Annotated in this window: 52 protein-coding genes and 1 pseudogene (1 of these 53 running past the window's edge); 22 read left to right on the top strand and 31 right to left on the bottom strand. The window is 56.0% G+C overall.

The window, feature by feature from the left end; genetic code table 11:
* Positions 1-762, bottom strand: the 5' portion of a protein-coding gene (lsrA, locus tag CU041_RS19230; protein ID WP_101248105.1) for an autoinducer 2 ABC transporter ATP-binding protein LsrA. The gene continues 744 nt to the left of window position 1, outside the view; 762 of the gene's 1,506 nt are visible here — the first part of the coding sequence; it begins with the start codon at positions 760-762; the stop codon falls past the left edge of the window.
* 237 nt (positions 763-999) lie between these two features.
* On the opposite strand from lsrA, the gene CU041_RS19225 reads away from it, so the two are divergent.
* The 3 genes from CU041_RS19225 to CU041_RS19215 are packed head-to-tail and all read left to right on the top strand — an operon-like array spanning position 1,000 to position 3,865.
* Positions 1,000-1,944: a sugar-binding transcriptional regulator gene (locus CU041_RS19225; protein WP_101248104.1), complete on the top strand. Its 945-nt coding sequence runs from the start codon at positions 1,000-1,002 to the stop codon at positions 1,942-1,944.
* A 3-nt stretch (positions 1,945-1,947) separates the two neighbouring features.
* Positions 1,948-3,513 carry an autoinducer-2 kinase gene (gene lsrK / locus CU041_RS19220; protein ID WP_101248103.1) on the top strand — a complete coding sequence of 522 codons (1,566 nt, stop codon included), beginning with the start codon at positions 1,948-1,950 and terminating at the stop codon, positions 3,511-3,513.
* 46 nt (positions 3,514-3,559) lie between these two features.
* Positions 3,560-3,865 carry an antibiotic biosynthesis monooxygenase gene (locus CU041_RS19215; protein WP_101248102.1) on the top strand — a complete coding sequence of 102 codons (306 nt, stop codon included), beginning with the start codon at positions 3,560-3,562 and terminating at the stop codon, positions 3,863-3,865.
* A gap of 116 nt (positions 3,866-3,981) precedes the next feature.
* On the opposite strand, the gene CU041_RS19210 is transcribed toward CU041_RS19215, so the two are convergent.
* Together CU041_RS19210 and CU041_RS19205 are read right to left on the bottom strand one after the other, a co-directional pair.
* On the bottom strand, positions 3,982-4,677 hold the full coding sequence (locus CU041_RS19210; RefSeq protein ID WP_068517206.1) for a DsbA family oxidoreductase: 696 nt from the start codon (positions 4,675-4,677) through the stop codon (positions 3,982-3,984).
* 207 nt (positions 4,678-4,884) lie between these two features.
* Positions 4,885-5,145, bottom strand: a complete 261-nt coding sequence (locus CU041_RS19205; protein ID WP_068517205.1) for a hypothetical protein — start codon at positions 5,143-5,145, stop codon at positions 4,885-4,887.
* 307 nt (positions 5,146-5,452) lie between these two features.
* Here CU041_RS19205 and cimA point away from each other — a divergent pair, with 307 nt between their 5' ends.
* The 3 genes from cimA (at position 5,453) to rpsD (ending at position 9,024) form a co-directional block, all read left to right on the top strand.
* Positions 5,453-7,066: a citramalate synthase gene (gene cimA / locus CU041_RS19200; protein ID WP_407702982.1), complete on the top strand. Its 1,614-nt coding sequence runs from the start codon at positions 5,453-5,455 to the stop codon at positions 7,064-7,066.
* Positions 7,067-7,329: 263 nt separating this feature from the next.
* Positions 7,330-8,112 carry an RNA methyltransferase gene (locus CU041_RS19195; protein ID WP_101248100.1) on the top strand — a complete coding sequence of 261 codons (783 nt, stop codon included), beginning with the start codon at positions 7,330-7,332 and terminating at the stop codon, positions 8,110-8,112.
* Positions 8,113-8,406: 294 nt separating this feature from the next.
* Positions 8,407-9,024, top strand: a complete 618-nt coding sequence (gene rpsD, locus CU041_RS19190; protein WP_068517202.1) for a 30S ribosomal protein S4 — start codon at positions 8,407-8,409, stop codon at positions 9,022-9,024.
* Positions 9,025-9,220: 196 nt separating this feature from the next.
* On the opposite strand, the gene CU041_RS19185 is transcribed toward rpsD, so the two are convergent.
* Entirely contained in the window at positions 9,221-11,335 is a 2,115-nt protein-coding gene (locus CU041_RS19185) for a mechanosensitive ion channel family protein (protein WP_233433181.1), read from the bottom strand.
* Here CU041_RS19185 and CU041_RS20755 point away from each other — a divergent pair.
* Positions 11,316-11,609, top strand: coding sequence for a hypothetical protein (locus tag CU041_RS20755; RefSeq protein WP_170310307.1), 294 nt, complete (start codon positions 11,316-11,318; stop codon positions 11,607-11,609). The genes CU041_RS19185 and CU041_RS20755 overlap by 20 nt on opposite strands.
* Before the next feature lie 18 nt (positions 11,610-11,627).
* Here CU041_RS20755 and grxD read toward each other — a convergent pair whose 3' ends face one another.
* The 3 genes from grxD to CU041_RS19170 all read right to left on the bottom strand — a co-directional run bounded on the left by grxD (position 11,628) and on the right by CU041_RS19170 (position 13,369).
* The gene (grxD, locus tag CU041_RS19180) at positions 11,628-11,963 is read right to left on the bottom strand and encodes a Grx4 family monothiol glutaredoxin (RefSeq protein ID WP_068517200.1); all 336 of its coding nucleotides are present in this window, start codon (positions 11,961-11,963) and stop codon (positions 11,628-11,630) included.
* A 93-nt stretch (positions 11,964-12,056) separates the two neighbouring features.
* Entirely contained in the window at positions 12,057-12,965 is a 909-nt protein-coding gene (gene rarD, locus CU041_RS19175; protein WP_101248098.1) for an EamA family transporter RarD, read from the bottom strand.
* 170 nt (positions 12,966-13,135) lie between these two features.
* A complete protein-coding gene (locus CU041_RS19170; RefSeq protein WP_068517198.1) occupies positions 13,136-13,369 on the bottom strand; it encodes a BolA family protein in 234 nt (77 codons plus the stop codon).
* Between the two features lie 308 nt (positions 13,370-13,677).
* Here CU041_RS19170 and CU041_RS19165 point away from each other — a divergent pair, with 308 nt between their 5' ends.
* Both CU041_RS19165 and CU041_RS19160 read left to right on the top strand, forming a co-directional pair.
* On the top strand, positions 13,678-14,172 hold the full coding sequence (locus tag CU041_RS19165) for a glyoxalase superfamily protein (RefSeq protein ID WP_101248097.1): 495 nt from the start codon (positions 13,678-13,680) through the stop codon (positions 14,170-14,172).
* Positions 14,169-14,627, top strand: coding sequence for a GIY-YIG nuclease family protein (locus CU041_RS19160; protein ID WP_233433180.1), 459 nt, complete (start codon positions 14,169-14,171; stop codon positions 14,625-14,627). The genes CU041_RS19165 and CU041_RS19160 overlap by 4 nt, the downstream gene beginning before the upstream one ends.
* Here CU041_RS19160 and moaA read toward each other — a convergent pair.
* The 3 genes from moaA to CU041_RS19145 all read right to left on the bottom strand — a co-directional run bounded on the left by moaA (position 14,624) and on the right by CU041_RS19145 (position 17,059).
* Positions 14,624-15,622: a GTP 3',8-cyclase MoaA gene (moaA, locus tag CU041_RS19155; protein WP_068517195.1), complete on the bottom strand. Its 999-nt coding sequence runs from the start codon at positions 15,620-15,622 to the stop codon at positions 14,624-14,626. The two genes, CU041_RS19160 and moaA, sit on opposite strands and share 4 nt — an antisense overlap.
* Positions 15,623-15,855: 233 nt before the next feature.
* The gene (locus tag CU041_RS19150; protein ID WP_101248096.1) at positions 15,856-16,671 is read right to left on the bottom strand and encodes a hypothetical protein; all 816 of its coding nucleotides are present in this window, start codon (positions 16,669-16,671) and stop codon (positions 15,856-15,858) included.
* Positions 16,672-16,873: 202 nt separating this feature from the next.
* Positions 16,874-17,059, bottom strand: a complete 186-nt coding sequence (locus CU041_RS19145; RefSeq protein ID WP_068517193.1) for a DUF3553 domain-containing protein — start codon at positions 17,057-17,059, stop codon at positions 16,874-16,876.
* Positions 17,060-17,615: 556 nt separating this feature from the next.
* On the opposite strand from CU041_RS19145, the gene CU041_RS19140 reads away from it, so the two are divergent.
* The 7 genes and pseudogenes from CU041_RS19140 to CU041_RS19110 all read left to right on the top strand — a co-directional run bounded on the left by CU041_RS19140 (position 17,616) and on the right by CU041_RS19110 (position 25,972).
* On the top strand, positions 17,616-18,221 hold the full coding sequence (locus tag CU041_RS19140) for a histidine phosphotransferase family protein (protein WP_101248095.1): 606 nt from the start codon (positions 17,616-17,618) through the stop codon (positions 18,219-18,221).
* A gap of 143 nt (positions 18,222-18,364) precedes the next feature.
* Positions 18,365-21,049, top strand: a complete 2,685-nt coding sequence (locus CU041_RS19135; RefSeq protein ID WP_101248094.1) for a hybrid sensor histidine kinase/response regulator — start codon at positions 18,365-18,367, stop codon at positions 21,047-21,049.
* 15 nt (positions 21,050-21,064) lie between these two features.
* On the top strand, positions 21,065-21,571 hold the full coding sequence (locus tag CU041_RS19130) for a chemotaxis protein CheW (RefSeq protein WP_068517189.1): 507 nt from the start codon (positions 21,065-21,067) through the stop codon (positions 21,569-21,571).
* Between the two features lie 86 nt (positions 21,572-21,657).
* A complete protein-coding gene (locus CU041_RS19125) occupies positions 21,658-22,023 on the top strand; it encodes a response regulator (protein WP_068517188.1) in 366 nt (121 codons plus the stop codon).
* A 74-nt stretch (positions 22,024-22,097) separates the two neighbouring features.
* A complete protein-coding gene (locus CU041_RS21085; protein WP_101248093.1) occupies positions 22,098-23,837 on the top strand; it encodes a chemotaxis protein CheB in 1,740 nt (579 codons plus the stop codon).
* A 9-nt stretch (positions 23,838-23,846) separates the two neighbouring features.
* Positions 23,847-24,656, top strand: a pseudogene (locus CU041_RS20995) (CheR family methyltransferase); the annotation flags it as partial.
* Between the two features lie 668 nt (positions 24,657-25,324).
* Positions 25,325-25,972, top strand: coding sequence for a methyltransferase family protein (locus CU041_RS19110; RefSeq protein WP_101248179.1), 648 nt, complete (start codon positions 25,325-25,327; stop codon positions 25,970-25,972).
* Between the two features lie 100 nt (positions 25,973-26,072).
* On the opposite strand, the gene ctrA is transcribed toward CU041_RS19110, so the two are convergent.
* Positions 26,073-26,768: a response regulator transcription factor CtrA gene (gene ctrA / locus CU041_RS19105; RefSeq protein ID WP_068518026.1), complete on the bottom strand. Its 696-nt coding sequence runs from the start codon at positions 26,766-26,768 to the stop codon at positions 26,073-26,075.
* 404 nt (positions 26,769-27,172) lie between these two features.
* Between ctrA and fliI the strand changes: the two genes are divergently transcribed.
* Positions 27,173-28,756, top strand: coding sequence for a flagellar protein export ATPase FliI (gene fliI, locus CU041_RS19100; protein WP_101248091.1), 1,584 nt, complete (start codon positions 27,173-27,175; stop codon positions 28,754-28,756).
* Positions 28,757-28,835: 79 nt separating this feature from the next.
* The gene (locus CU041_RS19095; RefSeq protein WP_068518024.1) at positions 28,836-29,264 is read left to right on the top strand and encodes a flagellar FliJ family protein; all 429 of its coding nucleotides are present in this window, start codon (positions 28,836-28,838) and stop codon (positions 29,262-29,264) included.
* Between the two features lie 246 nt (positions 29,265-29,510).
* Here the strand turns inward: CU041_RS19095 and CU041_RS19090 are convergent, their stop codons facing one another.
* Positions 29,511-29,990, bottom strand: a complete 480-nt coding sequence (locus tag CU041_RS19090; RefSeq protein ID WP_101248090.1) for a YbaK/EbsC family protein — start codon at positions 29,988-29,990, stop codon at positions 29,511-29,513.
* Positions 29,987-30,724 (bottom strand): TerC family protein, encoded by a 738-nt coding sequence (locus CU041_RS19085; protein WP_101248178.1) that lies wholly within the window; start codon positions 30,722-30,724, stop codon positions 29,987-29,989. Before CU041_RS19085 ends, CU041_RS19090 begins: the two co-directional genes overlap by 4 nt.
* A gap of 204 nt (positions 30,725-30,928) precedes the next feature.
* Between CU041_RS19085 and CU041_RS19080 the strand changes: the two genes are divergently transcribed.
* From CU041_RS19080 to CU041_RS19065, 4 genes are all read left to right on the top strand, one after another.
* Positions 30,929-32,170, top strand: coding sequence for an ABC transporter substrate-binding protein (locus CU041_RS19080; protein WP_101248089.1), 1,242 nt, complete (start codon positions 30,929-30,931; stop codon positions 32,168-32,170).
* 6 nt (positions 32,171-32,176) lie between these two features.
* A complete protein-coding gene (locus tag CU041_RS19075; protein ID WP_101248088.1) occupies positions 32,177-33,862 on the top strand; it encodes an ABC transporter permease in 1,686 nt (561 codons plus the stop codon).
* Positions 33,863-33,865: 3 nt separating this feature from the next.
* Positions 33,866-34,516: an ATP-binding cassette domain-containing protein gene (locus CU041_RS19070; RefSeq protein ID WP_101248087.1), complete on the top strand. Its 651-nt coding sequence runs from the start codon at positions 33,866-33,868 to the stop codon at positions 34,514-34,516.
* Between the two features lie 145 nt (positions 34,517-34,661).
* On the top strand, positions 34,662-35,216 hold the full coding sequence (locus CU041_RS19065; RefSeq protein ID WP_101248086.1) for a prolyl hydroxylase family protein: 555 nt from the start codon (positions 34,662-34,664) through the stop codon (positions 35,214-35,216).
* Between the two features lie 30 nt (positions 35,217-35,246).
* On the opposite strand, the gene CU041_RS19060 is transcribed toward CU041_RS19065, so the two are convergent.
* From CU041_RS19060 to CU041_RS18975, 18 genes are all read right to left on the bottom strand, one after another.
* Complete coding sequence (locus tag CU041_RS19060; protein WP_068518018.1) at positions 35,247-35,648, bottom strand: hypothetical protein; 402 nt, start codon at positions 35,646-35,648, stop codon at positions 35,247-35,249.
* Between the two features lie 94 nt (positions 35,649-35,742).
* Positions 35,743-37,374, bottom strand: coding sequence for a hypothetical protein (locus CU041_RS19055; protein WP_101248085.1), 1,632 nt, complete (start codon positions 37,372-37,374; stop codon positions 35,743-35,745).
* 7 nt (positions 37,375-37,381) lie between these two features.
* Entirely contained in the window at positions 37,382-38,173 is a 792-nt protein-coding gene (locus CU041_RS19050) for a MinD/ParA family protein (RefSeq protein ID WP_068518016.1), read from the bottom strand.
* Positions 38,170-39,150 carry a flagellar biosynthesis protein FlhF gene (locus tag CU041_RS19045; protein ID WP_101248084.1) on the bottom strand — a complete coding sequence of 327 codons (981 nt, stop codon included), beginning with the start codon at positions 39,148-39,150 and terminating at the stop codon, positions 38,170-38,172. Before CU041_RS19045 ends, CU041_RS19050 begins: the two co-directional genes overlap by 4 nt.
* A gap of 57 nt (positions 39,151-39,207) precedes the next feature.
* Positions 39,208-41,370, bottom strand: coding sequence for a flagellar biosynthesis protein FlhA (gene flhA / locus CU041_RS19040; RefSeq protein WP_068518014.1), 2,163 nt, complete (start codon positions 41,368-41,370; stop codon positions 39,208-39,210).
* Between the two features lie 92 nt (positions 41,371-41,462).
* A complete protein-coding gene (locus CU041_RS19035; protein WP_101248083.1) occupies positions 41,463-43,049 on the bottom strand; it encodes a sigma-54-dependent transcriptional regulator in 1,587 nt (528 codons plus the stop codon).
* An 88-nt stretch (positions 43,050-43,137) separates the two neighbouring features.
* Positions 43,138-43,932: a motility protein A gene (locus CU041_RS19030; protein ID WP_068518012.1), complete on the bottom strand. Its 795-nt coding sequence runs from the start codon at positions 43,930-43,932 to the stop codon at positions 43,138-43,140.
* A gap of 21 nt (positions 43,933-43,953) precedes the next feature.
* The gene (gene fliN, locus CU041_RS19025) at positions 43,954-44,316 is read right to left on the bottom strand and encodes a flagellar motor switch protein FliN (protein WP_044827611.1); all 363 of its coding nucleotides are present in this window, start codon (positions 44,314-44,316) and stop codon (positions 43,954-43,956) included.
* Entirely contained in the window at positions 44,309-45,880 is a 1,572-nt protein-coding gene (locus CU041_RS19020) for a FliH/SctL family protein (RefSeq protein WP_101248082.1), read from the bottom strand. The genes fliN and CU041_RS19020 overlap by 8 nt, the downstream gene beginning before the upstream one ends.
* A 79-nt stretch (positions 45,881-45,959) precedes the next feature.
* Positions 45,960-47,561, bottom strand: a complete 1,602-nt coding sequence (gene fliF, locus CU041_RS19015) for a flagellar basal-body MS-ring/collar protein FliF (RefSeq protein ID WP_068518010.1) — start codon at positions 47,559-47,561, stop codon at positions 45,960-45,962.
* Positions 47,562-47,916: 355 nt separating this feature from the next.
* Positions 47,917-49,662, bottom strand: coding sequence for a flagellar hook protein FlgE (locus tag CU041_RS19010; RefSeq protein WP_101248081.1), 1,746 nt, complete (start codon positions 49,660-49,662; stop codon positions 47,917-47,919).
* A 50-nt stretch (positions 49,663-49,712) separates the two neighbouring features.
* Complete coding sequence (locus tag CU041_RS19005; protein ID WP_068518008.1) at positions 49,713-50,477, bottom strand: flagellar hook assembly protein FlgD; 765 nt, start codon at positions 50,475-50,477, stop codon at positions 49,713-49,715.
* A gap of 21 nt (positions 50,478-50,498) precedes the next feature.
* Positions 50,499-52,139 (bottom strand): flagellar hook-length control protein FliK, encoded by a 1,641-nt coding sequence (locus CU041_RS19000; protein ID WP_101248080.1) that lies wholly within the window; start codon positions 52,137-52,139, stop codon positions 50,499-50,501.
* Positions 52,140-52,413: 274 nt separating this feature from the next.
* Complete coding sequence (gene fliS / locus CU041_RS18995; protein WP_101248079.1) at positions 52,414-52,929, bottom strand: flagellar export chaperone FliS; 516 nt, start codon at positions 52,927-52,929, stop codon at positions 52,414-52,416.
* A 57-nt stretch (positions 52,930-52,986) separates the two neighbouring features.
* Entirely contained in the window at positions 52,987-54,756 is a 1,770-nt protein-coding gene (gene fliD, locus CU041_RS18990) for a flagellar filament capping protein FliD (protein WP_101248078.1), read from the bottom strand.
* 101 nt (positions 54,757-54,857) lie between these two features.
* Complete coding sequence (locus CU041_RS18985) at positions 54,858-55,223, bottom strand: flagellar protein FlaG (RefSeq protein ID WP_068518003.1); 366 nt, start codon at positions 55,221-55,223, stop codon at positions 54,858-54,860.
* Between the two features lie 97 nt (positions 55,224-55,320).
* Positions 55,321-56,667: a flagellin N-terminal helical domain-containing protein gene (locus CU041_RS18980; protein ID WP_101248077.1), complete on the bottom strand. Its 1,347-nt coding sequence runs from the start codon at positions 56,665-56,667 to the stop codon at positions 55,321-55,323.
* 549 nt (positions 56,668-57,216) lie between these two features.
* Positions 57,217-57,671, bottom strand: a 455-nt coding sequence (locus CU041_RS18975) for a flagellin (RefSeq protein ID WP_267893504.1), incomplete at its 5' end; no start/stop codon positions are given.

The following is a 57,671-nucleotide window of genomic DNA, read 5'->3' as shown; positions in this document are numbered from 1 at the left end:
ATCGATGTTGTTTTCCGTGCGTTTCACCGGCTGGGCGGACTGCACGGTTTTGGTCATGGCTTCGACGATCTGATTGTCGTCATAATCGGAAAGCGGGCCGGAAAGGACAATCGCACCATCGCGCAGGACGCTGATCACGCTGCAAATTTCGCGGATTTCACGCAGTTTGTGCGAAATGAAGAAGATCCCGACACCTTGCGCCTTGAGCTGACGGACGCGATCAAACAGGGCGTTGGCTTCGTGCGGGGTCAGGGCCGATGTCGGTTCATCAAGGATCAGTACGCTGGCCTTGCGAATAAGTCCGCGCATGATTTCGACAATCTGGCGGTCGGCAATTTCAAGGGTGGCGGCCTGCGCATCAAGATCAAGCGACACCGCAAGATCGCGCAGTAGGGCTTCGGCCTCGGCGCGAAGGGCGCGCGGCTTGGCTTTCAGGCCAAGGCAGATGTTTTCAAGCACGGACTGGTTCGGAAGAATATGCGCTTCCTGCGGAACCAGATACAGACCAAGCGACTGGGCAGCTGACGGTGACGCAGTGCCCAGTGTCTGTTCGTTGATTTCAACACTGCCCTGATCGGCATCCACCAGCCCGGCAATTGTTTTCATCAAGGTGGATTTGCCCGCACCGTTCCCGCCCAGAAGGGCATGAACCTGTCCGGCAAGCAATTCGATGTTGATCCCCTTAAGAACCGGTGTCCCGCCATAGGATTTCCATATGTCGGCGACGCGGACCGCGATCCGGGGTGTTGTATTCTGTTCCATCCCTGGGAGCCTGTTCATTTGTTTTTATGAAAAACATTTGATCACATGATTCCAAATTCGTCAATAACCATGATTTTCGAATGAAGATCAGTATATTTAGGGATAAATGGCGATATCCATGCCGCATTGCAGTATGGGAGGCTGCAATTTTACGCTGTGCGCGGATCTGTTGACGTGATCATTTGTTTCATAGATAATCAAATGAACAGCGATACAGAAAATTCAGGGACTGGAAATATGGCGTCGGATGCAAACGACTGGAGTTATGCGGATGCGGAGGAGGAAACTCTAACCCGTATTGCGTGGTACTACTATAACGATGGCATGACCCAGGGCGAGATCGGCGAAAAGCTTGGTCTTTCGCGGATCAAGGTTTCCCGTTTGCTTGAAAGTGGTCGCCGCACCGGCATCATTCAGGTGCGAATCAATTCCCGTTATCAGGGATGCCTTGAACATGAACAGCGCCTTCAGGATGCCTGGGGCCTGCGCGAAGTTCGGGTGGTTCCCCATCTTGAAAATGGCGATCTGAATGAACGCCTTGGTCAGGCGGCAGCACAGTTTCTGATGCAGCGCCTTGGTAATGATGACCTGCTTGCTGTTGGTTGGGGGGCGACTGTCAGTCACACCATCCAGCGCATTGGTCATATGGCCAATGAACGCAATGTGTCGCTGGTCAGCCTTACCGGCGGGGTCGCGACCTATGTTGATGGTATGCGCACGGCAAACTGGGGCAGCAGCGTGCATCTTTTGCCCGCGCCACTTGTTGTGTCCGAGGATGCGGTTGCAGCCGCCCTTATGGGCGAACCGGGCATTTCCAATGTTCTGGAAATGGCGCTGAATGCGGCCTATCAGCTGGTCGGTATTGGCGAATTGAATAACGAGTCGACCGTTGTGCGCAGCGGATATGTCACCCCGGCCGAGGTTGAACCTTTGCGCCGCAAGGGGGCTGTCGGTGACATCCTGTGTCAGTTTTTCGATGACAATGGTGATGTGCTTGATCTGTCGCTGCATCAACGCGTGATCGGTGCGCGCCTCGAATCCCTGAATAAATCAAAGAATGTCATCGCCGCTGCCGGTGGTGACGGCAAAGTGCGCGCGATTCGTGCCGCGCTTAAAGGAAAATATGTCGACATCCTGATTACGGATGAAAAAACGGCAGAAAAATTGTTGGAGGACGTCTAGGGAATGGCAGCAGGAAATTACCTGCTTGCGATCGATGCCGGTACCGGCAGCGGTCGGGCAGTTGTGTTTGATCGGGATGGTCATCAGCTTGGCGCTTGTCAGCGCGAATGGTGGCACAAGGAAGATCCGCGTTTCCCCGGATCGATGGATTTTGATGTTGATGGCAATTGGAAGCTGATTTGCGACTGTATTGCCGGTGCACTGTCCGAGGCCGGTGTTTCGGGCGATGATATTGCCGCCGTCAGTGCGACATCAATGCGCGAGGCCATTGTTGCCTTTGACGCGGATGGCAAGGAAATCTGGGCCTGTGCCAATGTGGACGGGCGCGCGGTTGATCAGGTGCGCGCGCTTAAGGAAAGCTTCCCGGGCGTTGAAGAAGACCTTTATGGCAAAACCGGCCAGACCTTTGCACTTGGTGCCTTGCCGCGTCTTCTTTGGATCCGCGAACAGATGCCTGACATCTATGAAAAGATTGATCGCATCGCGATGCTTTCGGACTGGGTGGTGGCACGGCTTTCGGGTGTAATCGCATCTGATCCGTCAAATGCCGGAACCACCGGCATTTTCGGTCTGCGTGAACGCGACTGGCTGCCCGAAGCCATGCGCGCGGTCGGGCTTCGCGATGATATCTTTCCGCAGGCCTGTGAAACCGGCACCGCTGTTGGTCATGTAACGGCAAAGGCAGCTGCGGAAACCGGACTTTCGACCAGAACAACGGTTGTTGTCGGCGGTGGTGATTGTCAGCTGGGTACAGCCGGGCTTGGTGTTACCGGGATCGGGGATTGTGCGGTTCTTGGTGGCACCTTCTGGCAGCAGATCGTCAATGTTGATGCAACCCTGACCGATCCGTCGATGAATTTGCGCATCAATCCGCATGTCATCACCGGGCTTAATCAGGCCGAAGCGATCAGTTTCTTTGTCGGTGCGGTCATGCGCTGGTTCCGCGATGCCTTTGGTCAGGAGGAATTGGCCAAGGTCGATGACCCGGGCAAGGCCTATACACTTTTGGAAAATCTGTCGAAGGATGTCCCGCTTGGGGCGCACGGGGTTATTCCGATTTTCTCGGATGTGATGCGCTATGGCAGCTGGTATCACGCAGCCCCGTCGTTCCTTAATCTTAGCATCGATCCGGAAAAATCCGGCAAGGCTGTGCTGTTCCGGGCGTTGCAGGAAAATGCCTGTATTGTCGCGGCGCGCAACCTTGATGCGATCTTCAAGCTTAGTGGCAAACGCCCTGACAAGATCGTCTTTGCGGCCGGTGCGGCAAAAAGCCCGCATTGGTCACAGATGCTGGCCGATGTGACCGGCATTCCTGTTGCAACCCCCGTGATCAAGGAGGCAACCGCACTTGGCTGTGCCGCCGCGGCGGCTGTTGGTGGCGGATTGCACGATGATCTTGCGGCCCTTGGACGGGAATGGGTGCGTTGGGACGGCATGTTTGAGCCAAATGACAAGGTCAAATCCGACTATGACGCATTGGGTGAACGCTGGGCGCGGGCCTATGCCGCGCAGCGCCAACTGGTCGATCAGGGGGTTACGACCTCTATGTGGAAAGCCCCGGGTATCTGATCCGGAATGATTTTATCGAAGTGAATTAAGTTAAAAAGGATACATCATGCTCGTACAAATGGTGCATATCGAAGTCAAACCGGGACATGTCGACGAATTCATCGAAGCGTTCCGGATCAATTACGAAGGCACACGCAAAAACGAGGAAGGCAACCTGCGTTTTGACGTGCTGCGCGACCCGGAAAACGAACATAAATTCATGATTTACGAAGTGTTCCGTTCCGAAGACGATTTCCAGGCCCATCGCCAGACGGATCATTACAAGGAATGCGTGCGCCGCATCGACCCGATCATCACCGGTCCGCGCACCAAAACTTATTTCAATGCGGAAATGGCCGATTATCTGGCCTGAATTTTCGATGGATACTTGCAGGCGGTCTGTCAGCGCCTGTCAAATGACAAAGCCCCGGCAAATGACCGGGGCTTTGTGCATTATATAATGTGTCTGATCTTTGCTGTGCAGATTGATCAGGCTTCGCTTTCGGCTTCTGCGAGGATTTCATCCCCCTGACGGGCGATTTCGGAAAGGGCCTGTTCAAAGACTTCGGGCGGGTGACCGCCGGAAATTGCGAATTTGCCATTGACGACATAGGTCGGGACCGAGCTGATGCCTGCTTCGCCAAACTCGTCTTCTTCGGCGCGGACTTCCTTGGCGAATTCGTCGCTGGCAAGGATTTCTGCCGCACGGTCCGGCGAAAGCCCGACTTCCTCGACCGCGCGTTTGAGAACACCGTGATCAGCCATGTTGTCGCCACCCTGGAAATAGGCGGCAAACAGGTTGAGTTTAAGGGCGGTCTGCTGCCCGTACTCGCCTTCCTTGCCCGCCCAATAGAGCAGGCGGTGGGCGTCAAATGTGTTATAGATGCGGCTGTCCGAGCTGAAATGGATCGGGAAGCCGACATTTTCGCCCATCATGGTGATGCGCGCACGGTTATCCGCACTCTGATCGGCGGTCAGGCCGTATTTTTCCTTGATATGCTCGGCGAGGTCCTGGCCTTCTGGCGGCATGTCGCGGTTCAGTTCGAACGGATGCCAGCGCAGTTTGACGTCGATCTCGCCATCAAGACGGCTGATGGCATCTTCAAGGTTTTTATACCCGATAATGCACCAGGGGCAGACAACGTCCGAAACGATGTCGATCTGCATGGGAATGGCGTTCGTCATTGGTAAGCCTTGCGTTTATTCGTGTGATCCTGCCCATCACATAATGCAACCGCCTTCAAACGCAAGAACTGATCGCAATCGATTGTCAGAAAACGGGCCGGCACAGCATGCCAAATGCCCCGGACCACGCGGGCGCAAACATTACCGGATTGGGCCAAAAAAATCCGGCTGACAGACGCAGGATAAACAGGGTGAAGTAGGAAAAAGTCAGTCCAGATCGTCCGTCGGGCTGCGCCGGGCGTGATCGACCATATATTCGGCAAAGGTTTCCAGGATCGGACAGGACCAGTTCGCGCGGATGCGTTCGCCATCGCGTTCCCATTCCCCGTACCAACGTTCGTCGATATCGCGGAAAATGGTGTAATGGGCGAACCTGTCAGAAGCTGTCCAGCAATTCTTACCCGTACGTTCCCAGGTAAGTCCGGCAAGCATCATTAAATCAACGCTGGTGGTGGCTTCATGTGCCATCGTCGATGTCCCTAGACCGCAACCGGGCGACTTCAATTTATGGAACAGTCCCCGGCCACTTTGCAATGTATAGTAGAGTTAAGCATTGATAGGTGGGGGTTACAATCATTCAAGGGGACAGGTCCGCTATCCTAAAGATGGGTTAGGGAGGGGATAGGGTGTGAAATTGCCCGAAAACCCCATTTTGCGTAATGCTGTTGCGCTGTGGGGTGTTTTGCGGCAATTTGCCAGACCCGTTTGCGGATCAGGGCTGCCGTAACGTAAAGCCCGGATCCCGAAGAGAGATGATCGATCAGTTGGAATGAATATGTCAGACAAGCGCGTCTATCTTTATGACAGTACCTTGCGCGATGGGCAGCAGACCCAGGGCGTGGATTTTTCGGCCGCGGACAAAACCGCGATTGCCAAGGCACTGGACGAATTGTCGATTGACTATATCGAAGGCGGCTGGCCCGGGGCAAACCCGACCGATGATGCATTTTTTGCCAATCCGCCCAAGCTTAAAAATTCCAAACTGACAGCCTTTGGCATGACCCGTCGTGCCGGTCGTTCGGCATCCAATGATCCGGGGCTTGCCAGCCTGGCGCAGAATGCACCGATTGTGTGCATGGTCGGAAAAAGCTGGGATTTTCAGGTGACCGAGGCACTCGGGATCGAGCTTGATGAAAATCTGGCGATGATTTCGGACTCCATTGCCCATCTGAAATCAAAGGTTTCCGAAGTCATGTTCGATGCCGAGCATTTCTTTGACGGCTATAAGGCCAACCGTGATTACGCGATTTCGGCGATCAAATCGGCCTATGATGCCGGGGCGCGCTGGGTGGTGCTGTGTGACACCAATGGCGGCACATTGCCCGACGAGATTTTTGACATTGTGACCGATGTCTGCACGGTCATTCCGGGCGGCAATGTCGGCATTCATTGCCATAACGATACCGAGAATGCGGTTGCGAACTCCTTGGCCGCGGTCCGCGCTGGTGCGCGACAGGTGCAAGGGACGCTTAATGGTCTGGGTGAACGGTGCGGCAATGCCAACCTGATTTCGATCATCCCGACCCTTATGCTCAAGATGGGGTATGATGTTGGTGTTTCGCGCGAACAACTGACCCATCTTCGCCGGATTTCCCATATTCTGGACGAACGCCTGAACCGTGAACCGCTGCGTCAGGCGGCCTATGTCGGTGACAGTGCCTTTGCCCACAAGGGCGGTTTGCATGTCTCGGCGGTGGAAAAGAACCCGGCCTGCTACGAACATGTCGAACCGGAACTGGTCGGCAACCAGCGCCATATCCTGGTCTCGGATCAGGCGGGCCGTTCAAACATTCTGGCTCGTTTCCGCGAGATCGGTGTTGAAGTCGATCCGAAATCCGAAGCAGTCGGCAAACTGGTTGAAACGGTCAAACAGCGTGAATTTGACGGCTATGCCTATGACGGGGCCGAGGCCAGCTTTGAATTGCTGGCGCGCAAGGCCAGGGGCGAACTTGATCGCTATTTCCGCGTGACATCATTCCGCGTGATTGACGAACGGCGCTGGGTCGATGAGCAGGACGAACAGGTCATCACCATGAGTGAGGCCACCGTCAAGGTCGTGGTCGGTGACGAACAATATATGTCGGTCGCCGAAGGGAACGGCCCGGTCAACGCCCTTGATGCGGCGCTTCGCAAGGTTCTGGTGACGGTGCCGGAATATCGCGAAGCGGTCGAGCAGATCGAACTGATCGACTATAAGGTCCGCATCATAACCCGCGGCGATGGTACGCGCGCGGTGACCCGTGTCATGATCGAAAGCCGCGATGCCGATGGCAATAACTGGGCGACAGTCGGCGTTTCGACCAACATTATCGAGGCATCCTATAACGCGCTTCGGGATTCCATTACCTACAAGCTGTTCAAATCCGGCGTGCGTAGCCAGCACGGCTGAGCGGTTTGAAATGGCATGATGCATATGACGGCCGGGGGAATTGCCCCGGCCGTTTTGATTTGGCCGGGCTGGGAAGTTCAGCCTCTGCATCGCAAGGGGCGTGATGCTGGTGAACTGGTGTCAGGCGATGGGTGCAGGGCGACGGGCTTAATAAGACCGGCTTAAGGAGACTGGCGCAAGCGGTTGGCTTTTGCTAAGTAAGCGCCAATATGGATGGGAATATCCGTCACCAACCCGCATATCACGACCGGAGATCTGACCCGATGAGCGACGCCGTAGGGAGTGCCAAACCCGAAACCGGTGGCATTGCCAACCCGCCCGTAATCATTCTGATTGAACCGCAGCTTGGCGATAATATCGGCAAGGCAGCGCGTGCGATGTTGAATTGCGGTCTGGTTGATCTGCGTCTGGTGCGCCCGCGTGATGGCTGGCCCAATGAACGGGCAACGGCCAATGCATCGGGTGCCGATATCGTCATTGATAACACCAAGGTGTTCGAGCGCGAAGAAGATGCGCTTGCCGATCTGAACCGTGTCTATGTGACAACCGCACGCACGCGCGATGCGATCAAACCGGTCTTTACCCCCAAGGGGCTGGCACCGGAAATGCGCAATGTGATTTCGCGCGGTGAAAAAGTTGGCGTGATGTTCGGCCCGGAACGGACCGGCGTTCGTAACGAACATATCGCCATGGGCGATGCGGTGGTGACCGTGCCGCTTAATCCCGGCTTCACGTCGCTTAATCTGGCGCAGGCAGTTCTTCTGATCGGCTATGAATGGTGGCAGGCCGGTGTCGATGTGCCCGATTATCAGATGATGATGAATGACACCTTCCCGGCGACCAAGGATGATATGGAGCGCCTGTTTGTGCATCTGGAGGCCGAGCTTGATGCATCGGGATTCTTCCGGGTCGAGGAAAAGCGTCCGAACATGCAGCGCAATATCCGCAACATTTTCAACCGTGCCAACCTGACCCATCAGGAAGTGCAAACCCTGCGCGGGATGATTGTTGCCATGCGCGGAGGCAAATACAAATCCAAGGATTGATCAGGCCAAAGCCGATATCTTCCAGACGGTTAGCGGGGATAAGTGGCGGTCGGACCGGGCGGTGTGATCGACCCGATCGGACAGATCGCCCAAGATCGCAGAAATGCAGGGCTTCCATGCAGGTCCGGTGCGGCGATTAATGTTTGACTCTTGATCAATCATCTCTATATTGCGCCTCACTTCCGAGAAAGTGGGTCGAAACAGGTGTTTTCGTCCCCGTTCCGCATGCCTGTTGTTCGGGCGGTTGGAAACTATCGGGACAATAAGTGATCTTTAAAAAAAGAGAGTTACAAAATGTCGAAACGTATTGCTGCAAAGCATAAGATTGACCGCCGCCTTGGCGTGAACCTTTGGGGTCGTGCAAAATCGCCGCTGAACAAGCGCGAATACGCACCGGGCATGCATGGCGCAACCCGTCGTAAGAAGCCGACCGACTATGGTACCCAGCTGTTCGCTAAACAGCAGCTCAAAGGCTACTACGGTTCGATCTCCGAAAAACAGTTCCTGCGTTACTTCAAAGAAGCATCGCGTCGTCCGGGCGATACCTCCGAGCATCTGGTTGGTATTCTCGAACAGCGTCTTGACGCAGTTATCTACCGCATGAAATTCGTTCCGACCGTGTTCGCTGCACGTCAGTTCGTTAACCACGGCCACATTCTTGTCAACGGCAAGAAAGTAACCATTCCGTCCTACCTTGTTAAAGAAGGTGACGTTGTCGAAGTGAAATCCGCTTCGCGTGAAATCCCGATGGTTCTCGAAGCTGCCAACCTTGCAGAGCGTGACATTCCGGAATATCTCGACGTTGATGCGAAAGCCTTCAAAGGGACCTTCGTTCGCGTTCCGAAATTCGCAGAAATTCCGTACCCGGTTCAGATGCAGCCGAACCTGGTCATCGAATTCTACTCGCGTTAATCCTTACGGATTTCGCGACGAAACGATACGAAGACGCCCGCTGGAAACAGCGGGCGTTTTTGTTTGTCCGGATCGATGGTAAAATTGCCGCTGACCGACCATAAAACCCCCGATGCGGATCATGCATCGGGGGTTTTGGTATTTTGGGCCGCTTTTCGGGGCCGGCCGGTCTTTTGTTTGTGGCTTTTCTTATGGCCTATGGCTTGTTGAGCTGTTCGGACGCCTGTTGGGCGGCTGCGGCAACGGCTTCGTGTTTCTGTTCGGGGGTGGCATCGGCAGGGACGTCGACCTTGACGTTACGCGATGCCATCTGGATGCCGTTTTCCTTGAACATCGCAAGCACGCTTTGATAGACGGTCTTGCGGATGGTGAATTGTTCGCCGGGTTTGGCGGTGTATTTCAGCCCGATCACCATGTTGAATTCTTCCATCCGGCGCACGCCCTGGGATTTCAGCGGTTCGATGAAGCTGTCACCGATCAGCGGATCATTCAAAAGTTCCGCCGACAGCTTTTTGACCAGTTTCTTGATCTTGTTCACATCGGTATCAAACGGCACCCGGAATTCCAGTTTGACGATCACCCAGTCGCGGCTGTGATTGACGATGGATTTGATTTCACCAAACGGGATGGTCTGAAGCGGGCCGCGATGATGGCGCAGTTGCATGGACCGGATTGAAATGTTTTCAACGCGCCCGCGCAGGTTATCGACTTCGATATATTCGCCAAGCCGGAAGGCATCATCAAGCAGGAAGAAAACCCCGGCCACCACATCGCGCACCAGTGCCTGACTGCCAAAGCCAAGGGCAAGGCCAACCACACCGGCACCGGCAATCAGCGGCCCGATATCAACGCCAAGCGATGACAAGGTTACCATCGCCACCATGATGACAATCACGGTCAGGGCAAAGTTTTTTAGCAGCGGCAACAGGGTCTCAACCCGCGAAAGCCCCGATCCGCCGCCTTCATCCCCGCCATGCCCGGCGTTTGACGCGCTCATGCGTTCGTCAAGGAATGCCTTGATCAATGACCAGATCAGATCGGCAATCAGCAGGATCATGATGATTTCGGTCGACGCATCAATGATGCGGGCAACAATGCCGGCATCCTCGGCCATGGCCAGCCGGTCAAGTCCCCAGATCCGCCACATGCTGGCCAGAACAAATACAAGCGCAAGCAACCTTACCCCGCGTTTGAGAACCTTGGTAAAGACAGGAAGTTTGGGGGATATCGGTTCGAATTCGGCATCGTTTTCAAGGGCCGCGGCCTGTGCGATGGCGTTTTGGGCGTCTGCTTCCTGTTGGGCTGTTTTGACCTTGATGCGGTGCTGGCCTTCGATGATGTTGCGAAATACCACATCAAACACACAGGCAAGCCCGATCGCGATCAGCGCCTTGAGAATGCGTTCCGCACCAATGATCGCAGCCCCGCCCATCAGGATGATCCAGGCCGAAACAATCACCGGCCAAAGCCGCGCAATCGAAGTCGGAAGGGCGATCTTTTCGATCCCGTCGCCGGACTGATGGCGGGCAAAGAACCGGCCCAGCCACCAGGTGGCAACACAAAACGAAATCACCGAAATCACCACGGCATGGTCAAACAGGATGATATCGCCTTGAACCATGGTGGGGGCGGCACTGAAAACCCCGGCAATGCCAAATGAAAACAGCGAAATCCCCGCCGCCCAGGCCAGACTTCCGGTCAGGGCGCTTGCGGTTTGCGGATCGACATTGATCATGCGCAGGCCGTCGGCCTTTGGCGCGAACAGGAATTGCAGGACAATCATGATGATGCGCAGCAGGAAGAATGCTGTCAGCAACGACAGGATTGCGGCCTTCATGATCGGCGGCCAATCAAATATCAGGAACGTGCCCACCGACCCAATGGCAAAGACACCAAGTGACAGCAGCGACAAAACACAAAGGGCCGCCATCTGTTTGAGTCGGTCGGAAAACTTTTGCGGGGATTGACGTTCAAGATAGGCACATATCGATGCCGAAAAACGGCGATATATCACTTCGGCAACAATGCCCACACCAACAAATATCGCGGTAAACAGGGCAATCCACATCAATCCGGTCTTGCCGACATCCGATGATATCAGATCAAGGGTGGCGGCAACTTCATGCGGAAAGGCTTCAAGCCCGCGCAGGGTCGCGTCGATATGGGCCTGGGTGCGGTTAATGCCTTCGTCAAGGAAGGCATAATAGCTAAACGTTTCGGCAGCTACGGTGTCGGGTGCGCCATTGGTTGTAGCATCTGAAGCCGGGGCTTGGGCATCGTCCGATCCGCTGATGGCAGCAATTGCAGCCATTTGTGCCTGTGCGGGGGCCGGTGGATTGGCAAGCCATGCCAAGCCGGACATTAGCAAAAGACATGCTATTGATTTGATTGCTGCTTTCATCCCCGGTCACTTCCCCTGTTGCGCGAAGAATAGCATCCCTCAAGGATGGGGGAGAGCGCGCCAGGCATCAAGAAATAGTTTTAAGAGGGTGCCTGTAATGAACGCAAAAGATGTGCCCGGGATGGGGCTGGATGGATCACAGGCACAAAAAAACGCGCTGGCGATCATCGCGCAGCGCGTTTGATGTCGGGCTGGTCGCGCCTTAGGCAGCGACGGCAACGCCCTTGTCTTTAAGATGCTGGGCCAGTTCGCCCGATGCAAACATCTCACGGACGATGTCACAGCCACCAAGGAACTCGCCCTTGACGTAAAGCTGCGGAATGGTCGGCCAGTTGGAGAAGTCCTTGATGCCCTGACGGATTGCCGGGTCGACCAGAACGTTCACGTCCTTGAACTGAACACCGAGTTCAGCCATGACCTGAACCACAGCAGCAGAGAAACCGCACTGCGGGAACATTGCAGTTCCCTTCATGAACAGAACGATATCGTTATCGTCAATGTCCTTCTGGATGCGATCGAAAACCGGATTGTCGGTCATAATGATTGTCCTTGGCTTGGGCGGCGATCTCTCGGCCGCGAAAAACGGGTTAAACTTTTATGGCCGAAGATATGGCTGGAACCTGTGGTTCTGTCAACTGTTGCGGCGGTTTTTGCGCACAGTGCGCAGGTTATCCCACGTGAAAATGCCAAGTCCGAACCACACCAGCCCATAGGTCACCATATGCGCGCTGGTAAAGGTTTCGCCAAATACCAGAACCGCGACAATGAATTGCAGGGTCGGGTTAAGATACTGCATCAGACCAAGGACGGAAAACTTCATATTGCGCGCGGCATAGGCAAACAGAACCAGCGGAATGGTGGTGCAGACCCCAAGTCCGATAAACAACAGATCGTTGGTCATGCCGGTATGGCCAAATGCCATTTCACCCTGTGCGGCAAGCCAGAACATGTAACCAAGGGCAATCGGTGTGATCAGCACGCATTCAACGAAAAGCCCGGCAATCGGATCGGCCGGAACAAATTTGCGGATAACGCCATAAAACCCGAACAGCGACGACAGGCTAAGCGCGATCCAGGGCAGATGCCCATAGGAAACCAGAAGGTTCAAAACCCCGAGTGCGCAAATACCCACAGACAGGATCTGAACGCGGTTAAGCTTTTCGGCAAAGAAAATGCGCGCCAGGATCAGCATGATCAGCGGCATGATGTAATAGCCAAGGCTTGCTTCAAGCGCATTGCCGGTATTGACCGCCCAGATGTAAATCACCCAGTTGCCCGCCACCAGAAGGCTGCTCAGAAACAGAAGGCCAATCGTCTTGGCCGATGAAATCAGCACCCAGAGTTGCTTGCGCCGGCCAAGGGCAAAGATCATTGCAAATGTCAAAACCGCCGACCAGATGATCCGGTGCGACAGGATTTCAAGCGGCACCGCAAAGGATACCATTTTGAAATACAGCCCGAAAATGCCCCAGATGGTAAAGGCACCAAGTCCGGCGAGCGGTCCGGCACCGATCAGGGCCGGCTTATCTTGTGATGACATTTGATGAGCCGTGGTCAGTTAATGGGGCTGGTCATGCCGGATGTCGTCGGGTGGCGGCAAATCCGGTCTTGACGGGATCGGGCGCCGATGGTTGGTCGGCGCCCGAAAAAATCATCATCGCGCATCAAATGGGTGGCTTGCGCGTCTGGTAATCAGGGCAATCGGGGGACTTATTCCGGCGCCGAGGTCTGAAGGGCAAGGGCATGAAGATCACCGCCCATTTTGCCTTTCAGCGCGGAATAGACCATCTGGTGCTGAACCACGCGGGTTTTGCCGCGGAACTGTTCGGACACCACAATTGCAGCATAGTGATCGCCATCACCGCGCAGATCTTCGATCCGGACTTCAGCATCAGGAAGAGCTTCCTTGATCATGCTTTCGATTTCATAGGCTTCCATGGCCATGGCGTTTATTCCTTATAATGGACCGGTGCCCGGACGGGCCCGGTAAAACCTGTTTTCTCTGGTATATGTTGTTGTCCCGGGGGCTGTCAATTTCTGCGCAACAGCACTACCCAAACATCTCGCAAAGTTGCGCGCAGGCTTGTCTTGCGCCCGATATTGGGGTAATTAGCCAGCCTTGGGTTGCCCACACCTGCCGTCCGCAAGGTTGATCCTTTGGTAAAGTGGTGCTTTGAAATCTTTCGGACCCGTTTCCCGATCAGGGTACGGCCCGGCAATGCGGACACCCGGCCTCCTGTGTGGAGACGAAAATGACTTCAAACAGTCTGAATATCGGTCGTGCGGATATCGAAACCGACCCGACCGAAAGCTTCAAGGCACAGGCAAAACGCCTGCGCAAGGCCCTGGCTGCGCGTGATGTTGCGATATCACATGCCGGGTCGCTTGAACTTCTCGCCCAAAGCCACGGTTTTCGCGACTGGAATACCGCCGTTGCCATGGCGCGTCGCAATATCCCGACCAATGTTTCCGATCTTGGGATCGGCAAACGCTTTGCCGGATCATACCTTGGTCATGCGGTGACCGGCATGATCCGTTCTGTGACCGCGACCCCGACACCGGGCGTGTTCCGGGTCGAGGTGCATCTTGATGAACCGGTTGATGTGGTGGAATCCAAACGCTTTACCGGCTTTCGCCAGCGCATCGCGGCCCGGATCAACGAACATTGCGAACCGGTCCTGACCAACGGTATGGCCGGACCGGGGCTTTCGATTGATCTGCTTTTGCGTGATCAAGACGGCCAGTGACCCGGTTTATCGAAACGATAAATGAAGAAACGCTCCGGCAGCTTCCAAAAGTTGCCGGGGCGTATGTTCTGGTGATCGAGCTTGTCGCGGACCTGACCCTTCAAAACAAACGCTTTGCCGGAACCATTTTGCCCAAAGGGACTTATCTTTATTGCGGTTCTGCCAACGGCCCCGGCGGTATTGCGGCCCGCGTCAAACGCCACTGCAAGACGACCAAGAAACCCCACTGGCATGTCGATGAATTGACCTCAAACGGGGCCGGGCGCGTTGTTTCTGTTCTGGTGGTGCCGGGTGGGAATGAGTGCGAGCTTCGCGCGCGTTTGCAAGGGCCTGATGGCTGTATTCCTGCGCCCGGATTTGGGAGCAGTGATTGCTCAAGCTGTCAGTCGCACCTGATTGGGTGGTCTGCCCGTGATCTAACCGACATTATGATCATACTAGCTGGCGGTGTTTAACCACCCGTCATACTCATATGACGACCAACGGCCGGTTTCTGGCCTTTGCGGTCGATGACGAAGTCATGGCCCTTGGGTTTGAGGTCCATGGCGGCATCAAGCATCTGATCAAGCGAACGCGGATCGCCGGTGCGGAGCGCTGCGCGCAGGTCAACATGGTCTTCCTGGCCCAGGCACATGTAAAGCGTGCCGGTGCAGGTCACGCGCACGCGGTTGCAGCCTTCGCAGAAATTATGGGTAAGCGGCGTGATGAAGCCCAGACGTCCGCCGGTTTCGGCCACCGTGGTATAGCGGGCCGGGCCGGGGGTGACGTGGTCGGACGGGATCAGGGTGAATTCCTGTTCCAGGCGTTCACGCACCACAGTCAGTGGCAAGTATTGGTCGGTGCGATCACCGTCGATATCCCCCAGCGGCATGGTTTCGATCAGGCAAAGATCAAAGCCTTCCTTGCCGCACCATGACACCAGACGCGACATTTCATCTTCGTTGAAGTTGCGAAGGGCAACCGTATTGATCTTGATGCTGATGCCGGCGGCCTTTGCGGCCTCCAGCCCGGCCAGAACCTGTTCAAGGCGGCCGCGGCGGGTGATTTCGGTGAATTTCCGGGAATCGAGACTGTCGAGCGAGATATTGAGGCGTTTGACGCCAAGCCGCGCCAGATCATCGGCATAGGTGGCAAGCTGACTGCCATTGGTGGTCATGGTCAGTTCATCAAGCGCGCCGGTTTTAAGATGCCGCGACAGATCGGAAATCAAGTCCATGATGCCACGGCGCACCAGCGGCTCACCCCCGGTCAGGCGCAATTTGCGCACACCGCGATTGATGAAGGCCGTGCAGAGCTGATCAAGTTCTTCAAGGCTGAGAACTTCGGCCTTTGGCAGGAAGGTCATGTTTTCCGCCATGCAATAGGTGCAGCGGAAATCGCAGCGATCGGTTACCGAAACGCGCAGATAGGAGACATGCCGGCCATATTTGTCGATCAGTGGTTTGGTCATGGCGTTGATTTGAAACAGTGTCGTGGTTGTCGCGGGGCGTTGTTTCTTGCAAGGTGACTGTGGCACAGCAGACCGGGTTTTGACCAGCCTGTTTAGATCGCGGCACATCACCTTTCCGTCAGATGAAAACAAAAAGCCGCAGGTGATACCCGAAGACATCGACCATGCGGCTTTGACTATTGCTGTTTACCGGGTAACCGTCGGGTAAATGCTTGGCGGTTGGTGTGCGCCGGTCAGCTGTTGGCGTGGGCGTCGACGTCGGCGTCGATTGACTTCATGACTTCGCGCAGGGTTGCGACATCTTCACTGCCCATTTTGGCGACCAGTTCGGCCGAATGTTGCGGAACGGTCAGGATTTCGCGCACGTCACTGAACAAGGCATCAAGCAGGCGCACACAATGGGCCTCGGTAAAGGACCAGTGTACTTCACCCGATGGCAGATTGTCATTGACCAGTTGCAGCAGCCATTTTTTGCGGCGTTCATATTCACGGAAATGCAGCGCCATGCGCGCAAATACCAGATTGATGCGCAGCTTGACCGCCGGTTCCTTGGCCAGATGGTCCCAATATTCGGCGGGGTTGCGCAGCTCGTCCTCATCTTCGGCATGGGCTTCGATGATTTCGTGAATTTCGCGGTCGATTTCCTGAAGCATGTCCATGCCGACCATCATGCGGATGACCTTGAAGAACGGTTGCAGTATTTCACGCGACAGTGCGCCGTCTTCGATGCTGCCTGCGGCATTGCCTTCCAGAAGGTGGTCAAAGCGCGATACCAGCAAACGCCCGAACGGATCGTGGCGGACGGCGGCATGTTCGCGGGCCTTGATGGCTTCGAGATCGCTTTCAAGCACGGCCCAGGCCGCGTCAAACAGGTCTTCCTTTTCGCGGATGCCGTCGATGGCCTTGATGATCTGTTCTTCGGAAATCGAACCACCGTGGTTGCGCGCGTAATGGATCAGCCCCTGGGTAAATTGTTCCAGTACCGTAAAGGCGGCGACATGGTGGCGCTGCTTGAAGGTGTCTTGGGGTGGTTTGTTGGCTGCAATCATGAAGTGTCCAGACCTTGATTATGACGGTTGTGCATGATCAGGCAGATCCATCGGCGGGGATGGAATCCATGCGGCCCTGATTCTGCATACGCCGAATTTATTAATAAATTGATGTCAGCAAATCGTGTGCCAAGGACAACCAGACATGGGCCAAACCGGTCTGTGATCCGCCTGATCGGGCGCGACCGGGGGAAACGGCCCCTTATTCGTAGCCGACCGCGGCCTCGACAATCTCAAGCACGACATGGCGGGGCCGGATGATCTGGCGACCGGCTTCTTCGAAATTGACGGCGATTCTGTCACCATCGACAGCCTGAATGCGGCCAAGACCCCAATCGGGCTGGTTGGGGTGGCGAACGATGGTGCCCGGTGTCAGCAAGAAATCCATGGGGTGCTCTGTGTTCAGTGTATCTTGTTTACATATAGGTCAAACGCCGCCGATCCACAATTTCACAGATTGCAAAACCCGATCCGGTCGGTGTTCCGGCCGTTGGTCGGCAAAAATTGCCGGGTCGGATGGCGGTCTGTCACCAGACATCCGGACGGGCCGGTGCGGGTGTTTTCAGTGGTCGGGATCAATCGCCAGAATGCGACCGGCATTTTTCAAATACCATCGTCATCAAGGCGTCGGTTCGATCAGAAGTCAAACCGGTTTTACCGGATGGGGGATTGGTCGCGATCGGTGCGGGCTTCTTTGCCATGTCGATGGCCGGAATGGCAAAATCGCGATGGGTCGGGTCTAAATTTCGTTCTGGCTAAATAAGCTCTTAACATATCACGGTCAATCTTGGGCATCAGAGACCCGCTTTGAGGGCGCGATATTTCGTCGTCCCGTCACGGAACGCCACCGGTGATGAAATCGGGCGGGGGACAGAGACCGGGCATCATGTTTGGGGATGTGATGCTTTGAAGAATAAATAGAAATACCTTGGAGAACCCGCGTAATGGTTCAGGACATCGCCCTTGAAATGACGCTGATCGAGTTGATCAGTTCGCGCATTTGTCATGATCTTGTCGGTCCGGTCGGGGCCGTCAATGCCGGGGCGGAACTGATGGGCGAAGACGGTGTTGCCGATGACGAGGCGCTTGCGCTGATGCGCAAAAGCGGCCTTGAGGCGGCCCGCCGTCTGCAACTTTTCCGGCTGGCCTTTGGCCGGGCGGGCAACAGCGTGGACACCAAGTCCATGCGCGATGCTGCGCGCCAGACCTATGAAGCCGAAGGCAAGGTCAGCCTGGACTGGCCGGATCTTCCGATTGATCCAGCTCATGGACGAGTCGTATTGAATATGGTGATGCTCGCCCGCGAGGCTCTGCCATTTGGGGGGACGATCACTGTTTCGCACGAATCCGGTCGCACGACCGTTCTGGCAGAAGGCAAACGTGCCGCATTCCGTCCGGAAGTTATGGAGGTGTTGGAAAAAGACGTGTCGGCAGATGCACTTGATCCACGCACAGTGCACGGATTCTTCGTGAGAAATCTGGCCAATCGGACGGGCGGGGCGCTTTCGGTCTTGCAACAGGATGCAAATATTGCATTGATCTATGGATAAAAAATTGACCTGTGGGTCTGGTAATAACGTGTGGTAGCTTCTACGTAAGTAACCGATGTAACATACGTTTCTCGCCATGCGCGTGTTAAATGGGAGTTCCGGTTCCGGTAAATCTAGCTTTGCCGGAGATTTGGAGGGGGTATATGGACGATCTATTAAGTGAATTTCTGACCGAGACTTCGGAAAGTCTCTCGACGCTTGACGTTGAGCTGGTGAAGCTCGAGCAGAACCCGAATGATCCGGACATTCTGTCTAACATCTTCCGTTTGGTGCATACCATCAAAGGGACGTGTGGATTCCTTGGCCTGCCGCGCCTCGAAGCGGTCGCGCATGCCGGCGAAAACGTTCTGGGCAAGATCCGCGACGGTGAACTGGTGGTCACACCGGAAGCCGTGACGCTGGTGCTTGAATCCATCGACACCATCAAATATCTGCTGGGCGAGCTTGAGCAGAACGAGGCAGAGCCGGATGGCAATGACGCCGAGTTGATTGCACGTCTCAATCATTTTGCCGATACCGGCACGATGATGGGCGGCGCTGCACCCGCAGCCGCACCGATCGAAGAACCGCCGATCGAAGAAGTTTCAGAAGGCGGCGCTGTTGATAGCGACGCGCTTCAGGCGGCATTCGATGCCGCAGAAGTTGATCCCGAATTTGCCACTTCCTCCGAACCGGAAACCCCGGCACCAGCCGCAGCACCGCCTGCTGCTGCAAAATCCAAGGAAGTCGCACCGGCCAAGAAACCGGCCGAGCAAAAGGCAGAAGCCCCGCGCGGCGAAGCCAAGGAAAGCTCGGTTGCAGCCCAGACCATTCGCGTGAATGTCGAGCTGCTTGAAAACCTGATGACGCTGGTTTCCGAGCTGGTCCTGACCCGTAACCAGCTGTTGCAGATGGTTCGCGGCAAGGATGACAGTGAATTTACCGTTCCGTTGCAGCGCCTGTCGCACATTACGACCGACCTTCAGGAAGGCGTGATGAAGACCCGTATGCAGCCGATCGGCAACGCTTGGGCAAAACTGCCGCGTATTGTTCGCGACCTTGCCCTTGAAATGAACAAGAAGATCGATCTTCAGATGATCGGTGCCGACACCGAACTGGATCGCCAGGTTCTTGAACTGATCAAGGATCCGCTGACCCACATGGTGCGTAACTCTGCCGACCATGGTCTGGAAGATATCCCGGGCCGTCGTGACGCCGGCAAGCCTGAAACCGGTACGGTTACCCTTAATGCGTATCACGAAGGCGGTCACATCATCATCGAGATTTCCGATGACGGTCGCGGTCTGAACCTTGAACGCATCAAGGCCAAGGCAATTGCCAACGGCCTGACCACCGAAAGCGAACTGGAAGGGATGGCTGATCAGCAGATCCAGCAGTTCATTTTCAAGGCTGGTTTCTCGACAGCGGAAAAAGTCACCTCGGTCTCCGGTCGTGGTGTGGGTATGGACGTTGTGCGTACCAACATCGAAAAGATCGGTGGTACGGTTGAACTGAAATCGGTCGAAGGCCGTGGTTCGACCTTTATCATCAAGATCCCGCTGACCCTGGCCATCGTGTCGGCCCTGATTGTCGAAAGTGGCGGCGAACGCTTTGCCATTCCGCAGATCAGCGTTCTGGAACTTGTTCGTGCATCGAACAATTCCGAACATTCGATCGAACGCATTCACGACACCCCGGTCCTGCGGTTGCGTAACCGTCTGTTGCCGCTGGTGACGCTTAAGAAAATCCTCGGTCTCGATACCAAGGAGGCCACCGACGAGGGTGTCGATGAAGAAGCATTCATCGTTGTGGCCCAGGTCGGGACCTATTCGTTCGGTATCATCGTTGACCGCGTCTTCGACACCGAGGAAATCGTTGTCAAACCGGTTGCACCGATCCTGCGTGATCTGTCGCTGTTCTCGGGGAATACGATCCTGGGTGACGGTAGCGTGATCATGATCCTTGATCCGAACGGCATCGCGACCCGTACAGGTGAAATCACCGTTGGTGGTTCGCAAGGTGTTGAAGGCAAGGCCAAAACCGACGCGTCCGATCGTGAAACCACCTCGATGCTGGTGTTCCGTGCCGGTGGCAGCGAAGTCCGTGCGGTTCCGCTGGCCCTTGTTGCCCGTCTTGAAGAAATCGATGTCGAGAATATCGAACATTCCAACGGACGTCCGCTGGTTCAGTATCGTGGCAAACTGATGCCGCTGGTCTTTATTGACGGCAGCTATCAGATGAAGGCCGAAGGCCGCCAGCCGACCCTGGTCTTCCAGGATCGCGAACGGACCATGGGCCTTGTGGTTGACGAGATCGTCGACATTGTCGATGACGTGCTTAATGTTGAATTGACCGCAGATCAGGACGGGCTGGTTGGCTCGGCCGTGATCGACGGCAAGGCGACCGACCTGATTGATGCCGGTTACTATCTTGAACTGGCCTTCAGTGACTGGTTCGGGACCGAAGACAATGGCGGCGAGAAGAAGCGTGTTCTTCTGATCGATGACAGCCCGTTCTTCCGCAACCTGCTGACACCGATGCTGTCGGTTGCAGGTTTCCGGGTAACGGCAGTCGAAACCGCCGAACAGGCGATGGAACTCAAGAACCGTGGCCAGTTGTTTGATGCGATCATCAGCGATATCGAAATGCCGGGCATGAACGGCTTTGAATTCGCCGAGGCGCTTCAGAATGACGAGCTGTGGGGCGAAGTTCCGATCATTGCCCTGTCTTCGCACACCAGCGAAGAAGACTTCGAACGCGGCCGTCAGGTAGGTTTCAGCGACTATGTCGCGAAGTTTGATCGTGATGCCCTTGTCTCGACCTTGGTCCAGACCTTGAGCAACGTTTAATCGGGAGAAAGTCCAATGAGCGATAGTAACGCACTAGTCCCGAGCCACGATAGAGGCGGCGCACTGGATCTTGGCGGTGATAGCCAGGATTTCGTCACCGCGAATATCGGCAAACAGCTTTTCGGTATTCCGGTTCTGACGGTTCAGGACGTTCTTGGTCCGCAGCGTATCACCCGTATTCCGCTGTCTCCGCCCGAAGTCGCAGGGTCGCTTAACCTGCGCGGGCGTATCGTGACGGCGATTGATGTTCGCAAACGTCTTGGTTTGCGCGACAAGGATGACGATGATCCGGGTATGAGCATCGTCGTCGATCAGGGTGGTGAACTTTACAGCCTGATGGTTGATCAGGTGGGCGAAGTTCTTAGCGTTCCCAAGAAGGCGTTCGAGCAGAATCCGGCAACGCTTGATCCGCGTTGGCGTGAATTTTCGGACGGTATTTTCCGTCTGGATAAAAAACTTCTGGTTATTCTGGACGTTACGCGTCTGCTTGATTTTACCTCATCGATCAAGCAGGCTGGGTAACCGATATCTTGATATGTCGGGCGCGCAATGCGCCCGGTATTCTGCCGTTAGTGGCTTAACGACCTAAAGAAACGAGAAGGAAGTCGATGAAGAGTTGTCTCGTCGTCGATGATTCGAAAGTCATCCGAATGGTGGCGCGCCGTATCCTCGAAGAAATCGGGTTTGCGGTCGTAGAGGCGGTGGATGGACAGGAGGCATTGGACAAATGTCTCGAATCCATGCCTGATGCAGTTCTGCTTGATTGGAACATGCCGGTCAAAAGCGGGATCGATTTCCTGCGTGACCTGCGCGCAACTCCGGGAGGAGATGAGCCAGTCGTCGTCTTCTGTACAACGGAAAACGATCTGGAACATATCCAGGAAGCAATCACAGCTGGTGCGAACGAATACATTATGAAACCGTTCGACAGCGAGATCATTCAGGCGAAGTTCGAACAGGTCGGCCTGATCTAGTCCGGGTGGCACAGATTCTGTGCCATGCCGGGACTTTGAAATTGATCTCGTGACTCAAGCGGGGACGCTGCTACGTGGAAGACACGCCTATCCATTCGCCATACAAAGTTCTGATCGTGGATGATTCCGCCATCGTGCGCGGACTTGTGACACGCATGATGACCGAAGACAGCGATATTGACGTCGTCGGGTCGGTCAATAATGGCGAAGAAGCATTATCGGTAATGGAACAGGGTGGCGTCGAAGTCATTGTTCTGGATATCGAAATGCCGGTCATGGATGGCCTGACCGCCTTGCCCAAACTGTTGGAAATCGATCCGTCCGTTCGGGTGATCATGGCCTCTACCCTGACCAAGCGAAACGCCGATATCAGCTTCCAGGCCATGACCCTTGGGGCGGTGGATTACATTCCCAAACCAAGTTCGTCCAAGGACCTAAATGTCGGGGCAGGCTTCCGGGCCGAGCTTCTGGACAAGGTCAAGGCATGGGCCGAACAGCGTCGCAAGATGCTGGAAGTCGAGCAGGCGGCAGCTGCCGCTGCTGCTGACGAGGCCCAGCTTGAGGACGAGGAAGAGCTTGCGCAGGAAGCATCCGCACAGGCAGCGGTTGAGACAGCGGCTGAGGCCGCGCCAGAAGCCGCATCGGAGCCTGAACACGATGGTGACGGCGATGGCGGCGATCAGGACGGAAAGTCAACGACCTTCCGTGCTGAAATGTCGATCGAACATCAGCAGCTCCATAAGCCTGGCCGGATCCAGCGTAAAAGATTTACCGCCGAATTGCGCCCGCGTCCGATGCAACAGCATCCGCGTCCGCAACAGGTCCAGATGCGTCCGGCCCAGCCACAGCCAAGCCCGACCCCGCAAGGCCAGTCTGCACCGCCGTCCCAGGCCGCAGCAGACAGCAACGCGGCCGAGGCCCCGCGCACCGCACGCAGTGCGGCGGCAGCCAATCCGATGCCGACCCGCCCGCAGACACCGGCCCGTGATCCGGGGCGTTTGATCCGCGATGCGGCGATTGCCGCGGGGGGCGGTCACAAATCAGCGGCACAAACGTCAACACGCAGTTCGCCGACTGCGGCAGCGGCAAGAACCGTTGCTGCCCCCAAACGGGCGGCGGGGAATGCCCAGGAAGGCGCGAAAGCAGCCCGTGCGAAAACCGCGCGGGGTGGTTCCGCACCGGCACCGGTCCGTCGGCAGGCGTCACGCGGGGCAATTTCGCTGTTGCCGGAAAAGCGGGTCAATGTCGAAGCCATCGCGATCGGCAGTTCGACCGGTGGCCCCCAGGCATTGTTTGAAGTTTTGCGCGGCCTCAATGGCGTGCGTCAGCCGATTTTTATTACCCAGCATATGCCTGCAACTTTCACCACAATTCTTGCCGAACATATCACCCGTTTGACCGGGTTGAAGTGTCAGGAAGGCAAGAACAACATGCCGATTGTGGGGGGACAGGTTTATCTTGCGCCCGGCGATTACCACATGACAGTAGAAGGACGTGGCGGTTCGCGGCATCTTATGCTTAATCAGAACCCGCCAGAGAACTTCTGTCGCCCGTCTGTCGATCCGATGTTGCGCAGTCTGGTGGCAAGTTATGGTGGAAATATTCTAACCGCGATACTGACCGGAATGGGACAGGATGGTATGCTGGGAGGCCGTGACGTTGTGAATGCCGGGGGCATGGTCGTTGCGCAGGACGAACAAAGCAGTGTTGTATGGGGGATGCCTGGTGCTGCTGCGCATGCGGGCATTTGTTCTGCTGTTCTGCCGGTTGGCGGAATTGCGGCCTATATCAAAAAATTTGCGGGGGGTCGTTAACCCACAATGATGAAGCCGGAAGACTTCGATTTCGTAAGCAGACTGATAAAGTCCAAGTCCGGGCTCGTTCTGAGCGAGGACAAGACTTATCTGCTCGAAAGCCGGCTGATGCCGATTGCGCGCAAGCGTGGCCTTAAGGATCTGGGCGAACTGATTGGCGCATTGCGTGGCGGTGACCGCAATCTGGTCGAAGAGGTCGTCGATGCGATGACGACCAATGAAAGTTTCTTCTTCCGCGATACCAAGCCGTTTGACCAGTTCCGTCATGTCGTTTTGCCGCACATGATCAAGGAACGCGCGTCCAAGCGCCACCTGCGTATCTGGTGTGCTGCGGCGTCATCGGGTCAGGAACCCTATTCGCTGGCGATGATCCTTGATGAATTCAAAACCCAGCTGTCTGGCTGGCGGGTTGAAATCATCGGTACTGATATTTCGCGTGAAATTCTGGCAAAGGCCCGGGCCGGGCTTTATTCCCAGTTCGAAGTCCAAAGGGGCCTTCCGATCGGGCTTCTGGTCAAGTATTTCCAGAAAAAGGAAGACCAGTGGCAGATTTCCTCGGAAATCCGGTCAAAGGTTCAATACAAGGAGTTCAACCTTCTTGAGGACTTCCGTCCGCTCGGCCAGTTTGACGTGGTTTATTGCCGTAACGTGCTGATCTATTTTGATCAGCCGACCAAAAGCGATGTGCTGGCACGTGTATCGGCATTGATGCCTGATGACGGCTTCCTGTTCCTTGGCGGGGCGGAAACAGTTCTTGGCATTTCCGATAAGTTCAAGCCGCTTGCCCGTCAGCGCGGTATTTACCAGCTGAACCGTCCCGGCGCGCCGGATGTCGATCTGACCGCACTTGAAAAGGTGCAGGCAGGCGGTGCCGCGGCTGCTGCGGCCGGCGGGGCTGCTGCGGGGGGCTTTGCCTTCCCGAAACCGAAACATATGCAAACCGGCGCCGGGACCACCGGAACCACCGGTGCGGGGACGACCCCGGCACGTCCGGGGACAACCGGCACCACTGGCACCACCGGCATTCGCCCGATCTCTGCAACCGGAACGTCCGGACTTGGCAGCACGACGCGTCCTGGCACCACCGGAACCACCGGGTCCACCGGCACGACAGGTGGCACCACCGGGACAACGCCGCGCCCGCTAGGCGGGGCCGGGTCGACCACGCGTCCGACCGGCACCACGGGAAGTTCGTTCAGCAAACCGTCAGGTTCGACTGGTACTGGTTCGACAACCCGTCCGGGGACAACAGGAACGACCGGTACCACCGGTTCGACCTATCGCCGGCCGCTTGGTACCGGCACAGGTAGCAGTGGCACGACATCAAGGCCGACGACAGGCACCGGGAATACAAGCGGTTCTTCCGGAACGACACGCCCGTCCACGACCTTTGATCGATCACGTTTTGGCAAACCGGACGACAAAAAGTAGTCGGCAGCCGGTGTGACCCCGACTGTTTCCGTTAAACCGAAACGTCGGGAATGAATATGATCCCACAATTGACCGAGACCGTCGCAGCCCCGCGTCAGGCGCTGACTGTTTTGCAGCGCCGCCGCAAGCTGGTTATTGCGGCGCTTGCGCTGGTGTTGCTTGGTACATCGCCGCTGATCCAGTCTGTTGCCAAAGTTCAGATGCCGCTTCACGAGGGGATCGAGCTGGGTGGTATTGGCCTGATCGCGGTGGCGATTTTCGGCCGCGCCTGGTGTACGCTTTATATCGGCGGGCGCAAGGCACAGCAGCTTACCGATCGTGGTCCCTATTCCATCAGCCGCAATCCGCTTTATGTCTTCAGCTTTATCGGTGCAGCCGGTGTCGGTGCGCAAACCGGAAGCCTTGTGATTTCGGCCATCTTTGTTCTGGGCGCAGTTGCGGTCTTCCTGCCGGTCATCCTGCGCGAGGAACGGGCCCTGGCGCAGCTGTTCGGTCCGCAATTCGAACGCTATCAGGCCCGGGTTCCACGGTTTGGCCCGCGTTTTTCGGCATGGAGGGATATGGACGCCATCGAAGTGCGTCCGAAGCTTCTGTGGCGGACCTTGCGCGACGGGCTGGCCTTTTTCCTGGCCGTGCCATTGTTCGAGTTTTTTGACTGGTTGCAGGTCAGCGGGATTGTTCATCCCCTTGTGCATTTGCCCTGACGGGTGGCAAATGCAAAACGCCCCGGTGCAGAACCGGGGCGTTTTGTGTAACGAGCACTGCTGTGACGTTTCCGGGCGCTTGGACAGGAAAAGTCAGATATCAGGCCGCAGCACTATTGGTGTCGGGATCGCGCAGGACATAGCCCCGGCCCCAAACCGTATGAATGTAGTTGTCGCCTTTGGTTGCCGACTGGATTTTCTTGCGCAGTTTGCAGACAAAGACGTCAATAATCTTGAGTTCCGGCTCGTCCATACCGCCATAAAGGTGGTTGAGGAACATTTCCTTGGTCAGTGTCGTGCCTTTGCGCAGCGACAGCAATTCAAGGATGCCATATTCCTTGCCGGTCAGATGCAGCGGCGATCCGTCGACATCGACGGTGCGAGCATCAAGGTTGACGTTGAGTTTGCCCGTCGAAATCATCGACTGGGCATGCCCACGCGAGCGACGGACGATCGCCTGGATGCGTGCCAGCAATTCGACCTTGTCGAACGGCTTGGTGAGATAGTCATCAGCGCCAAAGCCAAGGCCTTTGACCTTGTCTTCGGTTTCGGTCAGACCCGACAGGATCAGGACCGGCGTGTCGACGCGTGCGTCGCGCAAACGTCTGAGAACCTCATAGCCGTCAATATCTGGCAGCATCAGGTCCAGAAGAATAATATCGTAATCATACAGCTTGCCGATCTCGAGACCATCTTCCCCAAGGTCGGTTGTGTCAATCACCATGCCTTCCGACTTAAGCATCAGTTCGATGCTATCAGCATAGGTGTTGTCATCCTCAACAAGCAGCACCCGCATGTTTCTGCTCCGTTACCGTGTTCCGCAATAAGTCCGTGTTAATCCGGATATTTGACAAGCGCCCCAACGTTTGTCGGTGGGAAATTTTTTCCCATTCCGTTAACGATACGTTGCTTTGCGACTCGTGGCAAGCAGGCGAGTCGCATCTCGTTAACTTTTTTTCATCACAAGAAGCGACTCGGGGCCGGAATGCGAGTTTTCCCAACGGTTTGCGGCGTTAACCGTCATGGGGCGCGCAAACAAAAAAATTTGCGATTTGCTGTCTACACAGCTTTTTAACATCGATTATGCCAATATATTTGGTACGACGCGGCGCGATTTGCCACCCCCATGTCATGTTCGGGGATCAAAATCGCCTGCTTGGAAAAAATTGAAATCAACTGCTGGCTGAGAAGGTCCGGGGCGTGTTTCAGATTGGTCGCAACATCATCGCAGAACTCAGACGCATTCCCGATTACCGGGTTGTCGGGCGCGTGACCGCGGTGCTCGGCCTTCTGGTCGAGATCGGCGGTGTCGAAGGGGCTCTGTCGGTTGGCGACCGCTGCAAGGTAAAGCGACGCGACGGCAAGGCGGTGATTTGCGAAGTCGTCGGTTTCCGCAATGAACGCGCGCTTTTGATGCCGTTTGGCATCCTTGACGGGATCGGGATTGGCTGTGAAGTCGAACTGGGGGATACCCAACCACAGGTCTATCCCGATGAAAGCTGGCTGGGGCGGGTGGTCAATGCCTTTGGCGAGCCGGTGGACGGCAAAGGTCCGCTGTCTGAGGGCAACAAGGCCTATCCGATCCGCAACATGCCGCCATCGGCCCATTCGCGACAGCGTGTCGCGGGCAAGATTGATCTTGGCATCCGGGCGATGAATACGTTTCTGACCTGTTGCCGCGGCCAACGTATGGGCATTTTTGCCGGGTCCGGTGTCGGTAAATCCAGTCTTTTGTCGATGATGACACGCCATACGACATCGGATGTGTCGGTGGTCGGGCTGATCGGGGAACGTGGCCGCGAAGCGCGCGAATTCATCGAAGACGATCTGGGCGAAGAAGGCCTGCGCCGGTCAGTGGTCGTGGTGGCGACATCGGACGAACCACCGCTTATGCGTCGTCAGGCGGCCTATATGACCATGGCGATATCGGAATATTTCCGCGATGTCGGGCGTGATGTTTTGTGCATGATGGATTCCGTGACCCGTTTTGCCATGGCCCAGCGCGAAATCAGTCTTTCGGTTGGCGAGCCCCCCGCATCAAAGGGCTATACGCCAACCGTGTTTGCCGAATTGCCGCGTCTTTTGGAACGTGCCGGCCCCGGTGGTCCGGGGCAGGGATCGATTACCGGCCTGTTTACGGTGCTTGTTGACGGTGATGATCATAACGAACCGATTTCCGATGCGGTACGTGGCATTCTTGACGGGCACGTGGTGCTGGATCGATCGATTGCCGAACAGGGGCGTTATCCGGCGATCAATATTCTGCGCAGCGTGTCGCGTACCATGCCCGGCTGCAACAGCGAGGAAGAAAACCAGATCGTGGCGCGCGCGCGCCAACTGCTGGCAACCTACGAAGACATGGCCGAGCTGATCCGGCTCGGCGCCTATCGCCAGGGGACCGATCCCAAAGTTGACGAGGCGATCCATTATTTCCCGCTGATCGAGGAATTCCTGAAACAGCGCAAAACAGAATGCACGCGCCTGAATGAAGGATATGTCGAACTGGCCCGTCGTCTGGATCTTCTGGCCGAAGAACCCGAAGACCCCCGTATCGCCAAGGGGCGCCAATCCCAACAGGCGCAGGCCGCACAACAAAACGCCCAGGCTGGCGGTGCGCCACACGGGATTCCCGATGAAATGCCCGCACCTGCCCCGGCACCGCCGCCATCCATCGGTCCGAAAATCAATCGGGGGCCAAAGGTCAACAGCCGATCACGCGCTGGCAGCGAACGCGAACTCAATGATGCCAAACGCGCCCTGCGCCGTGACAAAAAAGAAGGCTAGTGCGCCAATGATGGGGATGCCACATGACCGGCGCGACCGTCCGGGTCGTCTGAGCAGTCTGAACAGCAGGACATAATCCATGGCCAAGGATTTCAAAACACTGGTGCGCATGCGCAAATGGGCGCTTGATGACAAGCAGCGTGAACTTGGTGAAATGCTGGGTGTTCTTGGCAAACTGGAAGCCGAGAAAGAAGCACTTGAACAGGCAGTGATCAACGAACAACGGATTGCGGCGGAAAATCCCGAACTGGCCGGATTTGCCTATGGCGGGTTTGCCAATGCGGTGATCGCCGAGCGCGAAGCAATTTCAAAAATGATCGCCCAGCAGGAAGAAAAGATTGATGCCTTTCGCGATGAAGTTGCCGATGCCTTCAAGGAACTGAAAACAGCCGAGATCGCCGAACGCAACCGGGCCGAAGCCGAACGCGCAGAAGAAGAAAAGAAAGAACAGGACGAACTTGATGAAATCGGCACCCGTTCGGCAACCCGCGACGATGGCCTGATTTAACGCGTGATTTAACGCCTGGTCTAAGGCCCGGGCTGATACGCCTGAAACGATTTTGCCGGTGTTTGGCGAACGCGCTTTGACAAGGAACAAAACGCAAAGCGACGCGGCATTGAGGCCGCGTTCCTTGACTGGTGGGCAAGGAAAACATCCGACCCACCCAAAGCCGAACAATATCAAAGCGGTCAGGTGACGATCAGGCGGGTTTCAACACCCCGCATATGCTTTCTTGCAAATACCGTCCGTTGATCACACGGCAATCGTGACCCCGGTTTCAATGCCGGTAACGTTGCGCAATTCATCCGGGGTCAGGGCAAAGACCGTTTTGGGTGTGCCCGCAGCAAGCCAGATGGTTTCCTTTGCCAGCAGTTTGGCATCAATCAGGGTTTCAACCGGATGGGCATGGCCAAAGGGCGGGACACCGCCAATTGCGTAACCCGTATGTTCGCGGACTTCATTGGCATCGGCCTTGCGGATCGAAAGTCCGATCAGGCTTGCGACCTTGTTCAGGTCAACCTGATCGGCCCCGTTCATGATGATCAGGACCGGTTTGCCGGCTTCGGTCATGAAGACCAGAGATTTCCCGATATCACTGATGTCACAGCCGATGGCATTTGCCGCGTCGGCCGCGGATCGGGTGCCATCGGGGAATTCGAATACGTCAATATGACCAAGATTGTTGGCATCAAACGCATTTTGCAGACATTGCGGTGGAGAAACTTTTTTCATTGGCCTGTCTCTTGTGCGCGGCGGTTCAGTTTGCGTTTGCGGTTGAGAAGATTAAGCGTCTCGACCGAAAGGCTGAAGACCATCGCGAAATAGATGTACCCTTTGGGGACGTGAATTTCGACACCGTCAAGCAACAGCACAAACCCGACAAGAATAAGGAATGATAGCGCTAACATTTTGACCGACGGATGCTTTTCAACAAAGTCGCCAATCGTCTTGGCCGCGGCCAGCATTACCAGAACCGACAGGATGACGGCGATCACCATGATCGAGATGTGATCAACCAGACCGACGGCGGTAATCACGCTGTCGAGCGAGAAAATCATATCAAGCAGCATGATCTGTACGATGGTCATGGCAAAGCCCGACATGATTTTGCCCGGCCCGTGTTCTTCGGGTTCGTCAATGGTGTGATGAATTTCCTTGGATGCCTTGGCAATCAGAAACAGCCCGCCAATGATCAGGATCAGGTCACGTCCGCTGATTTCCTGACCAAAGGCGGAAAACAGCGGGGCGGTCAATTGCATGACCCAGGCGATCCCGGCCAGAAGTCCAAGCCTCATGCCCATCGCGGCCAGCAACCCGACCCGGCGTGCCGGTGCCTGCTGGTTCGGGGGCAGTTTGGAAACGATCACTGACAGAAAAACGATATTGTCGATCCCGAGAACGATTTCCAGCGCGGTCAGGGTGGCAAGACCCATCCACATGTGCGGGTCGCTCATCCATTCAAACATCATCAAAACCCCGTAACAGGCAGCACAGACAAAAATTGACCGCAGATAAGGTGTGGCTCATCGTGTTCTAACGCAAGCGTGAATTGATTTTACCCAAGGCGGGCTTAAAAAATGCCAACACTAAAATCAAACGGCTAACCATGGTCATGCCCATATCAAAATGGGGTATGATGACAGGTCATCAGGTGAAAAGGATTGTCCGATATGCGTTCAAGAATGCGTGCTTTTGTCTCTGCGTTGGCCCTGGCGACAGGCATTGCAACAGCATCGGTGTCATTGCCGGCATATGCGGACCCGGCCCCCGATGTCGGGAACTGGCAGTCGGTTCTTGATCAGGCCCGCGGGCAGACCGTCTATTGGCATGCATGGGGCGGGGAGCCGCGCATCAATGATTACATTGCCTGGGCCGGTGATCAGGTTTTTGAACGTTACGGGGTCAAGGTCGTTCAGGTCAAACTGACCGATACCGCCGATGCCGTGACCAAGGTGCTGTCGGAAAAGACCGCCGGGGTGAATGATGGCGGTGCGGTTGATATGATCTGGATTAACGGTGAAAACTTTGCCGCGATGAAGCGCAATGAATTGCTGTTTGGTCCGTGGGTCGAAGAAACGCCAAATTTCGAATATGTCGATGTTGAAGGCAAACCCACGGTGGTCAACGATTTTACCGTTCCGACCGACGGGCTAGAAGCGCCGTGGGGCATGGCACAGGTCAGTTTCTATTACGACACCGCCAAACTCGACAACGTGCCGAAGTCCGCGCAAGCCTTGCTGGAATGGCTGGCGAAAAATCCGGGGCGCTTTACCTATCCGCAGCCGCCAAACTATATGGGATCGACCTTCCTGAAACAGATCCTGACCGAACTGGTCAAAGACCCCAAGGTATTGCAGCAACCGGCTGACGAAGTTGATGCCAAGGCGGTTCTTGAACCGCTTTGGGGATATCTTGAAGATTTGCAGCCGCTATTGTGGCGCAATGGTCAAGCCTATCCGCAGAACGGGGCGGCGATGCGGACCCTGCTTGGCGATAACGAAATCGATATCGCGTTTTCATTCAGTTCGGGCGAAGTGTCATCGGCGATCGAAGCGTTCGAGCTTCCCGATACGGTGCGATCCTACGTGTTTGACAACGGCACATTGGGCAATACCAACTTTGTGGCCATCCCCTATAACGCATCGGCAAAGGCCGGTGCGGTGGTTCTGGCCGATTTCCTGATGTCACCGGAAGCCCAGCTGCGCAAACAGGACCCGCAATATTGGGGCGCTGATACGGTTCTTGCGATGGATAAGCTGCCTGCCGACATGCAGGAAGCCTTTGCCAATCTTGATCTTGGCATTGCATCCCTTGCACCGGCTGAACGTGGCACGGTTTTGCCTGAACCCCATCCAAGCTGGATGGAGCTGGTCGAAACCGAATGGCAGAAACATTACGGCGTGGTGCAATAATCGCGCATGTTGCGATTTGTCCCCATCATCACGATTGCCTTTATGATCGGCCCGGTATCTGCCGGGCTGATTGGCACTTTGTTGCCGGCATTTGGCATTTTGCCAGCACTTGGCGGAACTGAGCCCGGACTTGATCCGTGGGCCGCCCTTTTCGCGCAACCGGGGATCTGGCAGTCAGTGCGGCTGTCGCTGGTCAACGGCCTGATTGCAAGTTTCGTGTCGGTTGCGATTGTCATGCTGTTTTGTGCCGCCTGGCAGGGCACCCGAATTTTTCGGGCCATGCAGCGGATATTGTCACCGATCCTGGCGGTTCCGCACGCGACTGCGGCATTCGGACTGGCGTTTCTGATTGCGCCATCGGGCTGGATTGCGCGTGTGATTGCCCAGTTTGCCGGATGGGATCGCCCGCCCGATATGGCGATCATTCACGATCCGCTGGGGATTGCGATGATTGCCGGGCTGGTGGCCAAGGAAATCCCGTTTCTGTTTTTGATGACCCTTGCAGCCTTGCCGCAGGCCGATACCGACCGCACCGCCCAGATTACCGCCACATTGGGCTATGGCCGGGTTGCCGGATGGTTCAAGGCGACATTGCCACGGATTTACCCGCAAATCAGATTGCCGGTATTGGCGGTTCTGGCCTATTCGACGTCGGTTGTTGATGTTGCGATCATTCTGGGCCCGACAACACCGGCACCGCTGGCGGTTCGGATATTGGGGTGGTTGTCCGATCCTGATCTTGCATTGCGGTTCATGGCATCAAGTGCGGCAATCTTGCAGTTGCTTGTCGTTGTGGTGGCCATCGGGATCTGGGGGGCCGGGGAACGGATCATAGCACTGGCCGGGGGCCAGATCGCCGCCAATGGCCAGCGGTTCCGCCACGATGGCGGCATGCGTGCCGGAAGTGCGGTTTTGGCCGGATTGTCGGCCGGGGCACTGATATTGGGGCTTGTGGTCCTTCTGATCTGGAGTATTGCGGGGTTCTGGGGATTTCCCGATATTATGCCCCGCAGTTTCAGTCTGCGTCTTTGGCAGCGCGAATATGATGCGATCGGAAGCAGCCTTGTCACCACGCTTTTGATCGCGGTGCCGACCGTTGTGATTGCAATTGCGCTTGTTCTTGGGTGTCTGGAACACGAAACCAGAAGCCGTCACAAACCCGGTCGAGGGGCGATTTGGCTGATTTACCTGCCGCTGATTGTGCCGCAGATCAGCTTCATGTTTGGATTGCAGGTATTTTTTACCCTGATCGGGCTTGAACGGACGTTGATATCGGTTGTGCTGTCGCATCTGGTGTTTGTGTTGCCCTATGTGTTCCTGTCGCTGTCTGATCCGTTTCGGACACTTGATCCGCGATACGGGCAGACGGCACTTTGTCTTGGGGTATCAACAATGCGGGTATTCTGGCACGTGCGTTTACCGTTGCTGACCCGTGCGGTTCTGACCGCGATGGCGGTTGGGCTGGCGGTGACGGTCGGGCAATATTTGCCAACACTTCTGATCGGGGCGGGCCGGTTTGCCACCGTCACGACCGAGGCCGTGGCACTGGCATCGGGGGGCGACCGCCGCATGATCGGGATATACGGATTGTTGCAGATGGTTTTGCCATTTGCCGGATTTGCCTGTGCATTGCTCATACCGGCCATCCTGTTCCGCCATCGGCGGGGCATGAATGCACAGAACAGGGGATAGGAAATGCCATCGGATCATTCCGAAACCGGGCTTGAACTTCGTACTGTCAGTATCCGTCTCGGCGGGCAGGAACTGCTTGCGGTTGATCTTGTGATTGCGCCTGGTGAAATCGTTACCCTGATGGGGCCAAGCGGTTCTGGCAAATCAAGTTTGCTTGGCCATATCTGTGGCACCTTGCCCGCACAGTTTGATGTTTCAGGACAGGTCGTTCTGAATGGAAGGTCCCTTGATGGATGCCCGCCCCAGGATCGCCATGTCGGTATTCTGTTTCAGGATGATTTATTGTTTCCGCATCTGTCTGTTGGCGGCAATCTGGCCTTTGCGCTACCGGCATCAGTCAAGGGGAAAGCCAAGCGACGCATGCTGGTTGAGAACGCCCTGAAAAATGCGGATATGGACGGGTTTGCCGATCGCGATCCGGCAACCCTGTCGGGTGGGCAGCGTGCGCGTGTGGCCTTGTTGCGTGTCTTGTTGTCCGAACCTTGTGCGCTGTTGCTTGATGAGCCGTTCTCGAAACTTGATAGCGAATTGCGCGGTCAGTTCAGGTCATTCGTGTTTGAACAATGCCGTAAAAACCGCCTTCCGACCTTGATGGTCACCCACGATCCCGAAGACGGCAGTGCCGCGGGCGGAAGGGTTATCAATCTTGCATAGATCCCTGTGAATTATGTCATGGCCAATAGCGGCAAATTTGCTGGTATTGGGGGGAGTTTGGTCGTAATAGCAATTCACCGCAAAGAATTGTCTTTGGGGCCGGGGCAACCAATACCGGTCCTGTGCGGCATGGAGAATGTCGTGAATGTTTCCAGAAGAAATGTTTGCCATCGTCCCGAACGCATTGGACGCAGCCACCTGTGATCGTCTGATCGCGGGATTTGCGCATGAAATGGACGAAGGCGGCCTCGTACAGGGGCAAACCGCAACCCATATCCGCCGGTCAAAAATCACCTGGTTCAACGAGGAACAGGAACCGGTTGTTTGCCGCAGGATCATCGACCTTGTGGCCGATGTGAACCGCAATGTGTTTGACTTTGCCCTGACCGATTTTGCCGAAGAAGCCCAGATCGCCTGTTATGCGGGCGACTTGCGCGGTCACTATGACTGGCACAGTGATGTTGGCGCATCCGATGTCGCCCGTCGGCGCAAACTGACCATGGTGATCCAGCTATCCGAACCCGACCAGTATGAAGGCGGTCAGTTGCAGCTTAACCCGGCGGGGAATTTCCTGGATGCGCCGATGGAACGCGGAACCGCGATCTTTTTCCCGAGCTTTGTTCTGCACCGTGTGGCGCCGACAACCGCGGGTCTGCGCTATTCGCTGACCCAATGGGTGCACGGAAACCCGTTCCGCTGATCAGAAATAGGGCGTCCGGAAGGGGATAGCTTAGTACCGTTCCAGACGATCGAGAAGGCGCGGGTTGCCCCATTTCGGCTGACGGTCTTCAAGGGCGGTTTCGTGATGGAAGACCTGATCATTGTCCGCAGTCTGTTTATCAAGACGCAGGCTGATCCAGCGCGGCACCAGTTCGTTGTTGAAATCATCCATCAACAACACGGCGGCTGCCTCGAAGCTTTCGAAGGTGATGGTGGAAATTTCGGCGTAATAATCCGCCAGACAATCGGTTTTCAGGATCAGTCTGTCGGGGACATAGCGCAGCGTCATGCGTGCCGGAAAGACATTTTCCACACCCGTCAGGTTGCTTTGCAACGTCACCACATAATCGACCTGTGGTCCCGGGTTGGCTTCGGTCAGGATCAGATTGCGACGTTGATAAATTTCAAGCATGACGTTTAACCGTTCTTATATATGAAAATCAGACGATCAGGATACGCTTGTGCACCGGGCAGTAAAAGCATTCATTTCATAAGCTTGTCGTGAATTACGCCTGTATCCCGCTGTGGGAATTGGGGCCGCTGCTGTCGGCAGGCGGGGCGATATGGACAAAACGCGATCCGTCCTGAAACAGGATATGCCCGCTATAACCGGAAATCTGAAGTGCCTCGCGGAAGATGCCGCGAATGTCATCGCGGTTATGTGACTGCAACGGGTTTTCGGTACGAATGATCAGGTCGAACTTGCTGTCTTCGCCTTTGACAAGGCCATCAAGCTGGGTATGACCCACGACGCTAAAGGACAGATCCAGCAGGAAGCGCGTGCCCTGATCGTCCTTTTTCTCGGGATCGTCTTCGCGATCGCCGTGGCGCCAGCCAAATTGCAACTGTTCGATTTTGCCGCCCATATTGAACGGCATCGCCATGACACGCCAGCCATCGGGGCGTTCGTCGGCTGCCATGGTGCGCAACTGGCCAAAATCACCTTCAAGACGTTTTAACCCGCCGCCATCGGCCTCGGACAGGGATGAAAGACTGTTGGCGGCACGATCCCCGATCCAGCCACGCAAACCGCCCTTTGTGCCCGTCATCGCGGCAAAAAAGAACATCATCGTGGTTGTCAATTTCGGGCCGGGTTGTGGCAGATTGTTCAACAGGCTCATCGCCGCACCCGGGTCATGCTGTTGCAGGGCATGAACCGCCTTTTGCAGGCTGTCCCAATCATGGGTCAAAGCCGCATTTTGCCCGCGCAGGATCAGGTCGGCCTCGGTCATCGGCATGGATGTGGCAATGCGCCCGCTGCCCGCGGCATCGACACTGAATGACAGGGTCGCCCCGGTCGGTGCCGGAGCCGGCAATTTGATGCCGACAATCCCGGCTGACGTCCGAAGGGCGGTAAAGCCCTGTGGCAGGAGGCGGGCCTCGGCACTGTCAGGGGGCAAGACCGTCCCGCTCAGCAACAAGCCCGGTGCCTGTCCGGCTGCGGTTTGTGCGGCAATTGTCGGGGCGATGCCAGCCCCCGCTGTTGCCCCGGCAACCGTGCCACCGGCCACTCCACCCGCTATTCCACCGGCCGCATTCAGAACATTGGCAGCCTGTTGGGCCGTGACCGTGCCCTGACCAAGAAAAATCACTTGTGTCTGACTGCCAGCGGGCAATTGCGTGCCATTTGGCATCGTCAGGACAGAGGTGGTAACCGCATTGAATGTCTGACCGGGGGTAAGGGTGGTCGCACCGATATTACCAGATGCCAGACTGCCCGACATAGCCGATGACCCGGGCATCAACGTTTGCGGCAGCAATTGCAGGCGCAAGCCATCGCCGGGATTGATCGCACCCATTGTTGCCGAACTGGTGGCGGCATTTGATGTCGGCAAGCGCGCCCAAAGCAGATCACCGAGATTGGTTGGCAAGGCGCTGGGAAGTTTGACCGTAACCTGCCCAAGTGCCGTGGCAAGGGTCAGCTGATTGCCCGATTGCGATTGGACGGACGCCTGAAGTAGCGTTTCAACCGGCAGCTTTGCAAGGGCAGCGGCAACCTGTTGCGAGGTCGCGCTGGTCACGGTTGCCGTGACCTGGGCCGGGACCGAGCCCTGGGATGCCTGTCCTGTCGTTCCGCCCGCCGAGGCCTGCCCACCGACCGCGGTTCCGGGCGAGATAGCCTGTGGCGGGAGGGTCATGACAAGGTTACTCCTCGTCCAGGAGGGTCTGGGCGATGGCTTCTATGTCACGGGCGGCATCGCAATTCGGATGGCGGGTCAAAAGCGGCGTCTGATTGCGAATGCATTCCGAAACGCGCGCATCGGCCCGAATAACGCCAAGCAGCGGTGGCGAAATCTTGAGGAAGCCCTCACACGCCTTAAGCAGCTTGTTATAGATCGCCTGACCTTCTTTTTTGTCCTTGGCCATATTGATCACCACCCGGATATCGGTTTTCGGACGGGCCATATGGGTGATCTTGATAAAGGCATAGGCATCGGTCAGTGACGTCGGATCGCCATTGGTGATGACAATCACGGTATTGGCAAGGCCGGTCATCTGGCGCACGCCCTGATCAACGCCCGCACCAAGGTCAATCAGGACCTTGTCATAGGATTTCCCGGTTTGCAGAAGATCGTCAGAAAGGGCCTGCAAGCGGCTGGCCGGAAGGTTGGCGAGACTGCCCGAACCACTGCGACCGGCGATGATGTCAAAACCGCCATCGGGGAAATGGGTGATGGCGTCTTTCAGGCTGATGCGCCCGGAAATGACACCGCCCAGATCATGCTTGGGCATCAGGCCAAGCTGAATGTCGATATTGGCCAGGCCAAGGTCACCGTCAAACAGAAGCGCATTATGCCCTTCGAGCACCATTGCATGGGTGAGCGTAATTGAAAACCAGGTCTTGCCCACGCCGCCTTTCCCAGACGCGACGGCAAGAACATTGCGGCCTCTGGTGCGCGGGGCAGTTTTGGGTACAGCATCAGACTTGGTAGTCATTTCACGACCTCGGAGAAGCTCGGTTTTGCGGTGTCAGCGCGATGGGACGGTATCAGAAGTTTAGCCAAGGCAAGGGGACTTAGCGCGGTCAGGCCGTCCGCAACCTGGGCTGTCATACTGACATTGCAAAGGGAAAGATTTCCTGAATCCGCACCGTATAGCGCACCACCAAGGCGGGCGGCAACATCAAGACGCGATATCATGACACGCGTCGCCCCCCCATCAGCAAAGGCATTGGCGATATCGGCGGACTCATAGGCATCAATCCCTGCCGGGTTAACCAGTATCGGTTCACTCGGAATTGCCTTCATGAATTCACAAAGCGTGCCAATATCGGTTTCAAGATACGGATTGCAGCTTGCCGTATCGATCAGGATCACATCGGCTTCGCGTATATCGGCAAAGCGCGATTTAAGTTCATCGGGTGACTTTGCCTGAAGCAGCTCGACCTTGAGAATACGGGTAAAAGCTTCAAGCTGTGCGATGCCGCCAGCCCGTTTGTAATCGGTTGAAAGAACGGCAACTTTGCGTTTTTTCATCACCGCGCGCGCAGCTGTTTTGGCAACGGCCAGCGTTTTGCCCGAACCGGGCGGGCCGACAAAGGCCAGGGCGCGCGGCGTGTTTTTTTCAGGCAGCGGCGAGAAATCAAAAATTTCATCAAGCGCACCGGCCAGAAGTTGCTGCGCAGATGCGGCCGCGGTTTCGCGCGCCATGATGTCACACAGGCGAATGCGCAGCCGTTCCGGCAAATTATGCCGCGTCAAGGCGGCCTCTGCGGTTTCAAGCTGTTCCTGCAAGGCCGGAGCAGGGGCAATATCGTCATCAAAATCAGGATCGCGATCAAGGGCCGCGGTCAGGCGCACGCCGCTTCCCGGGATGTCCTGTGTCGAAACGATGATGGCATCCGCGCCCATATGCTCTTTTACAAGGGCCATGGCCTCGGTCATTGTCGGGGCGGTAAAGGTCTTAAGACGCATCAATCCCCCCTGTCATTTCCCTGACCACAATGCCGGTGGTCATGATGTTGTTGATCATCAGACCTGCCCCAATGTTTTTAATTGTGCCTTGGGATGAATTTCGTTCTGCGACATCACCACGGTGCTTGGGCGGAACCGTTCAACGATCGAGCGCACATAAGGGCGAATGCCCGGACTGGTCAAAAGAACCGGTGATTCCCCCATCATACCCAGCCGTTCAAACGTGGTGCGGACCTTGTTGATAAATTCCTGAAGCTGGCTTGGCGGAATGGAAAGCTGCTTTTCCTCGCCGGAACCGACAAGGCTTTCGGCAAAGATCTGTTCCCATTGCGGTGACATGGTCACCAGCGGAATGACGCCATCCTGATTGGTGTTCACATCCGACAGTTGGCGCGCAAGGCGCGAACGCACATGTTCGGTCATGAAGGTCGGGTTACGGGTAAAGGCGGTGGATTCCGCAATCCCTTCCAGAATGGTCGGCAGATCGCGGATCGAAACGCGTTCGGTCAACAGGTTCTGAAGCACGCGCTGAACACCACCAACCGATACCTGACCCGGAACGATGTCTTCGACCAGTTTCTTCTGGTCTTCATCAAGTTCATCAAGCAGCTTTTGCGTTTCCGCATAAGACAGCAATTCGGGCATGTGGTCCTTGATCACTTCGGTAATGTGGGTCGTGATCACGGTTTGCGGGTCAACCACGGTATAGCCGCGGAACATGGCTTCTTCCTTCATGCCCTGTTCGATCCACATGGCCGGCAGGTTAAAGGTCGGCTCCATGGTCTTTTCGCCCGACAGGGTGATTTCCTCGCCGCGCGGGTCCATCACCAGCAACATGTTCGGGCGCAAATCACCACGGCCGGCCTCGATCTCCTTGACGCGCAGCACATAGGTATTGGCCGGAAGCTGCATATTGTCCTGAATACGGACCGAGGGCATGACAAAGCCCATGTCACCGGCAAGCTGACGGCGCAGGGCCTTGATCTGGTCGGTCAGTTTCTGACCGCGTTCGGTACTGATCAGCGACAGCAGGCCATAGCCCAGTTCAAGCCGCACATAATCCATGCGAAGCGCATTGGCGATCGGCTCTTCGGGCGGTGGGGCGGCGGCTTCTGCGGCGGCCTGGCTTTCTTTCATCTGTTCTTGGACGACGGCGGCCTTTTGGCGTTTGCCCATGTAATAGGCCAGATAGCCAAGGCCGACCGCCAGACCAAGGAACCAGACCATCGGAATACCCGGCAAAAGCGACATGCCCGCCATCAGGGCGGCGGCAACGCCAAGGGCAGCAGGGTAGTTACTGACCTGGCCAAAGACGGCCTTTTCGGTTGCGCCATCAAGGCCGCCCTTGGTGACCAGAAGACCGGCCGCGGTCGAGACGATCAGGGCGGGGATCTGTGATACCAGACCGTCACCCACCGTCAGGATGGTATAGGTTTCCGTTGCCTGACCCAGTGACAGGCCCATCTGTGCGGTACCGATGATGATGCCGCCAACCACGTTGATAAAGGTGATCAGAATACCGGCAACCGCGTCACCACGAACGAATTTGGATGCACCATCCATAGAACCGAAGAACGAACTTTCGTCTTCGAGTTCCTTGCGGCGTGCCTTGGCTTGTTCTTCGTTGATCAGGCCCGATGACAGATCGGCGTCAATCGCCATCTGTTTGCCGGGCATGGCATCAAGGGTAAAGCGGGCGGCAACTTCGGCGATACGCCCAGAACCCTTGGTGATCACGACAAAGTTGATGATGACAAGGATGGCAAAAACGATGATCCCGATGACGAAATTGCCCGAAATCAGGAAGCTGCCAAAGGCCTCGATCACGGCACCGGCGGCATGTGTGCCTTCGTGACCATGCCCAAGGATCAGACGTGTGGTCGCAATGTTCAGAGCCAGTCGAAGCGATGTCGCGACCAGAAGGATGGTCGGGAACGAGTTGAATTCAAGCGGCTTTTGAATGAACAGCGACGTCATCAGGATCAGCACGGAAAAACTGATCGATAATGCCAGCATGAAATCAAGCAGCCATGGCGGCATCGGGAACATCATGACCACAAGGATCATGATAAATCCGAGCGCCATGGCGATATCGCCACGCTTCATTGCCGATGCAACACGCGACTGCACGGCGCCGAAATTTATGCCTCCGGACGCACCGCCACCCTGGCCGTCAGAGCCGCCAGAACCAGTCGGTGTGATATCTTGACCTTCGGCCATGGTGTTTGCTTGTTATCCTGTTGGTTGCTCTGTGTCGCTTGCGCTTTTGTTGGTTCCCCTTGATATGGGGCGCGCAAAGCCGGATGTCATCGTCAATCCTGGCCGTCACCCGGCGCGGGAACTGCCAGACCTTCGTCGGTATATTGGCGCAATTTGTTGCGCAATGTGCGGATCGAAATGCCCAGAATATTGGCCGCGTGCGTACGGTTGCCGAAGCAATGTTTCAGGGTATCAATGATCAGATCGCGTTCAACATCGGCCACGGTACGCCCGACAAGGGCGGCGGTTATGGACCCGTCATTGCCATTGCCATTTCCATTGCCTGTGTCAGTATCATTCGCATCGGACCCATTTTCATCGGGTGTCGCATGTGCCGGTTCGACCGGAGCCTGTGGCGTTGGTTGGGCTGGTGCCGGTGTGCCGGACTGATAGGCCGATGACGCCGCCCCATAGGCCGCATTCGCATTGGCATAGGCCGAACTTGCGCGTGCTGATGCCGGGGATGTTGGGGAAGCAGGGGCCGCCGGTGCGGGCGATTGCGCATCCGGGCTTGTCTGGGTGCGTGCGGGTTCGCTGCTGCCGGTGCCTGACAGCATGATTGCCTCGGGCCCGATTTCATCGGGACCGGCGATCAGAACGGCACGGTGCATGGTGTTTTCAAGTTCGCGCACATTGCCGCGCCAGTGATGGGACAGCAGACGCTGGATGGCCAGCGGGCTGATCGGGCGGATCGGCACATCATTGGCATCGGAGTATTTCTTGACGAAAAATTCGGCCAGAACCGGAATGTCATCGGGACGTTCGCGCAAGGACGGAATATCAAGATTGACGACATTCAGGCGGAAATACAAATCTTCGCGGAAGTTGCCGGCATTGACTTCGGCCTCGAGATTGCGGTTCGAGGTCGCAAGAATTCGGACATCGACCTTGACCGGGGTTTTGCCACCCAGACGGTCGATTTCCTTTTCCTGGATCGCACGCAGAAGCTTGGCCTGAAGACGGACATCCATTTCGCTGATTTCATCAAGCAAAAGGGTCCCGCCATTGGCTTCTTCAAACTTTCCGATACGCCGGGCCTGTGCGCCGGTAAAGGCCCCTTTTTCATGACCGAACAATTCGGATTCAAGAAGGTTATCAGGGATGGCAGCACAGTTGACCGCAACAAACGGCTTGTCCGAACGGTTTGATTTGCGATGGACGTAGCGTGAAATGATTTCCTTGCCCGTGCCGCTTTCCCCCGTAATCAGGATCGAGGCCGAACTGTTGGCAACCTGGGATGCCAGACGCAGCGTTTCGGCCATGCGCGCATCGCGATGGATCAGCGCGTGGCTTTCTTCGGTCACAGCTTCGAAGATGGCCGCAATCAGGTCTGCTTCGGGCGGAAGGGGGATGAATTCCTGGGCACCGGCCTTGATCGCATTGACCGCACCATTGACGTCATTGCCAATGCCGCACGCAACCACCGGAACATTGATGCGTTCCTTGCTGATCGCATCGATCAGGGCAGCCACATCAAGGGCGATATCGGCCATCACCAGATCAATGCGGTTGCCTGCCCGCAGGATATTAAGCGCAGTCGTGACGCTTTCGGCCAACTGGACCGATGCGCCGCGCGCCATTGCGATCTTGCTGGCTGCGCCTATCTGTCCGCCCAGTCCACCAACGATCAGTACCTGCATAGTCTCATCTCTTTCCGATCATTTCCAGATGGCCCCGGCGACCTGCCCATATGGACGGTTTTCGGGGCCGGAATATTCACGTTTCAGATCAATCGAAATAGCTAACGCGTTTTGACGGCGGCAGGATCGAGTTGATCAGCATTTCCAGGCGGCGCGGGTTTTCCTGACGGCCGATGGAAACAGCGCCGACCATGTAGACCGAATTCAGAAGTTCTTCGTCGCTCGAGTTACGTTCAAGTTTACCGGCAAGCGGCATGAACACCATGTTGGCCAGAACCGCGCCATAGAAGGTCGTCAGAAGCGCAACCGCCATGGACGGACCAATTGACGACGGATCATCAAGGTTGCCAAGCATCTGCACCAGACCGATCAGCGTCCCGATCAGGCCCATGGCCGGGGCAACGTCACCGGCCTTTTTCATGATGTTCGCACCTTTCTGGTGGCGGCCGATGGTAGCGTTCATGTCTTTGCGCATGATCGCTTCGACTTCTTCGGCCGGCGTGCCGTCAACTACCAGCGACAGGCCTTTCCACAGATATTCTTCGCTTTGCAGACTGTCGAGATGCCCCTGAAGGGAAAGCACGCCACCTTTACGGGCGATTTCGGCCAGCTGCAGGATTTGCAGCGCCGCATCCGCAGGATTGCGCGACTTATGGAAAATCGTCCGCATCAGGATCTTGCCCGAGCCAAGAAACTCGCCCAGTGCAAAACTGACCGCGGTGATCGCAGCCGTACCGCCGATAACAATCAGCACAGAAGGGATATCGATAAAGGCACCCGGCGAGCCGCCGAAAATAATCGCGGCAATCACCAGCGCAAAACCGATGATCAGTCCCCCGACTGTCGCAATGTCAAACGACGTTTTAGTCCCCCCTTCGGCCATAGTCGCAGATCCTCTCTTACGTTAGCTTTTCTCAGATTTGATGATTTCCGTCATGGTCACACCAAGACGATCTTCCACAACCACCACTTCGCCACGTGCGACCAGACGGTTGTTCACATAGATATCAATAGCTTCACCAACTTTGCGGTCAAGCTCTACGACAGCACCACGACCAAGTTTCAGCAACTGACTGACCTGCATGGTTGCTTTTCCAAGGACGGCAGAAACCTGGACGGGAATGTCATAGACGGCTTCAAGGTCCTTGGATGTCTTCATTTGCTCGCTTCCGGCTTCGGCAGCGGCAAGAAGTTCGGTACCTTCGCCCTCCAACTCGATATGATCGTCGTCGAGTTCCGAGAGTTCGAGATCGTCATCATCAGCCATTTTCGTCTCCTGCGTCTTTGGTCGGTTGCTTCACAGCAGCCTGCTTCTCGGCGTCGGTCGGCGTCGCAGCCGGTTCTGTTGCAGCATTTCGAGGCGGTTGGTTCTGCCCCTGAGATGCCTGTGGCGCGGCCTGCGGTCCGGATTGCATGGCGGTCGTGTCCCCAGTGCCCTGCGGTCCGGTTGTGGGTTGCCCTTCGTTGTTTTTTGTCTCGCCCGCGGGTCCTGATGCCGGTTGGGTACCAGGTGCGGGTGCTTTTGCCTGATCTGCTGGGTTTTCCAGTACGTTGTCAGGTTTCGGCATGGCATTATCTGTCGATGTTTGCACATTCCGCGCGTCGGTGCCATCGCCTTCTTTGGGCGCGGTGTTTTGGCCTGTTGCACTATTTTGTGCAGGACCGGCATTCACGGCTGCCATATCGGGTTTCGCATTGCCAGACGCCTGGGGCGGGGCGGGCTGCGCCGGGGTTGGTGCTGGCGTGGCAGCCGGGCCCGGTTGGGGCGATGCGGGCGCACTGTTTGATTGTGTTGCCTGTGCCCCCGGATTTGCCGGTTGGCCCGGATTGGCGGATTGCGGTGCTGGTTGTGGCGCAGGTGCCGCAGGTGCGCTTGCCGCAGGCTGCGAAGGCTGGCTAGCCGGAGCGGTCGCAGGCTGTTCTGCCGCTGCTGCCTGTTCCGGCGCTGCAGATGCCGGCGTTTGTCCAGATGTCTGTTCAGGCGTTTGTGCTTGCGTTGGTGTCGCCGCCTGATCTGGTGCGGACTGCACGTTTTGGGATGCCGGTTTTTCCGGCGCGGGTGTGGCCTGAATTTCCGGGTCACCCATATCGCTTTCGGGCAGGTCGTGTTCACTGGCATGCAGGGTCAGGGCATTTTCAATAATGCCATTGATTTCAGACCAGACGCGTGCACTGTCACGCACAGCCGTACCGTCGCCCCACGACACCATGCAATCACCAACCGCGACATCGGGTTCGCCAACAACGACGACCTTGCCGGAAAAGCCGCGCGATTCCGCAATGCGATGGGCAACTTCGACCAACTGGGTTTCAAGCTCCGGATTGACCTTGATCATCACTTTCGGGGCGTCAAACAGATTGGCCAGACATTGGCGAATGATGTCTTCGATTTCGACAAGCTGATATTGCTTTGACCAGGCCGGAGCCAGTTTGCGAATGACCCCAAGCGCAACGTGAATGGCGTCTTCGTTGATTTTGGCATTGGCGCGTTTTTGCTGTTCGTCGATCTGGCCCAGCTTTTCGGCAATCACGGATTCAACATCGCCGATGGCCTTTTCGACCGACGCCATGACTTCCTGATAGCCTTGTTCAAGCCCCTTGGCGTGACCTTCGGCATAGCCTTGCTCGTGGCCTTTCTGTTCGGCCTCGGCAACCATCTGGGCGGCTTGTTCTTCGGTATAGACGGCCGGGGGCGGTGGTGGCGTGTCGTCTTTTTTCTTTTTCTTCTTTTTGCCCAGCTCGTAATGCTCATCATCATCGCCGGCAGAACGGATCACGTTGTCTGCGTCGTCGAAGCTTAGGGCAAAAGTGAACTTTTCAATGGCCGTCATATCGAACTGTTAAACCGCCTTGAGCGACAAAAGGAAGGCAGCCAAAGGGCTGCCAGTGAGCCGTCGACTGATTGGAACATCAATTTTCCTGATACAGCCAGTTGCGAATGATCGAAAGAGCTTCTTCCGGATGCTTTTCCACGATCTCGCCGATTTTCTTGACCGAGGATGCCTTAACGCGGCCTTCGACCTGCGACAGGTTGATCAGTTCCTCGCCGTCATCCATGCCCGGGGCCATCGGAACCGGTGCCGGTCCTTCAAGGGCCGGCGTGCCTTCGGCGGTCATGTCATCTGCCAGAAGCTGACGCTGGGCCATGTCCGCTGCACTTGGCAGGGTTTCAAACGCACGGGTCAGAAGCGGGCGAACCACCAGCAGGATGACCAGGATGGCGACAATGGCCAGAACCAGCATTTCAGCAATGCGGAAGATCTCGGCTTTGTCCAGACCAAGGAAGGTCTCGATTTCTTCATCCGGGAACAGATCACCGGCATCGGCGAACTGCATGTTGATGACTTCGACCTGGTCGCTGCGCTGCGGGTCATAGCCGATGGCGCTGCGCACAAGGGCCGCGATCTTTTCGAGATCCTCGGGGGAGCGTTCCTGATACTGACGTTCGCCATTCTCGTCGGTGGTATAGGTCCCGTCGACAAGGACTGCGACAGTAACGCGTGAAATTTCGCCGATTTCCTTGACCTGGGTCGTCGTGGTTTTGGAAATTTCGTAATTTACGGTTTCCTCGGACCGGCTTTCCTGACTTTGGGCACCGGCACCGTTGGCCCCGCCAAGGTTGGGATCGGGCAGGTTATTTTGCAGGGTCACCGGATCGGTGCCTTCGGTCTCGGAATTGGTCGAGTTTTCTTCGATCGTCTGGCTTGAACGGATCACACGTTCATCCGGGTTGAACCGTTCATCGGCAGTGGTGACCTTGTTGAAGTCCATTTCAACGGAAACTTCGGCACGCACTTCGCCATATCCAAGCGACCGTGACAGCAGATCTTCGATCGTATTGCGCAGGCGGCTTTCGGTGCGGATGCGCATTTCATCGGCCGTCTGGGTCAGGAAGGTCGATGATTGCTGTTCGCCATCGCCGCGCGCCAGAAGCCGGCCACGTTCGTCGATGATCGACACCTTGCTTGGCTGCAACTGCGGAACGGCGGCCGCGACCAGATGCTGGATGGCGACAACCTGTTCGGGTTTGAGTTCACCACCGGACATCTTGACTGCGATCGATGCGCTGGCTTCCTGGGTTTCGCGCGAAAACATCTGACGTTTTGGCAGAACAAGATGCACACGCGCCTGCTGGATCGACTGGATCGATGCGATGGTACGGGCCAGTTCGCCTTCCAGGGCACGAACATGGTTGATGTTCTGCTCAAAGCTGGTGGCACCAAAACCGTCGGAATTGTCAAAAACTTCATAGCCGACAGAACCGCCGGCGGGCAGGCCGCTTTCGGCCATGCTCAGGCGCATGCGGTTGACCTGATCGGCGGGAACCAGAATTTCCGTACCGCCATTCAGAAGCTGATACTGGACTTGCTGGTCTTCGAGACGGTTGACGATCTGGCTGGCATCAGCCGGTGACAGATCGCGATAGAGCAGTTCCATATTCGGCGCGGATACACGCAAAATCAGGAAGGCAAAGAATACAAGCAGCAACACACCCACGCCGCTGATGGCCATCAGGCGTGTAGGTCCAAGACTCTTGAGTGTTTGCAACAAGCCGCCCACGTTCGACTGCTCCGAAACCAAATTTAACCACTGTCCCCGATGCGGGTCGGTCCATACGGAATTCGACCAGCATCAACAACGAATAGTTCTCCATGCTGAAGAACAGGTTAACAACCGGCAATTTTTGCCCAGTTGCGTGATTCAAATTCACCAGTGATTTGAATCATTTGTATCTTTGTTGACCGGTTTGGCCTTCGTTTAATGTAGTGAGTCATTGTGCCAAAAAGAAGCCCGGCACAAGTGCCGGGCGAGTCCCTGTAAAAGCAGAACATCGCAGGGCGGGCTAACGCCCTGCAACAGATATCAATTACCGTTTGATCCGGATCAGCTCGTCGAGCATTTCATCGGTCGTGGTAATCGTCTTGGTGTTCGCCGAGAAGGCACGCTGGGTCACGATCATGTTGGTGAATTCTTCACCGAGATCGACGTTCGACCCTTCAAGGGCGGATGCCACAACGTTACCCGCACCGTTCAGGCCCGGTTCACGCAGCAGATAGTCACCCGATTCACGCGTCTGGCGATAAACGTTACCAGTGTGGTTTTCCATTTCATCGGGGGCCTCGAAGGTGGCGATTGCCAGCTTGTAGACCGGGCGTTTCACACCGTTGGCGAATTCGACTTGCAGGAAGCCTTCTTCGGTCAGGGCGTAGTTCACCATGGTCCCGGCCTGTGCGCCGTTCTGGTTGATGAAGTGGGTGGTGTAATTGACAAGGTTACCGTTTGCATCGGCACCGGCAGCGAACTGCGTGATACCGTTACCAAGGCCGATGGTCCCGAAATCAAGGCTGAAGGTACTGTCATCGGCACCATTGGTCCATTCCGCAGAAATATCGGCATCGTCAAGGTCACCGGTCGTGCCGACAGTTACACCGCCGATGGTTGCTGCAACACCGGTAAAGGTCTGAAGGTTGCCCGACCCGTCAAAGGTGATGATACCGGCCTGAATAAGACCGTTCGGGTGATCTGTCGCGTCGAGTTCACCAGCTGTGGTGTTGCCGGTCAGCTCAAAGCCCCAGCGGTTCTGACCAAGTTTCACGACCTGAAGGTTGACCGTATGGGCCGAACCCAGCGAGTCATAAATCGTGACAGGCATAGTGTTGTCTTCGGCAACCGTGCCGGTTGCAAGGTTACCAGCAACATAGGTCGGTGCCAGGGTGCCCGGCACACCCGGAACCGTGATGCCGGTTGCACTGAATGGCGTGCCGGTCACGTTGGCAAAGGTCACGCCCTGATCGGCAAAGGCCGCAGTCAGGGTCAGGGTATCGTTGGTGCCGGTTGTGGTGGTTGTCGCATTAATCCCGGTCACAGCACTGATGGCAGCGGCCAGATCTTCAAGCGTGTCACCGGTACTGATCGTGATGTTGGTTGTCGTACCGTTATGGGTGATGCTGAACTGGTCACCGTTGTTGATACCGGCAAGGGTGGTCAGGTCGGTGGTGTCATAGTCGATACCGGTCGTGGTCGAGGTGGCGGTGCCACCTGTCACAGCGGTTTCGTCAGCGTTAAGGTTTGCGCCGAACTCGATCGACGTCGTCGAAGCCGCAGCCGTCAGGATCGAGTTGATGTCGAGAACCTGAAGGTCGGTAACAGCCGAGCTGTTTGATGTCGTGGTGTTACCATTTGCATCAAGAAGCGTACCTTCACGGTCGGTTGCCCAACCCTGAACATAGTAGCCCGCCGTATTGCGCAGATAGCCGTCATCATCAGGCTTGAAGTCACCGGCGCGGGTAAAGAACAGTTCGTCATTCGTGCCCGGGTTCGCATTGTCGCGGACGATAAAGAAACCGTCGCCTGAAATTGCGGCCGCCGTGGTCGATGACGTTGCCTGAAGCAAGCCCTGCTTGCTGATCAGGGCAGTCGGGTGGAACAAGACACCGCCCGGGGTGTAACGGGTGTTGGTGGCGGATTCCGTCACCAGGGTCGAAAAACGACCAACCGTACCCTTGTACCCGATGGTATTAAGGTTCGAGATGTTGTCCGAAATGACGCCCAGGTTCTGCGACTGCGCGTTCAGGCCGGATACACCGGAAATCATTGCACCAAAAAGGCTCATTTTTCTTCTCCTGCACTTACAGGGTGTTGATCAAAATCGGAAGAAAGCCCTCAGGCTGCTTCGTCCTGTTCGTCACTTCCGGTATCATTGCCGCCAGTGTTCGTATCTGTAGAGCTCGCACCCAGCTTGACGTTGGTAAGGGTGGAGAACGGTACAGAGACGTCACCAATGCGGAGATAGATGTCGCTATCGTCGATATCGACACTATCGACAGACCCGATGATGCCAATGGCAACAGATGCAGGTTTGCCTTTGTCAGTCTGGAATGTGTCGCCGTTTGCGGCCATCGGCTTGAGAACCAGGGTATAGGCCCCGGCTGCCTGTTCGACGCCGCTATTGTTTTTACCGTCCCAGGTAAAGGACTGCAGGCCGGACACATCGGTAAGTTCTTCGGAATAGATGGTTTTGCCGCTCTGATCCTGAATCTGCAGTTGCAGACGCGGAACTTCGGGCGAAACGTTGTATTTGTATTTCAGCTCGCCGCCTTCTTCGAGCCAGTTGGTATCACCAACGGCTTCGATCTCGGCCCCGACATAGGACAGGGCAGAAAGCTGACGCTGCTGACTTTGCATCGCAATCAGGTCTTCGAGGTTCTTGTTGCTCTGGATACCCTGTTCAACCTGGGCGAACTGGCTCAGCTGGTCGGTGAATTTATCACTTTCCATCGGCGAGGTCGGGTCCTGGTTCTTGAGCTGGGTGGTCAGAAGCGTCAGAAACGTATCAAAGTTCTGCGCAAGCTGGCTTGCCGAGCTGCTGGACGCGGCGTTGGTATCGCTTTGGGACAGACCAACGTTGGTTAGGGATGAAATGGCCATGGGAAGTTCCCTCTACCTTTCCTAGATCCGAATATCGACAAGGCCGTTGGGATTGATCCCATAGCCAATGCCAACATGTTCGGCGAGTTCGGCTCCGCTCAGGATGTCGCCATCGCCCGGGCTGCTGCCCTGGTTGGCGGTCATCCGAGATTGGCTCTGGCCTTCCTGACCCCGGCCACCTTGATCTCTGTGTTCAAAGGTGAAGCTCTGACTGTCTGCATTCAGGCCGGCATCCTTAAGAGCCTGCTGCAATGCACGGGAATCCTGGCGCAACATGTCCAGTGTTTCGCGTGTATCTGCCTGAATGACACCCTGGATACGGCCATCGTGGCCGATCTCCATTTTCACATCCACCCGCCCAAGATGTTCGGGGCGAAGCTGGACCGAAATTTTATCAACACCGTCACTGGCGGCGTTTTTGATCGACACGGCAACCTGCTGCTGGACCTGCTGGGCGGGGGCCTGACGCGCGGTCTGTGCGGTTTGGCCACCGGTATTGGTCTGATGCAGGCTGTTGGTGCTATTAAGCTGTCCCGGCGCGGTTTGGGCGGTTGCTTCGCTTGCGCCGGTTGCTGTTACCGTGCCATTTGCAGCGGCATTAGCCTGTGCCTGCGAGCTGCCAGCTGCATTTTGCATGTTCTGGGCACCGGCTGCTGCAGCCATGGCTTGCTGGGCTGCCTGGGCGGTTTGTGCCGGGTTGGTTGCGGTTGACTGTGCGCCATTGGCGTTTGCCGACTGGCCGTTGACCGTTGCGTTGGTGATGCCTGTTGCGTCGGTTTTGGCTTTGCCATCGGCGCTCATTGCATCAACAATGCGCGACAGGAATTTATCAGACGAGACATCATCACCGGCGGTCGTATCCACGCCATTCATCGCCATTTTTGCCGATGAAGCGGCGGCGGGCTGCGAGAGTGCTGTTGAACTCATCAGACCGTCGGTCGTGCCATCGCTGGCAGCGGCATTGGCGGCCATTCCCGGATTGACCTGACCGTTTGCCGGTGTGCCGTTCTGGCCGTTGGTGCCGGCATTTGCATTGATTGATTGCGATGCGGCGGCCTGTGCTTTGGCCAGATCAATCGCCTGCTGGGATCCCGGAAGCGGGACGGTCTGGGCAGGCTGATTGGGATCGGTTACGGCAAGCTCGACCTGGGTGTCGTCACCTTCGGCAGTTTCTTTATCGCCAGCGGCAGATTTTCCATCTTCCGACGGTGCGCCATCATCATCAGAGGCCGCGACATTTTCGTCAGAAGGCTGATCGCTATCTGCGCTTTGGGTTTGATCCTCAGCGCGGTCGGCATCGCGGCTGCCGGTATCGACATCGCGATTGTCATCGGCCTTGCGGTCATCGGTTTTGCCATGATCGTCGCGGTCATTGCGCTCTGCGCGCATCGGTTCATCATCGCGTTTGTCATCGGAACGTGATGCGCTTTTGGCATCGTCATTTTCAACGCCGCGATCGGCATGCCTGTCTGCGCGGCTATCGTCCCAGGTGCTCTGGGCAGATTTTGCCGTGTCATATTTGATCTGGCTTTTGCGCTCCGACCAGTTTTCCGTGATCGATGCCATGACATCGCCAAAGCCCGAACCCGCACTTTCATTGGCGGTTGAGCCCGGAATGGAGATGGTTGGCATAGTGCTGTTTGTAATCGCAGAGCTGTTCATGACCTTGGTCCTTTTGGAAACAGTGTCAGAACATTTGCAAGCGCCGGGCCAGTTTCAGGTGTTAACAAATTGTATAGAATTTCAGCGCCTTAGCGGGCTGTTGCCGACAGGGGAAATTTTTGCCCGACCTGTCTATCCCCCGGAACCGGGCAAAAATGATCCTGTTTCGGGAAGGCCGCAACGAATGGCATGGCTCAGACATGCAAAAGGCCCCGACAAATATGTCGGGGCCTTTATGCGGGTCAAATGACCAAATTCGTTTCCGCTTTGCGGATCAGGCCGAAATTGACAGGCCCGATTTTGCCGGTGCCGGGGCTTCTTCGGTGCCCGATGCCGTATCCGGTGCTTCGATCTGTTCGGATGCGGCGGGTGCCGGGCGGTCTTGCTGGGCAATCATGATGGCCTGACGCAGTTCGCCTTCGCTTTTTTCAGCCAAGGCAGCCCACGAATCACGAAGCGGTGTCAGAAGACGGGCGACTTCATCGGCAGGTGCCGGGTCATTCTTGCGATCAACATCCATCAAGCGGATCAGGCAATGCGCATAAAGGCGCTCCAGATTGGCGGCGATTTCGCCACCCTGTTCCATATCCAGCGTGTTTGAAAGATGGGCAATCAGTTCCTGTGCGCTGCAATTCGCGTTGCAGCGCCCCTGAATGTCGTTGCGCTCAATCGCGTTCTTTGCCTCTTGCAAGCGCGACAGGGTCTTTTCGAACAGCATATACACCATCTTGGCGGGTGAAGCTGTATTGACCTGCTGGTGCTTGTACGTTTGGGCGGCGTGTTCATTCATGCGACACTCCTTGGTATGCGACGCGTCTCTTTAGTGTGCATGTATGGCATGGAAAAGTTAACTACTATCTTTACCTGCAGCCATCAATTCGTCGAGAGAGCTCTGAATGTTCTTCATCCGTGCGAGGGCAGATTCCATCGCAATGAACTGATCCATCAGGACTTCTCGCTGTCGGGAAAGGCGGTCGTCGATCCGCTCAACTTTTTCGTCATAGGACGTGTTTTGCGTTTCGAGATCCGAAATTGCCTGGGTCAATGTGCCGTTTTCATCATCCAGGATTGAGTCGAGTTCAAAATAGAACTGCGCACCAATACCAACAGATGTGGTCACAGTGGCCGTGTCGTTTGCCAGACCATCGCCACCATAAATCAGGCGAAGACCATCGGCTGTACGAATGCTGTTCCCGGTCACAACGGCGTTTTTGCCCGTCGTGGTCACGCCATCAACCGTGATGTCATAGGTCACACTGGTGATGGCACCGCCGGACGCATTGATGTTGAAATCATAGGTCGCGGCATTGGTCTTGTTGCTAAAGCCGGTCATGGTGACGTCGGAATTGTTCGATTTCCCGCGGAACAGGAACAGTTCCATCACCTCATCGGGCTCATTAAGCAGGGCCGCATTCAGAGCTGCTTCATCGACTTCGATGGTTTTGCTAACAAGCGGGTCCTCGTTCGAGCCATAGGCGACGAAATCCAGACCGATTTCAGCCAGCACCGAATAGTCATCCTTGCCTGCACGGTCGGTTACACCATTGGCAAAGGAACCGGCAATCTGCTGAAGGGCGGACTCAATGCTTTTGACAGACGTATTGCCAAGCAGAATCGCGTCTTCGGATGCTTCGCCGGTGGTCGGATCGACAAAGGTCTTTTCGTTGATAAAGGTCTGAACCGCGTTATAGGCATCAACAAAGTCAAGGATTGCCGTTTTCGCCTGGTTCAGGTCCTGTTCGATCTCGATCGTGATTTCGGTGCCCGGTTCGGCATCATAAAGGCTGATGGTCAGGCCATCGATCAGATCGGAAAATTCGTTGGTGCCACGGGTAACGGTAATGCCGTCAAGCGTGATGGAGGCATTATTGCCATCGTCAATCACATTGGCGGCGTTGATCGTGGTCGGATCGGTCAGAACACCCAGACTTTGCAGGACGTTACCGGTATCGTCACTAAAGGACATCCGGTTATCAACGCCTTCTTCGGTCGAGGTGAAGATGATCGTGCTTTCAGTCGCCGAAACCTTGATAACAGACGCCTGAACGCCGGTGGTGTCCTTGACGTTGTTGATCTTGTCGCGAATATCCTGCAGCGTATCGCCAGCCGAAACCGTGATCGACGAACTGCCCACGCCACCGGTAACGGTGAAGCTGCCGGTGCCGGTAAGACCGGTGACGTCTGCGCTTGCCGCGACGGCCTGGGTGTCACTGGACAGTTTGTGCTTGCTTGCGACATCGACGATTTCGAACTTATAGCTTCCGGTCGCCGCAGCATTGGTCGCGGTAACCCCCATCAGGGAGCCGGCGTCGCTGCCGTTTGAGGCGGCGAAAATCTGTTTTGCTTCGAAGATGTTCTTCGATTTGTCGAAACTGGTCGCACCATAAAGGTTCGCCATGGAATCCTTGAGCGTACCAACAAGGGTTTGCAGCTCTTTCAGGGCGGCAATTTTTTCGTCGTTGGCTTCGATGCGTTTTTCAAGATTGTCCGCAGGAATACGACGGGCAGCAATCATCTGGTCGACGGTGTCGACGAAATCGATGTTGGATGAGCCGCCAGACAACTGGACGCGGCCGTTATCGCCAACATAGATGTTATTTAAATTCAAGCTGCTCATTGGTTTAGCTCCTTGGGCGCGCCCGGTCGATTTTGCCTATGTGCGGACGTATCTGTCCGAAATGTCTGCAAAAACCGTGCCTGATGTGCCCGCTGGTCCCGTTAAATTTCTTCGTCCACGAAGCTGCCAAGATATTCGCGCATCTGGGAAAACAGTTGCTGCAACTCTTTGGACGGGATTTCACGCAGGACATCGCCGCTTACGCGATCGGTAACCTTTGCGACAACACGACCGGTGTCCTGGTTAAAGTTCAGCTCGACACGTGCCGATCCGTCAGCGACATCAGGCAGATCAAGACTTGCCAGCGCGTCCTGCAATTCTTTGGGAACAGCAGACTGCTTTTCTGCCGACTTCGCAGCAGTGCTTGCCGCGGTCGTGTCGATTTTCGGGGCAGGTGCAGGCGACGCAGCAGCGTAACTGCTGCCCGCTGAACCTGGTGAACTATAACTGTTGTTTACAACTTCCATTTTCCTAAGCTCCTAAGCCGCCATCCTGTGACAGCAGGATGTCTTGTTGAATTACAAAGGCAATCCAACATGGACGTGCCCAAGTGAGACAGCGTGCTTACTGCAACAGACGCAGCAAATTCTGCGGCATCTGGTTTGCCTGTGCAAGCATTGCTACACCGGACTGAACAAGGATCTGCTTGGAGGTGAAGGCGGTCATCTCGGCCGCAACATCAAGGTCAAGCAGGGTCGAACGCGCAGATTCAGTATTTTCCTGCGTGGTTGCAAGGTTCTGTCCCGCAAAGTCCAGACGGTTCTGGGATGTACCCACGGCTGCACGTGCGCGCTGCAGATCGTCAATCGCGCGGGTGACAACTTCAACCGAAGACTGCGCATTGGCCGCGGTGCTGATCGCGGTCGCGCCAAGGTCCTGCAACGATGTCTGGGTTCCCAGCGCACCGGCACCCAGCGTATCGGAATCAACCGCATTCAGGGTGATCGAAAGACGGTCATTTGCGGTATTTCCACCACCAACCTGGAATTCGATGGAGCTCTGAAGCTGCTGACCGTTATCGGCCGCCATGGATACGATATTGCCGGTTGCGGAGTTGATGCCGCTCGCGCCAAAGGTTGTATCGGTGCCAAAGTCGGATGCGCCGGTATTGTCAGCGCGAATAGCAGCAACAGACGTCGAGAAGTTGGTGTTGACTGTGAAAGTCAGACCCAGTTCGTCAAAATTAAGCGTCGCATTTTCGCCGGCGGCAATTGCAGTCGTCCCGCCTGTTCTGAAGTCCGTGATATCAATTGATTGCGTACGATCAGCAGCGCCATCAATAAGGCTGGTGACGGTCATGATGACCTGGTCGCCTACGCCGTAATTTATATTCACTTCAAAACTGTTGTCAGTGACTGTGTTGGTATTGGCATCAGTCGCCCAGTAATTGTTGTCGGTGATGGCAAAATTGTCAAAACCGTTCACGGGGACGAGGGCCTGACCTTGCTGGCCGGCTGCCAGATCACCGAACTCAAACGCCACATCGCCACCGTCACCCAGCAGCTGGATGCCGTTAAAGTTGGTCGATGACGCGATACGGTCGATTTCTTCACGCAACTGAACAAATTCATCGTTCAGGAAACCGCGCTCGGTGTCGGAAAGGTTGCCAGAGGATGCCTGAACAGCCAGCGTTTTCATACGCACAAGGATGTTATCGATGGTTGCCATGCCGCCATCGGCGATCTGGAGCATCGAGTTGGCCTGGCCAACGTTTACAGAAGCGGTTTTAAGGGCCTCGGTCGTCGCATTCAAGCGGGCGCCGATGGCCATGGAAGCTGCGTCATCGCGCGCGGAAACCACACGCGTACCGGACGACAATTTCGACAGCGAACGGGTCGCCATCGTGTCAGAAGCCGAAAGGTTACGGTGTGCTACGTTCGCAGCATAGTTCGAAATAATATTAAGAGCCATGACGCATCTCCTACTTGGACAGCTCTGAACAACATCTTGCTGTTCGTATCCGGCACATTTGCCAGAACTGCTTTTGCTGTTCTACATGGCAACAAAAGCGAAACTACAGGTAAGATGAAATATACTTTTAGGTTAGTTGCCTGTCCAGTGAAAAAATTAATCTGTAGTTAATCATAAAAAACAAAAGGTTAGTGGGCGGAAAAATATTGTCCTGTTGCCAAATCCGCAGATTTCAAGGCGAATCCGGTTTGGCTTTACTCGGATTCTGGTATGCTGCAATGCGATAGCTGTCATTCGTATAGGTATGCTTGTGGCTGTTCTGGTTGTGGGTACTGTGTCGTGTGGTTGCAGTCGGTTTACAATTTCGCGGCAAGCAGCAGGGCTGTGTCGTCTTCGGTGATGGTGTTCAACGGGGCGCTAGGAGCTAGGAGCTGTAGTCATCCCTTGCGGAGCTCATGCGCGCCAAGGCCAGAAGGTGGTGTTGGTCACCACGAAATAAAAAAAGGCGGCCAACAGGCCGCCTTTTCGTGAATTTTCAGGTCGCCAGGATTACTGGAGCAGACGCAGCAGGTTCTGCGGCATCTGGTTTGCCTGTGCGAGCATGGCCACACCGGACTGAACCAGGATCTGCTTGGAGGTGAAAGCGGTCATTTCCGCAGCCACGTCAAGGTCAAGCAGGGTGGAGCGTGCCGATTCAGTGTTTTCCTGCGTGGAAGCAAGGTTCTGACCAGCAAAGTCCAGACGGTTCTGCGAGGTACCAACCGCAGCACGTGCGCGCTGCAAGTCGTCAATCGCACGGGTAACAACTTCAACAGTGTTCTGGGCAGCAGCAGCAGTTGCAATGTCAACAGTTGCGGCATTCAGAGCTGTTTCAGTGCCACCAACGCCGGTTCCAAGAGATCCGGAGTCAACAGATGTCAGGTTGATCGACAGGCGGTCGTTTGCGGTGTTACCGCCACCAACCTGGAACTCGATGCTGTTTGCCAACTGCTGACCGTTGTCGG

This window comes from Thalassospira povalilytica (assembly GCF_002844235.1).
Taxonomy (GTDB): Bacteria; Pseudomonadota; Alphaproteobacteria; order Rhodospirillales; family Thalassospiraceae; genus Thalassospira; species Thalassospira povalilytica.
The sequence above is the reverse complement of the archived record's forward strand: the minus strand, read 5'-3'. Positions and strand labels throughout refer to the sequence as shown.

Bases quoted from the DNA above. Each gene is read 5' to 3' on its own strand.
- CU041_RS19225 (WP_101248104.1), top strand. From the start codon at position 1,000: ATGGCGTCGGATGCAAACGACTGGAGTTATGCGGATGCGGAGGAGGAA.
- lsrK (WP_101248103.1), top strand. From the start codon at position 1,948: ATGGCAGCAGGAAATTACCTGCTTGCGATCGATGCCGGTACCGGCAGC.
- CU041_RS19215 (WP_101248102.1), top strand. From the start codon at position 3,560: ATGCTCGTACAAATGGTGCATATCGAAGTCAAACCGGGACATGTCGAC.
- CU041_RS19210 (WP_068517206.1), bottom strand. From the start codon at position 4,677: ATGACGAACGCCATTCCCATGCAGATCGACATCGTTTCGGACGTTGTC.
- CU041_RS19205 (WP_068517205.1), bottom strand. From the start codon at position 5,145: ATGGCACATGAAGCCACCACCAGCGTTGATTTAATGATGCTTGCCGGA.
- cimA (WP_407702982.1), top strand. From the start codon at position 5,453: ATGTCAGACAAGCGCGTCTATCTTTATGACAGTACCTTGCGCGATGGG.
- CU041_RS19195 (WP_101248100.1), top strand. From the start codon at position 7,330: ATGAGCGACGCCGTAGGGAGTGCCAAACCCGAAACCGGTGGCATTGCC.
- rpsD (WP_068517202.1), top strand. From the start codon at position 8,407: ATGTCGAAACGTATTGCTGCAAAGCATAAGATTGACCGCCGCCTTGGC.
- CU041_RS20755 (WP_170310307.1), top strand. From the start codon at position 11,316: ATGGCAGCAATTGCAGCCATTTGTGCCTGTGCGGGGGCCGGTGGATTG.
- CU041_RS19185 (WP_233433181.1), bottom strand. From the start codon at position 11,335: ATGGCTGCAATTGCTGCCATCAGCGGATCGGACGATGCCCAAGCCCCG.
- grxD (WP_068517200.1), bottom strand. From the start codon at position 11,963: ATGACCGACAATCCGGTTTTCGATCGCATCCAGAAGGACATTGACGAT.
- rarD (WP_101248098.1), bottom strand. From the start codon at position 12,965: ATGTCATCACAAGATAAGCCGGCCCTGATCGGTGCCGGACCGCTCGCC.
- CU041_RS19170 (WP_068517198.1), bottom strand. From the start codon at position 13,369: ATGGCCATGGAAGCCTATGAAATCGAAAGCATGATCAAGGAAGCTCTT.
- CU041_RS19165 (WP_101248097.1), top strand. From the start codon at position 13,678: ATGACTTCAAACAGTCTGAATATCGGTCGTGCGGATATCGAAACCGAC.
- moaA (WP_068517195.1), bottom strand. From the start codon at position 15,622: ATGACCAAACCACTGATCGACAAATATGGCCGGCATGTCTCCTATCTG.
- CU041_RS19150 (WP_101248096.1), bottom strand. From the start codon at position 16,671: ATGATTGCAGCCAACAAACCACCCCAAGACACCTTCAAGCAGCGCCAC.
- CU041_RS19145 (WP_068517193.1), bottom strand. From the start codon at position 17,059: ATGGATTTCTTGCTGACACCGGGCACCATCGTTCGCCACCCCAACCAG.
- CU041_RS19140 (WP_101248095.1), top strand. From the start codon at position 17,616: ATGGTTCAGGACATCGCCCTTGAAATGACGCTGATCGAGTTGATCAGT.
- CU041_RS19135 (WP_101248094.1), top strand. From the start codon at position 18,365: ATGGACGATCTATTAAGTGAATTTCTGACCGAGACTTCGGAAAGTCTC.
- CU041_RS19130 (WP_068517189.1), top strand. From the start codon at position 21,065: ATGAGCGATAGTAACGCACTAGTCCCGAGCCACGATAGAGGCGGCGCA.
- CU041_RS19125 (WP_068517188.1), top strand. From the start codon at position 21,658: ATGAAGAGTTGTCTCGTCGTCGATGATTCGAAAGTCATCCGAATGGTG.
- CU041_RS19110 (WP_101248179.1), top strand. From the start codon at position 25,325: ATGATCCCACAATTGACCGAGACCGTCGCAGCCCCGCGTCAGGCGCTG.
- ctrA (WP_068518026.1), bottom strand. From the start codon at position 26,768: ATGCGGGTGCTGCTTGTTGAGGATGACAACACCTATGCTGATAGCATC.
- CU041_RS19095 (WP_068518024.1), top strand. From the start codon at position 28,836: ATGGCCAAGGATTTCAAAACACTGGTGCGCATGCGCAAATGGGCGCTT.
- CU041_RS19090 (WP_101248090.1), bottom strand. From the start codon at position 29,990: ATGAAAAAAGTTTCTCCACCGCAATGTCTGCAAAATGCGTTTGATGCC.
- CU041_RS19085 (WP_101248178.1), bottom strand. From the start codon at position 30,724: ATGTTTGAATGGATGAGCGACCCGCACATGTGGATGGGTCTTGCCACC.
- CU041_RS19080 (WP_101248089.1), top strand. From the start codon at position 30,929: ATGCGTTCAAGAATGCGTGCTTTTGTCTCTGCGTTGGCCCTGGCGACA.
- CU041_RS19075 (WP_101248088.1), top strand. From the start codon at position 32,177: ATGTTGCGATTTGTCCCCATCATCACGATTGCCTTTATGATCGGCCCG.
- CU041_RS19070 (WP_101248087.1), top strand. From the start codon at position 33,866: ATGCCATCGGATCATTCCGAAACCGGGCTTGAACTTCGTACTGTCAGT.
- CU041_RS19065 (WP_101248086.1), top strand. From the start codon at position 34,662: ATGTTTCCAGAAGAAATGTTTGCCATCGTCCCGAACGCATTGGACGCA.
- CU041_RS19060 (WP_068518018.1), bottom strand. From the start codon at position 35,648: ATGCTTGAAATTTATCAACGTCGCAATCTGATCCTGACCGAAGCCAAC.
- CU041_RS19055 (WP_101248085.1), bottom strand. From the start codon at position 37,374: ATGACCCTCCCGCCACAGGCTATCTCGCCCGGAACCGCGGTCGGTGGG.
- CU041_RS19050 (WP_068518016.1), bottom strand. From the start codon at position 38,173: ATGACTACCAAGTCTGATGCTGTACCCAAAACTGCCCCGCGCACCAGA.
- CU041_RS19045 (WP_101248084.1), bottom strand. From the start codon at position 39,150: ATGCGTCTTAAGACCTTTACCGCCCCGACAATGACCGAGGCCATGGCC.
- flhA (WP_068518014.1), bottom strand. From the start codon at position 41,370: ATGGCCGAAGGTCAAGATATCACACCGACTGGTTCTGGCGGCTCTGAC.
- CU041_RS19035 (WP_101248083.1), bottom strand. From the start codon at position 43,049: ATGCAGGTACTGATCGTTGGTGGACTGGGCGGACAGATAGGCGCAGCC.
- CU041_RS19030 (WP_068518012.1), bottom strand. From the start codon at position 43,932: ATGGCCGAAGGGGGGACTAAAACGTCGTTTGACATTGCGACAGTCGGG.
- fliN (WP_044827611.1), bottom strand. From the start codon at position 44,316: ATGGCTGATGATGACGATCTCGAACTCTCGGAACTCGACGACGATCAT.
- CU041_RS19020 (WP_101248082.1), bottom strand. From the start codon at position 45,880: ATGACGGCCATTGAAAAGTTCACTTTTGCCCTAAGCTTCGACGACGCA.
- fliF (WP_068518010.1), bottom strand. From the start codon at position 47,561: ATGGCCATCAGCGGCGTGGGTGTGTTGCTGCTTGTATTCTTTGCCTTC.
- CU041_RS19010 (WP_101248081.1), bottom strand. From the start codon at position 49,662: ATGAGCCTTTTTGGTGCAATGATTTCCGGTGTATCCGGCCTGAACGCG.
- CU041_RS19005 (WP_068518008.1), bottom strand. From the start codon at position 50,477: ATGGCCATTTCATCCCTAACCAACGTTGGTCTGTCCCAAAGCGATACC.
- CU041_RS19000 (WP_101248080.1), bottom strand. From the start codon at position 52,139: ATGAACAGCTCTGCGATTACAAACAGCACTATGCCAACCATCTCCATT.
- fliS (WP_101248079.1), bottom strand. From the start codon at position 52,929: ATGAATGAACACGCCGCCCAAACGTACAAGCACCAGCAGGTCAATACA.
- fliD (WP_101248078.1), bottom strand. From the start codon at position 54,756: ATGAGCAGCTTGAATTTAAATAACATCTATGTTGGCGATAACGGCCGC.
- CU041_RS18985 (WP_068518003.1), bottom strand. From the start codon at position 55,223: ATGGAAGTTGTAAACAACAGTTATAGTTCACCAGGTTCAGCGGGCAGC.
- CU041_RS18980 (WP_101248077.1), bottom strand. From the start codon at position 56,667: ATGGCTCTTAATATTATTTCGAACTATGCTGCGAACGTAGCACACCGT.